31 protein-coding genes are annotated in these 42,990 nt (G+C 73.4%); 25 read left to right on the forward strand and 6 right to left on the reverse strand.

The genetic code is table 11. The features are described 5' to 3' along the window. Window positions 1-72: 72 nt before the first annotated feature. A complete protein-coding gene (locus ACWDD9_RS40445; protein ID WP_449814383.1) occupies window positions 73-1,017 on the reverse strand; it encodes a ferritin-like domain-containing protein in 945 nt (314 codons plus the stop codon). A gap of 284 nt (window positions 1,018-1,301) precedes the next feature. Here ACWDD9_RS40445 and rimP point away from each other — a divergent pair, with 284 nt between their 5' ends. The 10 genes from rimP (at window position 1,302) to ACWDD9_RS40495 (ending at window position 14,596) form a co-directional block, all read left to right on the forward strand. After that, a complete protein-coding gene (gene rimP, locus ACWDD9_RS40450) occupies window positions 1,302-1,838 on the forward strand; it encodes a ribosome maturation factor RimP (protein ID WP_074006402.1) in 537 nt (178 codons plus the stop codon). Between the two features lie 55 nt (window positions 1,839-1,893). Beyond that, window positions 1,894-2,895, forward strand: coding sequence for a transcription termination factor NusA (gene nusA / locus ACWDD9_RS40455; protein WP_049659751.1), 1,002 nt, complete (start codon window positions 1,894-1,896; stop codon window positions 2,893-2,895). Between the two features lie 76 nt (window positions 2,896-2,971). Then, window positions 2,972-3,265 carry a YlxR family protein gene (locus ACWDD9_RS40460; protein WP_074006403.1) on the forward strand — a complete coding sequence of 98 codons (294 nt, stop codon included), beginning with the start codon at window positions 2,972-2,974 and terminating at the stop codon, window positions 3,263-3,265. 229 nt (window positions 3,266-3,494) lie between these two features. Beyond that, complete coding sequence (gene infB, locus ACWDD9_RS40465; protein WP_449814384.1) at window positions 3,495-6,638, forward strand: translation initiation factor IF-2; 3,144 nt, start codon at window positions 3,495-3,497, stop codon at window positions 6,636-6,638. 148 nt (window positions 6,639-6,786) lie between these two features. Further along, window positions 6,787-7,083: a DUF503 domain-containing protein gene (locus tag ACWDD9_RS40470; protein ID WP_030289887.1), complete on the forward strand. Its 297-nt coding sequence runs from the start codon at window positions 6,787-6,789 to the stop codon at window positions 7,081-7,083. A 153-nt stretch (window positions 7,084-7,236) separates the two neighbouring features. Further along, window positions 7,237-7,677 (forward strand): 30S ribosome-binding factor RbfA, encoded by a 441-nt coding sequence (gene rbfA / locus ACWDD9_RS40475; RefSeq protein WP_049658664.1) that lies wholly within the window; start codon window positions 7,237-7,239, stop codon window positions 7,675-7,677. A 2-nt stretch (window positions 7,678-7,679) separates the two neighbouring features. Then, entirely contained in the window at window positions 7,680-8,783 is a 1,104-nt protein-coding gene (locus tag ACWDD9_RS40480) for a DHH family phosphoesterase (protein WP_079272940.1), read from the forward strand. A gap of 35 nt (window positions 8,784-8,818) precedes the next feature. Next, a complete protein-coding gene (truB, locus tag ACWDD9_RS40485; RefSeq protein WP_074006405.1) occupies window positions 8,819-9,748 on the forward strand; it encodes a tRNA pseudouridine(55) synthase TruB in 930 nt (309 codons plus the stop codon). Between the two features lie 190 nt (window positions 9,749-9,938). Next, complete coding sequence (locus ACWDD9_RS40490) at window positions 9,939-13,586, forward strand: serine protease (RefSeq protein WP_449814385.1); 3,648 nt, start codon at window positions 9,939-9,941, stop codon at window positions 13,584-13,586. 65 nt (window positions 13,587-13,651) lie between these two features. Continuing rightward, window positions 13,652-14,596 carry a bifunctional riboflavin kinase/FAD synthetase gene (locus ACWDD9_RS40495; RefSeq protein ID WP_074006407.1) on the forward strand — a complete coding sequence of 315 codons (945 nt, stop codon included), beginning with the start codon at window positions 13,652-13,654 and terminating at the stop codon, window positions 14,594-14,596. Window positions 14,597-14,672: 76 nt separating this feature from the next. Here the strand turns inward: ACWDD9_RS40495 and ACWDD9_RS40500 are convergent, their stop codons facing one another. The 3 genes from ACWDD9_RS40500 to eccE form a co-directional block, all read right to left on the reverse strand. Continuing rightward, on the reverse strand, window positions 14,673-16,838 hold the full coding sequence (locus ACWDD9_RS40500) for a MinD/ParA family ATP-binding protein (protein WP_449814386.1): 2,166 nt from the start codon (window positions 16,836-16,838) through the stop codon (window positions 14,673-14,675). Between the two features lie 134 nt (window positions 16,839-16,972). Then, entirely contained in the window at window positions 16,973-17,740 is a 768-nt protein-coding gene (locus ACWDD9_RS40505; RefSeq protein WP_049657368.1) for a hypothetical protein, read from the reverse strand. Beyond that, window positions 17,740-19,173 (reverse strand): type VII secretion protein EccE, encoded by a 1,434-nt coding sequence (gene eccE / locus ACWDD9_RS40510; protein ID WP_079272941.1) that lies wholly within the window; start codon window positions 19,171-19,173, stop codon window positions 17,740-17,742. Before eccE ends, ACWDD9_RS40505 begins: the two co-directional genes overlap by 1 nt. A 186-nt stretch (window positions 19,174-19,359) precedes the next feature. On the opposite strand from eccE, the gene ACWDD9_RS40515 reads away from it, so the two are divergent. The 6 genes from ACWDD9_RS40515 (at window position 19,360) to ACWDD9_RS40540 (ending at window position 25,274) form a co-directional block, all read left to right on the forward strand. Next, window positions 19,360-21,042 carry a type VII secretion protein EccB gene (locus ACWDD9_RS40515; RefSeq protein ID WP_049657366.1) on the forward strand — a complete coding sequence of 561 codons (1,683 nt, stop codon included), beginning with the start codon at window positions 19,360-19,362 and terminating at the stop codon, window positions 21,040-21,042. 185 nt (window positions 21,043-21,227) lie between these two features. After that, on the forward strand, window positions 21,228-21,533 hold the full coding sequence (locus tag ACWDD9_RS40520; RefSeq protein ID WP_063780319.1) for a WXG100 family type VII secretion target: 306 nt from the start codon (window positions 21,228-21,230) through the stop codon (window positions 21,531-21,533). 120 nt (window positions 21,534-21,653) lie between these two features. After that, window positions 21,654-21,944 (forward strand): WXG100 family type VII secretion target, encoded by a 291-nt coding sequence (locus ACWDD9_RS40525; RefSeq protein ID WP_049657362.1) that lies wholly within the window; start codon window positions 21,654-21,656, stop codon window positions 21,942-21,944. A gap of 83 nt (window positions 21,945-22,027) precedes the next feature. Beyond that, window positions 22,028-23,278 (forward strand): type VII secretion-associated serine protease mycosin, encoded by a 1,251-nt coding sequence (mycP, locus tag ACWDD9_RS40530; protein ID WP_387830935.1) that lies wholly within the window; start codon window positions 22,028-22,030, stop codon window positions 23,276-23,278. Between the two features lie 143 nt (window positions 23,279-23,421). Next, complete coding sequence (locus tag ACWDD9_RS40535) at window positions 23,422-23,961, forward strand: SigE family RNA polymerase sigma factor (RefSeq protein ID WP_049657360.1); 540 nt, start codon at window positions 23,422-23,424, stop codon at window positions 23,959-23,961. A 65-nt stretch (window positions 23,962-24,026) separates the two neighbouring features. Further along, window positions 24,027-25,274, forward strand: a complete 1,248-nt coding sequence (locus tag ACWDD9_RS40540; RefSeq protein ID WP_449814387.1) for a hypothetical protein — start codon at window positions 24,027-24,029, stop codon at window positions 25,272-25,274. A 69-nt stretch (window positions 25,275-25,343) separates the two neighbouring features. Here the strand turns inward: ACWDD9_RS40540 and ACWDD9_RS40545 are convergent, their stop codons facing one another. Then, a complete protein-coding gene (locus ACWDD9_RS40545; RefSeq protein WP_449814388.1) occupies window positions 25,344-26,747 on the reverse strand; it encodes an APC family permease in 1,404 nt (467 codons plus the stop codon). Between the two features lie 468 nt (window positions 26,748-27,215). After that, window positions 27,216-31,160 carry a type VII secretion protein EccCa gene (eccCa, locus tag ACWDD9_RS40550; protein WP_049651683.1) on the reverse strand — a complete coding sequence of 1,315 codons (3,945 nt, stop codon included), beginning with the start codon at window positions 31,158-31,160 and terminating at the stop codon, window positions 27,216-27,218. Between the two features lie 407 nt (window positions 31,161-31,567). Between eccCa and eccD the strand changes: the two genes are divergently transcribed. The 9 genes from eccD (at window position 31,568) to ACWDD9_RS40595 (ending at window position 42,706) form a co-directional block, all read left to right on the forward strand. Beyond that, entirely contained in the window at window positions 31,568-33,028 is a 1,461-nt protein-coding gene (gene eccD, locus ACWDD9_RS40555; RefSeq protein ID WP_049651682.1) for a type VII secretion integral membrane protein EccD, read from the forward strand. A 228-nt stretch (window positions 33,029-33,256) separates the two neighbouring features. Next, a complete protein-coding gene (gene rpsO, locus ACWDD9_RS40560; protein WP_031072625.1) occupies window positions 33,257-33,547 on the forward strand; it encodes a 30S ribosomal protein S15 in 291 nt (96 codons plus the stop codon). Window positions 33,548-34,002: 455 nt separating this feature from the next. Next, entirely contained in the window at window positions 34,003-36,210 is a 2,208-nt protein-coding gene (locus ACWDD9_RS40565; RefSeq protein WP_049651681.1) for a polyribonucleotide nucleotidyltransferase, read from the forward strand. Window positions 36,211-36,330: 120 nt separating this feature from the next. Then, window positions 36,331-37,683, forward strand: coding sequence for a M16 family metallopeptidase (locus tag ACWDD9_RS40570; protein ID WP_234348371.1), 1,353 nt, complete (start codon window positions 36,331-36,333; stop codon window positions 37,681-37,683). 47 nt (window positions 37,684-37,730) lie between these two features. Continuing rightward, complete coding sequence (dapB, locus tag ACWDD9_RS40575) at window positions 37,731-38,477, forward strand: 4-hydroxy-tetrahydrodipicolinate reductase (RefSeq protein WP_074006413.1); 747 nt, start codon at window positions 37,731-37,733, stop codon at window positions 38,475-38,477. Window positions 38,478-38,547: 70 nt separating this feature from the next. Then, window positions 38,548-39,006 (forward strand): tetratricopeptide repeat protein, encoded by a 459-nt coding sequence (locus ACWDD9_RS40580; protein ID WP_049651678.1) that lies wholly within the window; start codon window positions 38,548-38,550, stop codon window positions 39,004-39,006. After that, window positions 39,003-39,734, forward strand: a complete 732-nt coding sequence (gene thyX / locus ACWDD9_RS40585; protein WP_049651677.1) for an FAD-dependent thymidylate synthase — start codon at window positions 39,003-39,005, stop codon at window positions 39,732-39,734. The genes ACWDD9_RS40580 and thyX overlap by 4 nt, the downstream gene beginning before the upstream one ends. A 215-nt stretch (window positions 39,735-39,949) precedes the next feature. Then, window positions 39,950-40,849: a 4-hydroxy-tetrahydrodipicolinate synthase gene (dapA, locus tag ACWDD9_RS40590; protein WP_049651676.1), complete on the forward strand. Its 900-nt coding sequence runs from the start codon at window positions 39,950-39,952 to the stop codon at window positions 40,847-40,849. 171 nt (window positions 40,850-41,020) lie between these two features. Next, window positions 41,021-42,706, forward strand: coding sequence for a ribonuclease J (locus ACWDD9_RS40595; protein ID WP_049651675.1), 1,686 nt, complete (start codon window positions 41,021-41,023; stop codon window positions 42,704-42,706). The last annotated feature ends 284 nt before the right edge of the window (window positions 42,707-42,990 follow it).

Genomic DNA, 42,990 nt, shown 5'->3' on the forward strand with positions numbered 1-42,990 from the left:
TGCGGGAGGTGGGGGGCTGAGGGGGGGTGCGGGCGTGCGGGCTTTCGCCCGGCGCGCCCGCTGAGGGGGGTGTCAGGTGGGGATGCCCGGGAGGGCGGGGGTGGGGGCGCCCCAGGTGTGGGCGCGGAGGGTGGCTTCGCGGAGGGCGGTGGCGGCGAAGGGGCGGTAGGGGGTGGGGAGGGTGAGGAGCAGGTCGGCGTAGGTGGTGGTCAGGCGGGTTTCCAGGTGGACGGCGAGTTTGGCGGCGTCGGTGGGGGAGGTGACGGGGAAGGGGAGCTGGTAGCCGGCGGCGGCGGGGGGGGGGGCGGCGGTGACGGAGGTGAGGAGGCGTTGCCAGGCGTCGCGTTGGGCCTGGTGGGCGGCGTGGGTGGTGCGGGCGGCGGTGCGCTGGGGGTCGTCGGGGAGGTGGGCGCCGACCACGCCGTAGCCGTAGACGGCGGCGTGTTCGGCGCTGAGGGCGGCTTGGAGGGCGGGGACGGCGGCGTTGGCGTCGGCGGCGCGTTCGGTGGTGGTGCTGCCGGCGGTGGTGGTGCCGTCGGGGGTTTTGACGGGGGTCTGGTCGCCGAGGGCCGCGGCGTGCAGGGCGTTGCCTGCGGAGACGGAGGCGAGCAGGCGGGCGAGGGGCGGGCTGACCTCGTCGAGGCCCTGGAGGTGGGACTCGGCGGTCCGGTGCTCCATGAGGGCCAGCTCGGGGAGGGTGGGGAGGGCGCGGGACGGGGTGCCGGTGGGGGAGGGGCTCGCGCTCGGCAGGCCCTGGGCGAGGGCGGCGCGGTGCCGGGCGGTGTCGTCGCGCAGCGGTTGGAGCAGGGCGGTCTGGGCGCCCGGGGCGGTGAGCAGGCTGTCGTAGGCGCCGAGCAGGAGGTCGGTGTCGACGATCGCGCGCAGGCGGGCCGGGGTGTCGAGGTCGCGGGGTGGGGTGGGGCCGGCCGGGTGGGCGCCGTGGGGGTCGGCGGTGCAGGCGGTGAGGGTGGTGAGCAGTCCGAGGGCCAGGAAGGTCCGTCGGCTGGGCGGCTGCATCGGGATCACTCCGGGCGGGTACGGGAGGACGGCCTCCCCGCCTGCCCTCGTTGGCGTGAATGATTACAGAATCCCCACGTTCCCGGGTGCGGTTCGGGGATGCCGTGCCGGGTGTGAGCTTGCTCGCAGTGGGTGGCGTGGGCGTGGTCGGCGGAGGTCCGGAATCGGTGGTTGGGGGCTTGACCGGATAGGCTTTGGGCCGAGCTGCCGTGACCCGGTGTGGCACACCGGGGGCGCGGGGCGACCTTCTGACAACAGCAGACGCGGCCGAGGAGTCCACCCGGATGAGCACCACCCACACCGACCGGCTGCGAGCGTTGCTGGAGCCGCTGGCCGAGCAGGCCGGACTGGATCTGGAGGACGTCAGGGTCACCCGGGCGGGCAGCCGTCGGCAGGTGCAGATCGACGTCGACACCGACGGCGGCGTGGACATGGACGCCATCGCCGAGTTCAGCCGGGTGGTCGGTGAGGCCCTGGACGAGTCGGACCTGATGGGGGACGACGCGTACCTGCTGGAGGTCGGCTCGCCGGGTGCGGAGCGTCCGCTGGTCCTGCCCCGGCACTGGCAGCGCGCCGAGGGTCGGCTGGCCAAGATCCACCTGGAGGACGGCGGGGAGATCGTCGCCCGGGTGCTGGAGGCCGACGAGGACGGCGCACTGGTCGAGGTGCAGCCGGTGAAGGGACGCGGCCGTCCGAAGGAGCGCCGTCTGGCGTACGCGGAGGTGGCCCGGGCGCGCGTCCAGGTCGAGTTCAACCGCAAGGACGACGAGCTCCTGGACGAGGCCGCGGACTTCGACGAGGGGGAGGACGGCGCCGAGTGAACCCCCGGTGCCGTACGACCATGACGAACGTGACGAAAGACGAGGAGGCGTAGCCGTGGACATCGACATGAGTGCCCTGCGCACGCTGGTCAACGAGAAGAACATCCCCTTCGACCTGCTGGTCGAGTCCATCGAGTCCGCCCTCCTCACCGCGTACCACCGCACCGAGGGCTCGCGCCGGCGGGCCCGGGTGAACCTGGACCGCAAGAGCGGCCACGTCACCGTGTGGGCGATGGAGGACCCGGCGGAGCTGGACGAGGGCGTCGAGCCGAAGGAGTTCGACGACACCCCGAGCGGCTTCGGCCGGATCGCGTCCAGCATCGGCATCCAGGTGATGATGCAGCGCCTGCGCGACGCCGCGGACGACCAGACCTTCGGTGAGTACGCGGGCAAGGAGGGCGACATCGTCACCGGTGTCGTCCAGCAGGGCAACGACCCGAAGAACGTGCTGGTCGACATCGGCAAGCTGGAGGCCATCCTGCCGCCGCAGGAGCAGGTCCCGGGCGAGGACTACCGGCACGGCACCCGCCTGAAGTGCTACGTGGTGGCCGTGCGCCGCGGCGTGCGCGGGGCCTCGGTGACGCTGTCGCGCACCCACCCCAGCCTGGTGAAGAAGCTGTTCGCGCTGGAGGTCCCGGAGATCGCGGACGGCAGCGTGGAGATCGCGGCGATCGCCCGTGAGGCCGGCCACCGGACCAAGATCGCGGTCTGGTCGCGCCGCCAGGGCCTGAACGCCAAGGGCGCCTGCATCGGCCCGATGGGCTCCCGGGTGCGCGCCGTGATGGGCGAGCTGCACGGCGAGAAGATCGACATCGTCGACTGGTCCGAGGACCCCCGGGAGATGGTGGCCGCCGCCCTGTCGCCCGCACGGGTGACCAGCGTGGAGATCGTGGACGCCGCCCAGCGTTCCGCCCGGGTGATCGTGCCGGACTACCAGCTGTCGCTGGCGATCGGCAAGGAGGGGCAGAACGCCCGCCTGGCCGCGCGCCTGACCGGGTGGCGGATCGACATCCGGCCGGACACCGAGGTCCCCGCCGAGGAATCGCAGGCCCGGTAATCATCGTTGTCGTGTGCGCCCCTGCCGGTCCTCCGGGATCGGCGGGGCGGCGCCATGTCGCTTCGGAGGGGTAGACTTGCCTTCGTCTGGCCGGACGCATGTCCGAGCACGCCCGGAACGCACCTGCGTGGGCTGCCGCAAGCGAGCGGCCAAGCACCAGCTGTTGCGTGTCACGGCGGTCGAGGGCGAGTGCGTCCCTGATCCCCGCGGCGCACTCCCGGGCCGGGGAGCTCACCTGCACCCCGATCCGGCCTGCCTCGACCTCGCGGTCCGCCGTCGGGCGTTCCCCCGGGCCTTCCGGCTCCAGGGCGCGCTCGACACCGAGCGGCTCCGCGGGTTCATCGGGGAGCTGGTGGGCGGAGCCCCCTAGCCGGGCGGCCTCCCGCGACACTCGCCGCTCGCGCGGCGGAGAACCACCGCAACAAGCACAGCGCTCGGGCAGCCGCGCGCCGTGCCACCAGTCAGGTACCTCGCGATGTGGAAGTAGGTCGAGATTGCGATGAGCTCTCGATGAGTACGCGATGAGTACGCGATGGGTACGCCCATGAAGTAGCGACAGTCCGGCGGACGAGACCCCCGGACTCATAGACAGGAGTGAAGTGGCTAAGGTCCGGGTTTATGAACTCGCCAAGGAGCTTGGCTTGGAGAGCAAGGCCGTCATGGCCAAGCTCACCGAGCTCGGCGAGTTCGTCCGTTCGGCGTCCTCGACGATCGAGGCGCCGGTCGTACGCAAGTTGACTGACGCGCTTGGTGTGGCCCCCACCGGTGGTGGTTCCGCTGCCAAGCCGGGCCCGCGGAAGCCCGCGGCGCCCTCCCCCGCGGCCGGCTCGGGTGCCCCGAAGCCGGGCGCTCCGACCCCGGGTCCGCGCCCCAGCGCGACCCCTGGTCCCCGTCCGACCCCGGCTGCCGCCGCGCCTTCCGCGCCGGCCGCCGCCCCTGCGGCCCCCGCGGCCGGAGCGGGTGCCCCGAAGCCGGGCGCTCCGACTCCGGGCCCGCGCCCGGCCGCGCGTCCCGCCGCTCCGGCGGCTCCGGCCGCGCCCGCGGCCGAGTTCTCCTCGCCGGCTCCGGCCGAGGCCCCGCGTCCCGCCGCCCAGGCCCCGCGCCCGAGTGGCGGCCAGGCCTCCGGCGGTGCCCGTCCGGGCCCGCGTCCGGCCGGTCCGCGTCCGGGCAACAACCCGTTCACCTCGGGTAGCGCCACCGGCATGGGCCGCCCCGGCGACCGCCGTCAGGGTGGTCAGGGCGGTGCTCCGCGTCCGGGTGGTGCCCAGGGTGGCGACCGTCCGCGTCCGGGCGGCGACCGTCCGCGTCCCGCCGGTGCCCCGGGTGCCGGTGCGCCGCGTCCCGGTGGCGACCGTCCGCGTCCCGCCGGCGCTCCGGGTGCCGGTGCGCCGCGTCCGGGTGGCGACCGTCCGCGTCCCGCCGGTGCCCCGGGTGCCGGTGCCCCCCGTCCGGGTGGCGCTCCGCGTCCCGACGGCATGCCGCGTCCGGCCGGTCCGCGCCCCGGCGCGCCGTCCCCGTCCGGCATGCCGCGCCCGAACCCGGGCATGATGCCGCAGCGTCCGGCCGGCCCGCGTCCGGGCCCCGGTGGCCGTGGTCCCGGTGGCCCCGGCGGTCGTCCGGGTGGTCCGGGTGGCGCCGGTGGCGCCCGTCCCGGCTTCCAGGGTCGTCCGGCCGGTCCGGGCTCGCGTCCGGCCGGTGGCGGCGGCTTCGGCGGTCCGCGTCCGGGTGGCGGCGCCCCCGGTGGTGGCGGCGGCTTCGGCCCCCGTCCCGGCGGCTTCGGCGGTCGTCCCGGTGGCCCGGGTGCCCGTGGTGGCACGCAGGGTGCCTTCGGTCGTGGCCCGGGCGGTCGCCCGGCTCGCGGTCGCAAGTCGAAGCGGGCGAAGCGCCAGGAGTACGAGGCCATGCAGGCCCCGTCCGTCGGCGGTGTGATGCTGCCTCGCGGCAACGGCCAGACCGTTCGCCTGTCGAGCGGCGCCTCGCTGATGGACTTCGCGGAGAAGATCAACGCCAACCCGGCCGCGCTCGTCTCCGTCATGTTCAACCTCGGTGAGATGGTCACCGCGACCCAGTCGGTCTCCGACGCCACGCTGCAGCTGCTGGCGGACGAGATGGGCTTCCAGCTGGAGATCGTCAGCCGGGACGACGAGGACCGCGAGCTGCTGGAGTCGTTCGACATCGACTTCGGTGCCAACGAGGGCGACGAGGACCAGCTGGCCCCGCGCCCGCCGGTCGTCACCGTCATGGGTCACGTCGACCACGGTAAGACCCGCCTGCTGGACGCGATCCGCAAGTCCAACGTGGTGGCCGGCGAGGCCGGTGGCATCACCCAGCACATCGGTGCCTACCAGGTGGCGACGATGGTGAACGGCGAAGAGCGCCCGATCACCTTCCTCGACACCCCGGGTCACGAGGCGTTCTCCGCCATGCGTGCCCGTGGTGCCAAGTCCACCGACATCGCGATCCTGGTGGTCGCGGCCAACGACGGTGTCATGCCGCAGACGGTCGAGGCGTTGAACCACGCCAAGGCCGCCGGTGTGCCGATCGTGGTCGCGGTCAACAAGATCGACGTCGAGGGCGCCGACCCGACCAAGGTCCGCGGCCAGCTGACCGAGTTCGGCCTGGTGGCCGAGGAGTACGGCGGCGACACCATGTTCGTCGACATCTCCGCCCGCCAGGGTCTGAACATCGACCAGCTGCTGGAGGCCGTGGTCCTGACCGCGGACGCCTCGCTCGACCTGCGGGCCAACCCGCACCAGGACGCGCAGGGTATTGCGATCGAAGCCCACCTGGACAAGGGCCGCGGCGCCATGGCGACCGTCCTGGTCCAGCGCGGTACCCTCCGCGTCGGTGACTCGATCGTCGTGGGCGACGCCTACGGCCGCGTCCGCGCCATGCTGGACGAGAACGGCAACAGCCTCGCCGAGGCGGGCCCGTCCCGTCCGGTGCTGCTGCTCGGTCTGACCTCGGTGCCCCGCGCCGGCGACAGCTTCATCGTCGTCGACGAGGACCGCACCGCCCGTCAGATCGCCGAGAAGCGCTCGGCCCGCGACCGCAACGCCGCCTTCGCGCAGCGTCGGGTCCGGGTGTCCCTGGAGGACCTGGACAAGGCCATCGCCGCCGGCTCCATCGAGCAGCTCAACCTCATCATCAAGGGTGACGTCTCCGGTTCGGTCGAGGCCCTCGAGGACGCCCTCGTCAAGCTGGACGTGGGCGAGGAGGTCGAGCTCCGGGTCCTGCACCGCGGTGTGGGTGCCATCACCGAGTCCGACGTGGACCTGGCGATGGGCTCGGACGCCATCATCATCGGCTTCAACGTGCGCGCCGAAGGCCGTGCGCGCGCCGCGGCCGACAAGGAAGGCGTGGACGTCCGGTACTACTCGGTCATCTACCAGGCGATCGAGGAGATCGAGAACGCCCTCAAGGGCATGCTCAAGCCGGAGTACGAGGAGGTGCGCCTCGGCGCCGCGGAGATCCGCGAGGTCTTCCGCTCCTCCAAGTTCGGCAACATCGCCGGTGTCCTGGTCCGCGACGGCATCATCCGCCGCAACGCCAAGGCCCGCCTCATCCGCGACGGCAAGGTCGTGGCGGAGAGCCTCACCATCGAGGGTCTGCGCCGCTTCAAGGACGACGCGACCGAGGTCCGCGAGGGCTTCGAGGCCGGTGTCACCCTGGGGTCGTTCAACGACATCAAGGTCGAGGACATCATCGAGACCTACGAGATGCGCGAGAAGCCGCGCGCCTAGTCGGTGTCAGCCGGGGCCGGTCGACGGGTGGTATTTCCGTCGACCGGCCCCGGTCTCGCTGTGTAGGGTCCGGGGTAGTCACACAGTGGCGCCAGCCCGTTTCCGGGCTGCTCCCCGAGGCCTTCCAGGTCGGCGAGACCTGTCATACATGTTCGTGGGAACACTCACCTTCGACCTGCTGCTGGGCGACGTCCACTCGCTCAAGGAGAAGCGTTCGATCGTGCGGCCCATCGTGGCCGAACTGCAGCGCAAGTACAGCGTGTGCGCTGCCGAGACCGGGAACCAGGACCTGCACCGCCGGGCCGAGATCGGCCTCGCGGTGGTCTCCGGCGAAGCCGGGTACGTCACCGAGGTCCTGGACAGCTGTGAGCGGTTGGTCGCCGGCCGCCCCGAGGTACAGCTCCTCTCCGCGAGGCGGCGGTACCACAACGACGACGACGAATGAGGACCGTGGAGCCGGCCGACGGAAGTCGCCGTTCTCACACGGATCAGGACCGAGAGCGCCCGCAAGGCCGGGCGCGGGCCGGTACTTTGGGGCGTGGGCCCCGACGGGTGCGCAGTTCTCCCGGGTACCGGGCCCATTGCACGAGGAGGCAACGTGACCGACACCGCTAGGGCGCGCAAGCTCGCCGACCGCATCCAGGTGGTCGTCGCCCAGACCCTGGAGCGGCGGATCAAGGACCCCCGACTGGGGTTCGTGACCATCACCGACACCCGGGTGACCGGGGACCTGCGCGAGGCCACCGTCTTCTACACCGTCTTCGGTGACGAGACCGAGCGCGAGGCCACCGCGGCCGCGCTGGAGAGCGCCAAGGGCGTGATCCGCTCCGAGGTCGGCAAGATCGGGGTGCGCTTCACCCCGACGCTGACCTTCGTCGCGGACGCGCTGCCGGACAACGCCCGGAACATCGACGACCTGCTCGACCGGGCCCGCAACTCGGACGCCGCCGTGCGCACCCGGGCCGCGGGGGCGAGCTACGCCGGCGAGGCGGACCCGTACCGGGTTCCGGCGGCCGAGCGTGACGACGAGGACGAGTAGTCATGGCGGGTGAGCCGGCGCAGGCCGCCTCGCGAGCCGGATCGACCACGGGGGCGTCCTCCACCAGCACGGTGGAGGGTGCCCTCGTGGCGCTTCCGGGCCCGCGCGCCGAGGAGAGCGGGTTCGAGCTGCTCTGGCAGCAGGTGGTGGCGGAGATCGGGCGGGCCCGTTCGATCGACCTGATCTGCCACATCTGCCCGGACGGTGACGCGCTGGGCTCCTCGCTGGCGGCGGCGCTGGCGCTGCGCGCGCTCGGCAAGCAGGTGCGGGTCTCCTTCGGCGACGACCCGCAGGTCGTGCCCGAGTCGCTGGCCTTCCTGCCCGGCCAGGAGCTGATCGTGCCGGCCGTCGAGGTGCCGGACGTGCCGGAACTGGTGCTCTGCTTCGACGTGGCCGCGGAGAGCAGGCTCGGCCTGCTGCACGCCAAGGCCTTCGCCGCGCCCGTCCTGGTGGTGCTCGACCACCACGCCTCCAACCCGGGCTTCGGCACCCACCAGCTGATCGACCCGACCGCGCCGGCCACCGCCGTGCTGGTCGACGAACTGCTGCGCCGGCTCGGCGTGGAGCTGGACCAGGAGCTGGCCACCTGCCTCTACACCGGTGTCGCCACCGACACCGGTTCGTTCAAGTACCGGGCCACCACGCCCGCCACCCACGAGCTGGCCGCCCGGCTGCTGGCCACCGGCATCCGGCACGACCTGATCGCCCGGCAGCTGTGGGACACCTCCTCCTTCGGCTACCTCAAGGTGCTCGCGGGCGCGCTCGACCGGGCCGTCTACGAGCCGGAGGCGGCGGACGGGCTGGGCCTGGTGTGGACCTGGGTGCCGTACCAGGACCTCGCGCTGTTCAGCGTCACGGTCGAGGAGATCGAGGGGCTGATCGACATCCTGCGCCGCCCGGCCGAGGCCGAGGTGGCGCTGGTGCTCAAGCAGGACCCGGACGGCACGCTGCGCGGCTCCTCGCGTTCCAAGGGCGCGGTGGACGTCGCCGCGGCCTGTGCCGAACTGGGCGGCGGGGGGCACGTCTTCGCGGCCGGATTCAGCGTCCGGCAGGACGTGGCCGCGGTGGTCGAGCGGTTCCGGGGCGCCCTGCGACCGGTACGTTGATCATCTCTGCTGTTGTTGTTGAGAGAAAGAACCCGATGAAGCGCAAAGGCACCGGCCCGGACGGCCTGGTGATCGTCGACAAGCCTGAGGGCATCACGTCGCACGGGGTCGTCGCCAAGCTGCGGTGGCTGGCCGGGACCCGGAAGGTCGGGCACGCCGGCACCCTGGACCCGATGGCCACCGGCGTCCTGGTGATCGGCGTCGAGCGGGCCACCCGGCTGCTCGGCCACCTGATGCTCACCGCCAAGACCTACGAGGCGACCATCCGGCTCGGCCAGACCACCGTCACCGACGACCGCGAGGGCGAGGTCACCGCCTCGGCCCCGGCCGACGCCGTCACCCGGGAGGCGATCGACGCCGGGATCGCGGCGCTCACCGGCGAGATCATGCAGGTGCCGTCCAAGGTCAGCGCGATCAAGATCGACGGCAAGCGCTCGTACGCGCGGGTGCGCGAGGGCGAGGAGTTCGAGCTCGCGGCCCGGCCGACCACGATCCACTCCTTCACCGTGCACGGGCAGCGCGCGGCGGTCGCCGAGGACGGCACGCCGGTGATCGACCTGGACGTCACCGTCGAGTGCTCCTCCGGCACCTACATCCGGGCGCTGGCCCGGGACCTGGGCGCCGGGCTGGGCGTCGGCGGGCACCTGACCGCGCTGCGGCGCACCAGGGTCGGGCCGTACGGGGTGGAGTCGGCGCGCACCCTGGAGCAGCTGGAGGCCGACGTCACCGGCGAGTCCGCCAAGGGTCTCGAGGTGCTGCCGATCGGCGAGGCCGCGGCGGCCGCCTTCCCGCGCTGGGACCTGGACGAGGCCTCGGCGGAGAAGCTGTCGCACGGCGCCCGGCTGAAGGCGCCCGGGATGGGCGTGGACGGGCCGATCGCGGTGTTCGGGCCGGACGGGCGCTTCCTCGCGCTGGTCGAGGAGAAGGGCGGGCAGGCGAAGCCGGTCGCGGTCTTCGTCGGCTGACGCCCCCGCTGTTCGGAGCCCCCGTCGGGAATCGTCCCGACGGGGGCTTTCCCGTTCCCGGACCCCCTTTCACCCGCACGAGGGAGCGCGCGGAGTGAACGCCCGTGGTGAGCGGCGCGGGCGCGGTCGGACCGCCTCCCGCGCGGGCAGGCTCCGGGCGGCGGGCGAGCGACGGTCGAGGGGGCATGGGATGCCGGGGTTTCTGGAGGGCGATCCGGGGCGGTACCTGCTGCGGATCCGCGACCTCAACGGGCGGCTGCACGGCTTAGGGTTCGTCGCCGACCCGCAGGGGGGCGTGCTGACGGCACACGAGAGCGTGGCCGGACTGGACCGGGTCGTCCTGCACACCCCCGGCGGGCAGACCAGGGTGCTCGGCCCGGACGCCGTGCTGCCGCTGCCCGGGCACGGGCTCGCCCTACTGCGCACCGAGGCGGTCGGTGGGCTGCCGGTGCCGCCGCTGCCGCTGGCCGCCGTCGCGGCCGGGCACGAGGTGCTGCTGCCCGCGCTGGCGGGGGAGGACGGCCGGGTGGTCGCACTGCGCTGCGGGCTGCTCGGGGTCACCGGCGCGGCGTACGGCGGGCACCGGCTGGGCGGGGTGCTGCTGCTGGACGTGCCGGTGGTCGGCGGGGTCGCGGTGCCGGCCGGCTCGCCGGTGCTGGACGCCCGCAGCGGGGCGGTGGTCGCGCTGGCCGCGCCCGCCCTGCGCGACCCCCGGCACGGCGGGGCGCTGCCGGCCGTGGCGGTGGGAGCGGGCCCCGCGGGCGGGACGGCGGCCGCCGGGGTGCTGGCCGGGCTGCTGGCGAGCAACGCGGCGGCGGTGCCCGGCTACGGCCCGGCGCTCAACCTGGCCGGGGTGCTGCGGCTGGCCGCCGCCCAGGTGACGGCCGCCGGTGCCGGGTCGGCCCGGGTGGCCGACCTGGCCGCCGACCGGGTGGACCGGCCGGACGGCCTCGTCGGGGACGAGCCGGCCGCGACCGTCACCGCGCTGGTCGGCGCCCCCGGCAGCGGACGCACCACCGAACTGGCCGCGCTGGCCGCCCGCCGGCACGGCGGCGCCCACCCGCTGCCCACCCTCTGGCTGCGCGGCGCCGACCTGCGGGCCGGGGACCGCTCGCTCGCCGAGCCGCTGGAGCGGGTGCTGGCCGCCGCCGCGGCCGGACTCGGTACCCCGGCGCCCGCGCCGGAGCCGGTGGCGGCGCTGTGCGCGGCGGCGGGCCGGCCCCTGCTGGTGGTCCTGGACGGCCCCGAGGAGGCCCCGCTGGCGGTGGACGCGCGCTGGCTGCGCGGCGCCGGCCAGTGGCTGACCGGCTGCGGCGCCCGGCTGGTCACCGCCTGCGGCGAGGAGCTCTGGGAGCGGCTCGCGGCCGAGACCTGGGGGAGCGGCACGCCCGGCCCCCGCCGTACCGCCGAACCGCACCCGGACGGCGACCTGGGCAGCGCCCCCACCGTACGGATGGACGGCCGCGGCCCGGACGGGCCGAGCCTGGCCGGGCAGCGGCTCGGCCCGCTGCCCCCCGAGGCGGCCGAGCGGGTGCGCCGCCGGTACGGGCTGCCGCCGGGCCACCCGGCCGCCGCCGGGGACGGCGGGCACCCGCTGGCCGTCCGGCTGGCCGGGGAGCTGTGGGCCCAGGGGCTGCGCGACGGGCCGGTGCGCCGCGGCGAGCTGTTCGACGCCTTCCTGGACCTGCGCTGCCTGCGGGTGGCCCAGCGGCTGGCCGAGGACGGCCGGCCGCGCCGCCCGGGCGCCCACCGCCGGGGCGCGGTGCGGCCGGCCGGGCCGCGGCACCGGCGGGTGCGCCGGCTCGCGGCGGCGGTGGCCGGGCGGGTGCACGAGGCGGCCCGGCGGATGCTCGGCGGCCGGTCGGGCGGCGGGCTGGACCGGGCCGTCTTCGAGGAGCTGTTCCCGGTCGAGGGCGGCTGGGCCACGGCGGTGCTCGCCGAGGGCCTGTTCGTCCCGGCCGGGCCCGGGTTCCGCTTCGCGCACGGGGAGTTCGCGGACTGGCTGCAGGGCCGGCACCTGGACCTGGACGCGGCGCTGCGGCTGCTGCTCGGCGAGGCCGAGGACACCCCGCCGTGGCCCGCCGACGAGCCGGCGGAGCCCGGCGGCCACCCGGCGGCGGAGACGGCGGAGACGGCCGCCGGGGCGGACGCCGTCCCCCGGCACCGGATCGGCCCGGTCGCCGCCGCACTGCGCCGGGTGGCCGAGACCTGGGGCGCCGGCGCCCTGGACCCGTGGCTGCACCGGATCTGGCGCGCCCTGGACCTGCGCCCGCCGGGCAGCGAACCCGCCTGGTGGGCGGCCCGGTTGCTCGCCGAGGGCCTGGCCGTCGGCCCGGACCCGGCCGAACACCGGGCGCTGCTCGACCAGATGGCGGCCCGGATCGCCGAACGGGCGGGCGGGACGGGCGCGGTGGCGCTCCCGGCGGCCGGGCTCGGCCGCTTCGGGCCGGCCTTCTGGACCGGCCTCGGCCTGCCCGTCGAGGCCGAACTCGCCCTGCTGCGCAGCCTGGTGGCCGCCGACGGCCCCGGGCAGCGCTTCCTCGCCGTGGTGGCCCAGCGGCTGCGCGCCGACCCGGTCGGGGTGTTCCCGCTGCTCTGCGCCTGGTTCGAGGACCCGCGCGGCCTGCCGGGCCGCCCGGGGCGCACCGTCGCCGACCTCGCCCACGACCTGCTGTACGCCCACCGGCGGCTCGCCCTGGACGAGTTGGCCGACGCGCTGGCCGCCGCCGCGCACCCGCGGGCGGACGCGCTGCTCACCGTGCTCGCCGCCGAGGAGCCGTCCGCGCTCTGCCGCGCGGTGGACCGCTGGAGCCACGACCGGCGGCCCGAGCGGCACGTCGCGGCGGCCGTGCACGCGCTGCGGACCGCCCCGTACGCCTCCGGGGCCGGGGTCGAGCTGCTGCGGTACACCGCGCTGACCCTGCTCGCCCGCGAGGACGAGCCCGGTCTGCACGGGGCCGCGCTGGCGCTGCTGGTCGGCGATCCGGCGACCCGGGCCGAGCACCTGCCGGCCGCGCTCGCCCTGCTGCGGGCCGGCGGCGACGCCTTCCTCACCCCGCGGGCGCTCGCCCCGGCCCTGGAGAGCGACCCGGAACCCGTCCTGGCGGCCTTCGCCGAGTGCTCGGCCGCCCCCGGCGCGGCCCCCGCCGAGACGCTGCGGGTGCTCGCCGACGCCACCGCTCCGGCGGCCGTGCGGCGGGGCGCCGAGCTGGCCGCCGGGCTGCTGCGCGGGAACCCGGGGCTGGCCGGCCCGGTCGCCGTCGACTACCTCGGCCGCCGGCTGGCGCGCGCCGCCGCCGGCCCGGCCGACCGGCTGGAGCTGCGGGTGCTGATCGGCGCCGCGCTGGCGGCCCGCAGCGCGGCCGTCCGGCGGCCGTTCGCCGAGGTGCTGTCCGTCCCGGTGGCGGACCCGGCGGCGGACGCGCTGCGCTGCGAGCTGCTGGACACCCTGCTCGCCGCCGAGACCGACCCGGCGGTGCTGACCGTCGCCGTGGAGCGGCTCGCCGAGCACTGCGCGGCCGAGAACCCGGCCCGGGCCCGGGCGGTGCTGGCCCGGGCCGGCACCGGGCTGCCGGGCGCGGACGAGCTGCTGGTGCGCTGCGCCGGGCGGTCGGCGGCCTTCGCCCGGCTGCTCGCCCGGTGGCCGTCCGGGGCCGCGCCGACCGCCCCGGACGGCCCCCGGCTGGCCCGGATGCGGGCCCTGGCGGCGGCCGGACGGGACCCGCAGTACGCCGCCGCGGAGGCCGAGCGGGCCGTCTCCGGGCGGGCCGCGGGGCCGTCGGCGGGCTCAACCCGTATTCCGGTGCCTGAGCCGGGGCAGGCGCATGGCACGCTATAGGGGTTCGGGTTTTGAGCGTTTGAGCGTACAGAGGGTACGCGCCGTACGGAACAAGGAGCGGTCAGGTGCAGCGCTGGCGTGGCCTGGAGGAGATCCCCGGGGACTGGGGACGCAGCGTCGTCACCATCGGCTCGTTCGACGGGGTGCACCGAGGACATCAGCTGATCATCGGGCGGGCGGTCGAGCGGGCCCGCGAACTGGGCGTCCCGGCGGTCGTGGTGACCTTCGACCCGCACCCGCGCGAGGTCATCCGCCCGGGCAGCCACCCGCCGCTGCTCGCGCCGCACCCGCGCCGTGCCGAGCTGATCGCGGAGCTGGGCGTGGACGCGGTGCTGGTGCTGCCGTTCACCACCGAGTTCTCCCAGGAGTCCCCGGAGACCTTCGTCCGGCAGGTACTGGTGGACGCGCTGCACGCGCGGGTCGTCATCGAGGGCCCCAACTTCCGCTTCGGGCACCGGGCGGCCGGGAACGTCGAGCTGCTCGGCGAACTGGGCCGGGCGGACGACTTCGAGGTCGAGGTGGTCGACCTCCAGGTGTGCGGCACGGCCGGGGACGGCGAGCCGTTCTCCTCCAGCCTGACCCGCCGGCTGGTGGAGACCGGGGACATGGCCGGCGCCAACGAGGTGCTGGGCCGTCCGCACCGGGTCGAGGGCGTGGTGGTGCGCGGCGCGCAGCGCGGCCGCGACCTGGGCTACCCGACCGCCAACGTCGACACCGTGCCGCACAGCGCGATCCCGGCGGACGGCGTGTACGCGGGCTGGCTGACCGCCGACGGCGAGCGGATGCCGGCGGCGATCTCGGTCGGCACCAACCCGACCTTCGACGGCACCACCCGCACCGTCGAGGCCTACGCCATCGACCGGGTCGGCCTGGACCTGTACGGGCTGCACGTGGCCGTGGACTTCCTGGCCTACCTGCGCGGGATGGAGAAGTTCGACTCCATCGACGCGCTGCTGGACCGGATGGCCGACGACGTCAAGCGGGCCCGCGAGCTGACCGACGGCATCTGAGCGACGGCATCCGAGGCGTCGCAGGACGACGGAAGGGGCCCACCGACACCAGGTCGGTGGGCCCCTTCCGTCGCTGTCACTGCTGGGGCGGGGGCGGCGGGTAGCCGTAGCCCGGCCCCGGCTGCTGCGGCCAGGGCGCCCCGGGGGCGGGCTGCTGCGGGTAGCCGTACCCGGGCGGGGGCGGCGGGGCCTGGCCGGGCTGCGGGGCCCACGGCGCCCCGGGGGCGGGCTGGCCGGCCTGCTGCGGGTACGGCTGGGCCTGCTGCTGCGGGTCGGCGTACGGCTGGGGGCCGCCCGACTGCGGGTAGCCGGCCTGGGCCTGCTGCTGCCAGCCGGCCTGCTGGGCGGCGGCGGCCTGGTGGGCCCGGATGATGTCCTCGCCGACCAGGGTGGCCAGCTCGAAGTAGGCCTCCCGGACCTTGGGCCGCATCATGTCGAGGTTGACCTCGGCGCCGGCCGCCAGGCTCTCGTCGAACGGCACCACGATCACGCCGCGGCAGCGGGTCTGGAAGTGCGCGACGATGTCCTCGACCTTGATCATCTTGCTGGTCTCGCGCACCCCGGAGACCACCGTGATGCTGCGCTGGACCAGGTCCGCGTAGCCGTGCGCGGAGAGCCAGTCCAGGGTGGTCGAGGCGCTGGAGGCGCCGTCCACGCTGGGGGTGGAGACGATGATCAGCTGGTCGGCCAGGTCCAGCACCCCGCGCATCGCGCTGTACAGCAGGCCGGTGCCGGAGTCGGTCAGGATGATCGGGTACTGGCGGCCCAGCACGTCGATCACCTGGCGGTAGTCCGAGTCGTTGAAGGTGGTCGAGACCGCCGGGTCGACGTCGTTCGCCAGGATCTCCAGGCCCGAGTTCAGGTCCTGCGAGGTGAACTGACGGATGTCCATGTAGCTGCGCAGGTGCGGGATGGCCGTCACCAGGTCGCGGATGGTCGCGCCGGTCTGGCGCTTCACCCGGCGGCCCAGGGTGCCGGCGTCCGGGTTGGCGTCGATCGCGATCACCTTGTCCTGGCGCTCGCTGGCCAGGGTCGCGCCGAGCGCGGTGGTGGTCGTGGTCTTGCCGACGCCGCCCTTGAGGCTGATCACGGCGATCCGGTAGCAGCTCAGCACCGGGGTGCGGATGATCTCCAGCTTGCGGGCCTTCTCGGCCGCCGCGGCCTTGCCGCCGAACTGGAAGCGCGGCTGCTGGCGCTGCTGCTTGGGCTGGCTGCGCAGCAGCCGGTCCGAGGACAGCTCGACGGCGGCGGTGTAGCCGAGCGGCGCGCCGTGCGCGGTCTGCTGCGGGGCGGCGGCCTGCTGGAACGCGCTGGGCTGCGGGGCCTGCGGCTGCTGCTGCCACGGCTGGCCGGGCAGCGGCTGCCCCGGCAGCGGCGGGCCGGGCTGGGCCTGCGGGCCGGGCTGCGGCGGGACCGGCTGCTGGTACGCGGCGGGCTGCGGCCAGCCGCCCTGGCGCGGGTCCACCGGGCCGGGCTGGGGCACCGGGCCGGGCTGCTGCGGGGCGGCGGCGTGCTGGGGCGGCAGCGGCTGCGGCTGCTGCGGCTGTTGGACCTGCTGCGGCTGCTGGGCCTGCTGGGCCTGCTGGGCCGCCCACGCGGCCTGCGGGTCCCAGGCGGCCGACGGGTCCTGGGGGTACTGCGGCGGGGCCTGCTGGACCGGCGGCTGCGCGAAGTTCTGCGGCTGCGCGGGCGCGACGGGCGCGGGAGCAGGGGCGGGCGCCGGGTACGGCTGCGGCGCGGGCTGCTGCGCCGCGGCCTCCGGCGTCGGCCAGGCCGGGGCACCGGCCTGCGGCTGCTCGGCGACCGGCGGAGCCGGGGCGGCCGCCGGGAACGGGACGTGCTGCGCCTCGGCCTGCACCGGCGGGACCGGCGCGGCGGGCGTGGGCGTGGCAGCGGGCGTCGGGGCCGGGACGGCGGCCGGCGCGGCCTCCGCCGCCGGGGCGGCGGCCTGGCCGGGCACCGGAGCCTGGGCCTGCCGCTGCTCCGGAGCGGCCTGCTGCGCCGGGGCCTGCTGGGCCTGCGCCGGAGCGGCGGCGGCGGGCACCGGGGCGTCGGCCGAGGCCGGAGCCCCGGCAGCCGGAGCCGAAGCGGCCGGAGCCCCAGCGGCCGGAGCCCCAGCAGCCGCCGCGGGCTCCGTCTGCACGTACCAGGACGGGGGAGTGTAGTCAGGCGCGTCCGACCAGTCGTCGTCGTCCTCCGCCGCGTTGTCGCCGACGTAGACGCCGTCCCGATCGCTGCTCACTTTTCTGGCTCCCTCGTGTTCGCCGCCGCTTGTTCAGCGGTGCCGTTGCCGCATCAAAGACTAGGCCGTACGGCAACCCCCGTTGAAGGCGGCTTCGGTTCCCCGACGGCCCGCCCGGTGCGGCGAGCCGCTGCTCAGTCCATCCGGCGCGGCCCGCCGAGCACCTGTTGTTCGGCCTGCCCGGCCACGGCCCGTACGTACTGGCGCCGCATCCGGGTCGCCCACAGGGTGAGGTCGTCGCCGAGGGTGGGCAGGGCGGCCACGTCCTCCGGGGGCAGCGAGAGCACCCGGCCGGTCAGTTCCGCCTCCTGCGGCGAGATCCGCTGCACGCCGACCAGGTCGGCCGCGTTCAGCACCCGGGAGGCGTTCGGGCCCAGGTAGGGCAGCAGGGTCAGGGTGGTCTGCCAGGGCGCGGCGGAGAGCCGGCTGCGCGGCGGGCGGGCGCCGAGGTCGCGCACCACCAGGACCGGCGAGGCCACCGAGGCGCCCTGCGGGCCGAGCCGGCCGACCTGGTGGACCGTCACGCAGGGCTGGCCGCCGCCGGCGGCCTGGGCCAGCGGGCCCCACAGCTGTCCGCGGGCGGTCTCCACCGCGACCCGGGCGCCGATCGCGGCCGCCCGCAGCGCGATGACCTGCGCGGTCCACATGCCGCCGACGAGCACCAGGTCGTACGAGGTCGGGCGGAACAGGCCGAGCACGGCGGGCAGTCCCTGCGGGTCGACGCCGATGACCACGCCGTCGTCGCCGACCGGGAAGGCCAGCGCCGCGAGGTCGGCCGCCTCCAGGACGTGCTTCTCCCGGCGCGGGCCGCGCAGTCCGAAGCCGGGCAGGATCCGCGGCCTGGTGCGGCGCTGCTCGGCCCCGGGCTGCGGGCCGACGGTGGGGTAGGTCTGGTACGCCATCAGGAAGCCCCTCCGAGCGGCAGGGTGGCGAGCATGCCGGGGGCCTGCTCCAGGTCGAGCCGGACGAGGCCGAGCCCGGTGCTCTGGGCCCGGGTCTCCACCTGGCGGCCGACCTGGCCGACCTCGCTCTCGTTGCGCCCGGTCACCCGCAGGTGCCCGCTGACCGTCACCGAGCCGCCGGTGCCGTGCCCGGCGGTCAGGCTGAAGGTGCTGGCGAGGGCCGGCGAGCCGGTGATCAGGTTGACCAGGTCCGGCGCGGCGATCCGGCCGGGGGCGCCGCCGGGGCGGCTGAGCTGCGGCCAGCGGGAGATCCAGTACGTGGTGTGCCAGCGGTCGTCGATCCGCCAGAACCGGTTGCCCTCCTGGGTGCGGCGGGTGGTGCCGCCGCCGCTGCCGGTGCCCTGGCGGCCGGCCACCGCGATCGGGTTGGCGCAGGTGGCGATGGCCAGCGCGGCGATCAGCTCGCGCTCGTCCAGCACGGTCGCGTTGAAGCCCGCGCTGTTGAGCCGGCCGGCCAGCTGGTCGGTGACCCGCTGCAGCGCCTTGCGGGCGCCCTCCTCGCCGCCGCCGCGGGCCCGGACGGCGGTCGCCGCGCGCTCCGGGTCGAGCTTGAGCGCGACCCAGGTCAGCCGCAGTCCGGGGGTGGAGGTGCCGTCCGGCAGCTCGCGGTAGGCGCGGGCGGCCAGCGACTGCTCGGGCAGGTGCTGGGCGGGGGCGGGCTGGGTGTGCTGGACCAGCTGCACCGACTCCAGGGTGATGTCGTCCACCGTGAGCGCCGAGCAGACCACGTCCAGCGGCAGCGGCAGCGCGGTGCGCACCGGGCGCAGCGGCTGGTCCTTGGCCTGGACGAGCAGGACCGAGGTGAGGAAGGTCCCGTCGCCGACCATGCCGGTCTCCCGGCGGACCGGGCGGCCGCCGAACTCGGCCTCGGTGGCGTGGGTGCAGGTGCGCAGCCCCGGTTCGAGCTCCAGCGCGGGCGCCAGCGCCGGGTCGGTGCCGGCCGGCGGCAGCAGCGTCCGGGCCTGCCTGCGGCGGGACTTGAGGGCGGCGCGGACCCGCAGCAGGTCCGGGACGGTGCGGCCGCGCACCGGGAGGAGGGCGAGTACGAGCAGCACCAGCGCGACGGCGCCGAAGCCGGCCGCGACCGTCCGGCTGATCGTCCAGCCGACGGCGACCAGGGCCGCCGCGACCTCGACCAGGACGAGCTGCTGGAGCTTCAACCGCCCGCCGAGCAGCCCCGGTCGGGGGTTGATCCGGACCTGGACGGCGCCGCCGCCCCCGGTGCCGGTCGGCTGCGGCCGGTCGGGCCCCGTCCCCGGTCCTGTCCCCGTCCCGGTCTCGGCCGTCGGCGTGCTGTGCTGCGCCCGGCCGGCCCGGCGCGCCCTCCCGCCGCCCGCACTGCGGCGGCGTCCTGGAGCGGTCTGGCTTGGCATCCCCCGGTGGCCCTCTCTGATCCGTTCTCGCGGCCCGGCTGGCTGTGTCGCGGACCGTACCCGTACCGTACTCACCGTCTGCTGCCGCATCGTAGAGGGTTCGCGCCGGTTCGTGCCCGGCGGGTGACCACGGGGCAGGTCGGTCTGACAACGCCCGACAACGTCTGACTAGGGGGACGACGAGGTATGGCATCGCGCCGGGACGAGCTGAACGCGTACACCTTCGCCCGCAAGCGCACGGTGGGCGCCTTCCTGCTGCCCGCCGGCGGCGGCAGCGACGAGGACGCGCCGCGTCCGGTGAAGGCGGTGCTGCCGAGTGTGCTGGCCGGGGCGGTGGTGGTGGCCGGCTTCGGGCTCTGGGGGGTCTTCAAGCCGAGTGCGCCGGTGAAGTGGGACGACGGCAAGAACATCATCCAGGGCAAGCAGTCGACGACCCGGTACGTGGTGCTCACCGACCAGGACAACAAGACCAAGCGGCTGCACCAGGTCCTCAACATGTCCTCGGCGCGGCTGGTGCTGCCCGCGGGCGCCAAGGTCGTGGTGGTGGACGACGGGGTGCTCGACCGCTACCCCAACCACGGGCCGACGATCGGCATCCCGTACGCGCCGGACAAGCTGCCGACCACGGACAACGCGAACAAGCCGATGAAGTGGGCGGTGTGCGACCGCCCGGGTTCGGACGACAAGCAGGAGACCGTCAACCAGGCGGTGTTCGTGGCGGCCGGGGCGGACGCGACGGCGCTGGCGGCCAAGGACCGGATGCTCGGCCCGGACCAGCTGATGCTGGTGCAGCAGGCCGACGAGCAGCAGATCTCGGCCGCGCCGGCGGCGGGTCAGCCGGCCGCCTCGGGTGCGGCGGTGTTCCTGGTCGACGCGCAGGGCCGCAAGCACGAGATCGGCACCCCGCAGTCGGACGACAAGGAGCGCAAGGCGCTGATCACCGCGGTGTTCGGGCCCAACGCGGTGCCGCAGCGGGTCAAGCGGGACTGGCTGGACACCCTGGTGACCGCCACCCCGATCACCTTCCCGCAGGTCGAGGGCGTGGCCGACAGCCAGGGCGCCAACTCCAAGGTGGAGCTGGGCAACCAGGCCGACCGCCGGGTCGGCCGGCTGGTGCACTACCAGGACCGCCACTACGTGGTCGGCAAGGAGCAGCTGTTCCTGGTCACCCCGTTCCAGGCGGAGCTGATCCGGCAGAACCCGGCATACCAGATGCTCTACAAGTACGACCAGGACAAGAAGCCGCGCAGCGACGAGATGATCCCGGCCGACAACGCCCAGTGGGGCGGCGACGTCGCGCTGAAGGGCACCGCGCCGGACTGGCCGCTGAAGACCGGTGCGCCGGTGAACAACTGGCAGGACCGCCAGGACGCCCGGATGGTCGTGTGCAGCACCTACGACGGCGTCGCCGCGGACGGGGCCACCGCCAAGCGCAGCGTCTGGGCCGGGACGACGTACCCCGCGCCGTACAACAACGGCGCCGGGGCCGCGTACGTGACCCCCGGTCACGGGCTGTTCTACCGCTCGCTGGACCACGCGGCGGCCGGCTCCGGGACCGACTTCCTGATCACCGAGACCGGGTTGCGCTACTCCGTCCCGTCCAACGGCGACGGCGGCCAGCGTCCCACGGCCTCGCCGCAGCCCGGCCAGAGCGCCCCGCCGAAGCAGCCGACGCCGCAGCCGACGGCCACGCCGGCCCCCGGGGCGCCGTCCCAGGAGCCCGGCCAGCAGGAGGAACCGGGCGGCAACCAGGCCAGGTTGGGCTACCAGGGGGTCCAGCCGCTGCCGGTGCCGAAGGAGTGGTCGAACCTGGTTCCGGCCGGTCCGCCGCTGACCGCGAAGAGCGCCGCCCAGCCGCAGAACGCCTGACCGGCCAAGCGCGGCAACCGAATTGGCCGCAGTGTCATGGTCTGGTAACTACTCTGTGCTCGGTGTTGGGCGAGCTGCGTGTGCCGACTACAGTGCTGCTGGACATCACACGGGTGATGGCACGGTGGGGCCCCTCGCGGGCCCTCCGTGCACGCAAAATGTTGTCTCATGGGGGACGGTGGAGCATGGCTCAGGGTCAGTTCACGATGACGGCGCAGGAGATGCTGGCGTTCGCCAAGCAGATCGAAGAGGCCATCGGCAAGATCGAGGCCGAGCGGACCAAGCTGATCAGCACGGTCTCCGGCATCACCGGCGGCTGGCAGGGCCAGGCCGCGAGCGCCTACACGACCCTGCAGAACCGGGTCAACGAGGACATCGCGAAGCTGAAGGAGTCGCTGACCGCGATCAAGCACGCGATCGAGCTGACCACCAAGCACTACGCGAGCACCGAAGAGGAGCAGAAGGCGATGTTCTCCTCGGCCCAGGGCTGATCACCGCTTCCGCGTTGATCGTCGCACCCGCGCCGACCGCCGTTCTGTCCCGATCCACCGCTCCGCGGAGCGCCCGCCACTGACCGCGTGGCGCTCCGCACCCTCGTCTAGGGAGACAACGTGTCCGACCACATTCTCGTCAACTTCGAGACCGTTCACCACGCGTCCGAGGAGGTCAAGGCCTCGGCGAGCCGCATCGACCACCTGCTGAACGACCTCAAGGGCAACGTCACCCGCATCGCCTCCAGCTGGCAGGGTGCGGCCCAGGAGGGCTACCAGGCCCACCAGGCCCAGTGGGACGCCCGCGCCGCCGACCTGCAGAAGACCTGCACGCAGATCGCGACCTCGCTGGACCAGGCCGCGCAGAGCTACCGGACGACCGAGGACGCCAACGCCAAGCTCTGGGGCTGACGTTCGGGTTCCGTAGGGAACAGCAGGGGGCGGGTACCCGGATTCCGGGCACCCGCCCCCGACGCGCGACACGGGTGGACGACATGAGGGGTGGCAGGGTGTCCCGACACGGGTACCGGAAGGCGGCCGCGGCGCTCGCCGCGCTCGCGGTGCTGGGCGGCCCGCTCGCCGCCCCGGCGTACGCCGAGGGCGGGCCCGGACTGGCCGCGGCCGGCGACTGCCCCAAGCCGGCGCCCGACGTGCCGACCGTGCCGTGGTCGCTGCAGCGCCTGCTGCTGGACGAGCTGTGGCAGGGCGGGAAGACCACCGGCGCGGGCGTGACGGTCGCGGTCATCGACACCGGGGTGGACGTCAACAACCCGCAGCTGAGCGGAAAGGTCGACGAGGGCCCCAACCTGCTGGTCAACCGGGAGACCAAGGAGGCGATCCCGGGCAAGTCCATCGAGGACCCGGTCGGCCACGGCACCAAGGTGGCCGGGATCATCGCGGCCGGCCCCAGGAAGACCACCGGTTTCGTCGGACTGGCCCCCGACGCCAGGATCTTCTCGATCCGGCAGAACGACAGCGACGGCAACGGCGACGTCTCCACCCTGGTCACGGCGATCAGGAAGGCGGCCGACCAGCCCGGCGTCAAGGTCATCAACATCTCCCAGGACGTGCGCGGCGCGGGCGACGCCCGCTTCGGCGGGTACCAGGAGCTGAAGGCCGCCGTCGACTACGCCGAGGCGAAGAACATCGTGGTGGTCGCCTCCACCGGGAACGACGGCAAGGAGGGCGACACCTACCCGGGCGCCTTCCCGACCGTGCTGGCCGTCGGCGCCTCCGACCGCAACAACGAGCGCGCGCCGTTCTCCCAGTACGGCGGCTTTGTGAAGGTCGCCGCGCCCGGTGTCGACATGCTGTCCACCGTGCCCGGGAGCGGCCAGTGCGTGGACAACGGCACCAGCTTCGCCGCCCCGTACGTCTCCGGGCTCGCCGCGCTGCTGTGGAGCGCCCACCCGAACTGGAAGGCGGCCCAGGTGCGGGCCTGGATCGAGCAGACCGCGCAGCGCACCCAGCGCGAGCCGGACAACTTCACCGGCTGGGGCGTGGTGGACCCGGTCAGGGCCGTCACCAAGGCCCCCGACGACGCGCCCTTCGCGCCCACCCCGGACGCCCCGGTGCAGCTCGCCGCCGCGCCGATCGTGCCGCGCCCGGTGGGTCTCGGCGAGACCCAGGCCGACCGGGACGGCCGCACCGCGACGTACGTCCTCGGCGTCGGCGCGCTGCTGGTCGCCCTGCTGATCGGCGGCGGCACGGTGCTGCGCGACCACCGGCGCAAGTCCGCCGACTGACGCCCGACTCACGCCCGACCCCCGCCAGCTCGGGGCCCGGCCGGGCCGGCGCGTCGAAGAACCGCCGGAACCCCTGTAACACCGCAGCCCGCCCGCCGCATCGATGAAGTGTCAGGGACGGCGGACCGCGGGGGGCAGGGCGCATGGGGTGGATCGGGGCGGGCCGGGAGGCCAAGGACGCGGAGTTCCTGGAACTCGTCTCCGGCCGGACCGGCCACCTGTACCGCTCGGCCTGCCTGCTCACCAGCGGCGACACCCACTACGCCGAGGACCTCGTGCAGGAGGCCCTCAGCCGGATGTACGTGCTGTGGCGGCGCAGCGCCTTCACCGGCCGCGGCCGGATCGACAACCCGGCGGCCTACACCCACACCGTGATGGTGCGCACCTTCCTCGCCCAGCAGCGCCGCCGTTCCAGCGGTGAGCGCCCCAGCGACGCCCTGCCGGAGCCGGAGGGGCAGGACGCCGACCGCACGCTGCGGCTGACCCTCCTCGACGCGCTCGGCCGGATGCCGCCCAAGGACCGCGTGGTCCTGGTGCTGCGCTACTGGGAGGACCGCAGCGTCGAGGAGACCGCCGAGGCCATGCGGGTCTCCTCCGGGGCCGTCCGTACCCGCACCACCCGGGCCCTGGCCCGGCTGCGCGCCCTGCTCGGCGACTCGCTGGCCGAGCTCGCCGCCCGCTGAGGCAGGCCGCCGACCGCCCGGTACCTCTCACCACCACCCGCGACGCAAGGAGACGGTGAACACCCATGTCCGAACCAGACAAGTTCGAGGACGATCTTCTCTATGCCCTCACCCGTACGGGCGAAGGCTTCCGCCCCGGCCAGGCCGACCTGGTCGCGGGCGGCTACCGGCGCGGCCGCGGCCGCTGGCGCCGCCGTTCGACCGCCGCCGTGGTGGGCGGGGCGGCGGCGCTGGCCCTGGTGGGCACCGGCGCGGTGTACCTGGGCTTCCCGGGGACGAAGGACGCGGGCACGGTGAGCGCGGCCTCCGCCCCGGCGGCCACCGCCGGCGGCGACGGCGCCACCGCCTCGGCCACCCCGACCTCGGTGAAGTCCTCCGCCCCGGTGGTGATCACCGGGGACGAGGTGGTCGCCACCTTCCAGGCCCTGCTGCCCAAGGGCCAGGTGTCCGACGCGAAGGGGCACGGAACCGACGAGAACAAGGGGATGTACGCGGACGCCAACCTGGTGTTCGACGACGGCCAGGGCCGGTCGCTGATGGGCCTCAGCATCCAGAAGCACCGCCCCAAGGACGTCCAGCCGCAGACCTGCCCGACGGACCTCAAGCTCGCCTCGCTGGACTCCTGCGCCGTCACCGTGCTGCCGGACGGGTCGAAGCTCATGCTCACCCAGGGCTACGAGTACCCGGACCACCGGGCCACCACCAAGGAGTGGCGCGCCTCGGTGGCCCGTCCGGACGGCGGGCTGATCGGCCTCAGCGAGTGGAACTCGCCCCAGGAGAAGGACGCGCCGGACAGCCGGCCCAACCCGCCGCTCACGCCGGACCAGCTGAAGGCCGTCGTCACGGACCCGTCCTGGAACCGGGTCGTCGCGGCCCTCAGGTTCGACGGCGTCGACACCGAGGCGATCGACCCGGGCCTGTCGCTGCAGGACCGCGAGTCCGTCCTGACCGGGCTGCTGCCCGCCGGGGTGACGGTGACCGACCGCAGGAGCCGGGACCTGCGGGCGGACTTCGAGCTGGCCGGGGGCGGGCGGACCGGGACCCTGACGCTGACGGTCGAGAACTGGGCGAAGGCCCCCGACGACCGGCCGGGGCCGGAGGCGTACCAGGGCGCGGAGACCCTGCCGGACGGGACGAGGCTCCTGGCGCGCGGCGCGGCGGCCAAGGTCCCGAAGGGGGTGCAGGTCGTGGACGCGATGCGGCCGGACGGCGTGGAGGTCCTGGTCACGCTGGTGTCGAAGGGCGATCCGCTGCTGACCGAGGCGGAGCTGCGGGCGGTCGCCGCCAGCCCGCAGTGGACGCCGAAGAAGTAGCGCGGGAGACGGCGGTGCCCCGGGCCTGGGGGAGGCCCGGGGCACCGCCGTGTGGGGGAGGGGTGGGGGTCAGTCCTGCTGGTCCTCGGGGAGGCTGATCACCCAGCGGGTGTCCTGCCGGGGGCGCAGGTAGAACAGCCAGTAGAGGGTGGCGGCGGCGGTGATGCCGCCGGTCCACAGCAGGGGCTCGGTGTCCAGCTTGGTCATCACGTAGACCAGGACGGCGATCAGCACGACCGGGACGGCCGGCCACAGCGGCATCCGCCAGGCGGAGGCGTGCTTGTGGTGGCCGCGGCGGGAGAGCAGCGCGGCGATCGCGACCAGCAGGTACATCCCGGTGACGGCGACGCCGGTGATGTTGCTCAGCAGCTCGCCCTTGACGAAGCAGAGGGCGGCGCCGGGCAGGCCGACCGCCAGGGTGGCGATCCACGGCGAGCCGAACCGGCCGAGGGTGCCGAAGGCCTTGTTGACCGGCTCCGGCCAGGCCTTGTCGCGGGCGGAGGCGAACAGCACCCGGGAGTTCTGGATGACCATGACGATGCCGGCGTTGATGATGGCCAGCGCGACGCAGAGGCTGATGAAGGTGCCGACCGCGGAGTTGCTCCAGGCGGTGACCATGCCGGAGATGTCGCCGGAGGCCAGGGTCTGCAGGTCGGGGGCGCCCACGGTGATCGCGACGACCGGGACCAGGATGATCGCGGAGGAGATGCCGAGCGTCCACAGCACGGTGCGCGAGACGTTGCGGCGCGGGTTCTCCAGCTCCTCGGACAGGTAGACGGCGGTGGAGAAGCCCTGGGTGATGAACAGGGCGATGCCGAGCGCGCCGACGATGGCGCCGACGGTCACCGTGGTGGTGGCGCCGCCGTCCCCGGTGACCACGCCGTGCAGCAGGCTGGGGGCGTCGCTGTTGGTGTGGGCGAAGCCGAGCACCGAGACCACGCCGGCCGCGATGACCTCCAGGACCAGGAAGACGCCGGTGATCCAGGCGTTGGCGCGCAGGTCGAGCAGGCCGGCCAGGGTGGCGGCCAGCATCACGGCGGCGCCGGTCATGGCCTTGTCGAGGTGCAGGACGGGCGCGAGGTAGTCGGCGGTGCCGAGGGCGATGACCGAGGGGACGATCATCACCACGATCAGGGAGAGCACGAAGACCAGCCAGCCCATCAGCCGCCCGGCCAGGGTGCCGACCATCGCGTACTCGCCGCCGGCGCTGGGGATCAGGGTGCCGAGTTCGGAGTAGCAGAACGCGACCGCGACGCAGAGCACGGTGCCGATCGCGATGGCCAGCGCGGTGGCGCTGCCGATGCTGGAGAACAGCTCCGGCACGATCACGAAGAGCGTCGAGGCGGGGGTGACGCAGGACAGCGTGAGCAGGGTGCCGCCCACGACGCCGATCGAGCGCTTGAGCTGCTGGGGCGCTGCCGCCTCGGCCGCGGGGGCGGCTACGGTCTGTGGCGGGCGAAGCGTGTCGGTCATGTGGCTTCCGATCGGCTCTGTGCGGTGCTGGGGTGGGAGCGGTATCGCCTCCGCTGGCTGGTTGCTCGGTGTCCGGTTCCAGGCGCTCCCTGGCCGCCATGGAACCTTGGGCGTATTGATCGCGTCAACGCCGGAACTGCTTCGGAATCCGTTGCGGTGAACGGCATAGACATACGATCCGATGATCACGTTCGGTCATTGCCAGCTTTGTCCGACTTGTTACTTTGGCCACATGGCAATTGAATCGAAGGTGAACAAAGGGGGCGGACCGCGATTCCAAGGTCGTACTTCGAGTGAGCGGTGATACGCCCAGGTGCCCCTGAGATGCCCGGCAACTCCCCGGCGGGGTACGGGAACCGCAGCCCCCGCCCGGAAAGATCTAGGTAACGTTTCGGAACCCGGGACGCCGAAGGGGCCGGACTCCACGAGTCCGACCCCTTCGCTCACCGTCCGTGACGGCCGGCGCGGCTACGCCACCGGCAGCCAGCCCGTCTGGACCATCTGCCCGCTGGTCACGCGGCGTGACACGAAGACGGCGCGGCCCGGCGGCAGCGCCTGCGGCTTGACCGTCCCCAGCAGCGCGCCCTCGTCCCGGTTGCCGGAGAGGATCACGCCCTGGCCGCCGAGCTCGCGCATCCGCTGCAGCACCGGCTCGTACAGCGAGCGGCCGGCGCCGCCCGCGCTGCGGGCCACGATCACCCGCAGGCCGATGTCGCGGGCGAACGGCAGGAACTCGGCCAGCGGGGCCAGCGGGTTGCCCGAGCTCGTCGCGACCAGCTCGTAGTCGTCGACGATCACGAACATGTCCTTGCCGCTGTACCAGCTGCGGTTGCGCAGCTGCTCGGCGGTCACGTCCGGGCCCGGCAGGCGGCGCGAGCAGGCGCCGCGCAGCATGTCCACGATGGCCGCCATGGCCGGCTGCGCGGCCGCGTACTCCACCAGGTACTCCGGCGGCACGGTGCCGAGCAGCGCGCGCCGGTAGTCGCCGACCACGATGCCGGCCTGGTCCGGGGTGTACCGCTCGGTGATCTGCTTGATCAGCATCCGCAGCACCGCCGACTTCCCGGACTCGGTGTCGCCGAAGACGATGAACAGCGGGTCGGTCTCGAAGTTGACGAAGACCGGTGCCAGCTCCGCCTCGTCCACGCCGAAGGCGACGCCGCGCTCCGGGTGCTCGAAGCCCTTCGGCAGCGCGTGGCCGTCCAGGACGGCCGGCAGCATCCGCACCTGCGGGGCGCGCGGGCCGGTCCAGGCCCCGTCGACGGCGGCGACCAGCCCGGCCACGCCGTTCTGGAGGTCCTCCACCGAGGAGGAGCCGTCCAGCCGGGGCAGGCCGGACAGGAAGTGCAGCCGCTCCGGGGTGATGCCGCGCCCGGCCAGCGACGGGACGTTCTGCGCCACCCGGCGGTCGACCTCGGACTCCATCGCGTCACCGAGCTTCAGCTCGGTCCGGTTCTGCAGCAGGTCCTTCAGGGCCGGGCGCACCTCGGCGTACCGGGCCGCGGTGATCACCAGGTGCACGCCGTAGCCGAGGCCGCGCTGGGCGATGTCGCCGATCACCGGCTCCAGGCCCTCGAACTCCTGCTTGAAGGTGTTCCAGCCGTCGATCACCAGGAAGACGTCGCCGAAGGCCTCGTCCGGCAGCCGGCCGGCCGCCCGGCGGGCCCGGTAGGTGGCGATGGTGTCGATCCCGGCGGCCCGGAACAGCTCCTCGCGCCGGTTGAGCACTCCGTGCACCTCGGAGACCATCCGGCGCACCTTGTCCACGTCCAGGCGCCCGGCCACCCCGCCGACGTGCGGCAGCCCGCCCAGCGACTGGAAGCTGCCCGCGCCGAAGTCGAGCAGGTAGAACTGCACCTCCAGCGGGGTGTGGGTGAGGCCGAACGAGGCCACCATGGTGCGCACCACGGTCGACTTGCCGGAGCGCGGGCCGCCCACGATCAGACCGTGGCCGGCCGCCCCCGCGTAGTCGACCTCCAGGATGTCCGTCTTCTGCTCGCGCGGCCGGTCGACGATGCCGATCGGCGCCCGCAGCCGGCCCGCCGGGTAGCCGGGCGCGGTCAGCCCGCGCTCCGGCACGACCTGCAGCGGCGGCAGCAGGTGGTCCATGCTCGGCGCCTCCTCCAGCGGCGGCAGCCACACCTGGTGCGCGGCCGGGCCCTGGCCGGCCATCCGCTGGACGAAGACGTCCAGGACGGTGTCCACCAGCGCGTCGTCCTGCTCCGGGGCCTGCGGGACGACCTCCACCTCCACCGGGTCCGGGAGGTCCACGAAGGCGGCGGTGAACTCCACCGGGCGGGTGTCGACCCGCCGCCCGCCGGTCGACCGCTGCTGCCCCGGCGCCCGGTACGGCCCCGAGACGTAGGCGGCCTTGAACCGGTCCATCACGTCCTCGCCGAACTTCAGGTAGCCGACACCCGGCACCGGCGGCAGGTGGTAGGCGTCCGGCACGCCGATCGCCGCCCGGGACTCCGCGGCCGAGAAGGTGCGCAGACCGATCCGGTACGACAGATAGGTGTCCAGGCCGCGCAGCTTGCCCTCCTCCAGGCGCTGCGAGGCCAGCAGCAGGTGCACGCCCAGCGAGCGGCCGATCCGGCCGATCTGGATGAACATCTCGATGAAGTCGGGCTTGGCGCTGAGGAGTTCGGAGAACTCGTCGATGATCAGCACCAGTGAGGGCAGCGGGTCCAGCGCCGCGCCGGCCGCCCGGGCCCGCTCGTACTCGTGGATGTTGGCGTAGTTGCCCGCCGAGCGCAGCAGCTCCTGGCGGCGGTGCAGCTCGCCCTCGATCGCGTCGCGCATGCGGTCGACCAGGGTGAGCTCGCCCTCCAGGTTGGTGATCACCGCGGAGGTGTGCGGCATGTCCGCCATGCCGGAGAAGGTCGCACCGCCCTTGAAGTCGGCGAGGACGAAGTTCAGGATCTCCGAGGAGTGGGTCATCGCCAGCGCCAGCACCAGCGTGCGCAGCAACTCCGACTTGCCGGAACCGGTCGCGCCGACGCACAGGCCGTGCGGGCCCATGCCCTCCAGCGCGGCCTCCTTGATGTCCAGGTAGACGTGCTCGCCGTTGGCGCCGACGCCGATCGGCACCCGCATCCGCTCGTGCTGGGCGCGCGGGCGCCAGCTGCGGGCCACGTCGAAGGAGCCCGGGTCGCCCGAGCTCATCATGTCGGTGAAGTCGAGGTTGGACAGCAGCGGCTCGTCGTCCCCGCCGGCCGAGATCCGGTACGGCGCCAACTGCCGCGCCAGCGCCTCGGACTGCCACACCGAGAGCAGGTCCGGCTTGCCGGTGTACGTCGCGCCGGAGGCCGAGCGCAGCACCAGCTCCTCGGCGTTGACCGTCACCATCAGGTGCCCGCTGGGCTCGTCGACCTCGCCCGGCACCACCTCGATGACCGTCACGCCCTGCACGCCCTCCGGGCTCGCCAGCAGCGAGTCGTGCGGCACCCCGGCGCCGTCCATGACGACCACCAGGTGCGGCTGGTCGGCCGGCGGGGCCACCTCCCGCACGAAGCGCTGGCGGCCGGCCAGCTCGTCCTGGAGCAGGTACTCCAGGTCGCCCAGGTCGGCGGCGAACAGCCGGCGCGAGCCCGCGCCGTCGGCCTCCTTGCGGTGCTGGTTGTGCGGGAGCCACTTGGTCCACTCCCACTCCTCGGCCGCACCGGGCGCGGCCGCGACCGCCACCATCAGGTCGTCCGGCGAGTGCAGGGTGGTCAGTTGGGCGATCATCGCGCGCACGTTCCCGTACACCGAGTCCGGGTCCCCGCACACCGTGATGTGGTAGAACGCCCGCAGCGAGACCGCCAGCGGCAGGTCCTGGAGGGTGCCGTGCGCCTTCAGGAAGGAGTGCATCGCGGCCGCCGACAGCGGCTCCAGCTCGTCCATCGGCGCGGTCTGCGGCGCCACCAGCGGCGTGGACAGCTGCACCGGCCCGAGGCCCACCCGGATCTGCGCGAAGTCGCCGTCCCCGGTGCGCCGTTCCCACAGCCGGCGGCCGTCCTCGACGATCGACCAGAGCTGGTCCGGGGCCGGGTTCAGGAACAGCAGCGCGCCGCGCTGGCGCTCCGCCGTGCGGCGCACCTGGCGGCGGGTCTGCTGGAGGTACTTCAGGTAGTCGCGCCGCTCGTCCGCCATCGCGGTCGAGCCGCCCTTGCGGGCCCGGACGATCTGCGCCAGCACCATGCCGACCGTCGAGGCGATCATCAGACCGCCCATGATCTTCATGGGTGCGGCGGCCCCCGGCGAGAAGAAGAACACCGCCGATCCGCCCATGCCCAGCATCGGCAGGATGCTCATCAGCCAGTCCTCGCCGCCCTGCCGGGGCAGTTCGGGCGGGCTCACCAGCTCCACCGGTTCGTCCGGCACGGTGGGCGGATACGCCCTGGCCGGTCGCTTGACCGTGATCACACCCATGTGTCATCCACCCCGCGGCGTCGATCGATCACTTCGGCATCAGCCCTCACGTGACTTGCGCACGCTCCGTACGGGAATCCGGTGACTGGGGACGCCCCACCCAGCGCAGCCCCCGTACCTCTGCGCAGGCGCCGATCCTAACGGTCGCCCCCGCACCGCCCGCCAGGGCCCGGCACGCACCGGCACCGGACACGAACCGAACGGGTAGGGTAACGCCGCGCCAACTCGCGGCCCGGTCGGGCCGGTTCCACAGCAACACCGAGCGCCGCCGGGCCTCGGCACCGTCAACAAGGGGGAGCGCCACGTGCGTCGAAGGATCGAGGTGCGGGCATGAGTGAGCGGAGCGAGCTCATCATCGAACACCGCGCAGTGGGCGGAGCGCCTGCCGGGCGAAGCGGGGTGGGAGCGTGAGCACCGCGGCCGCCACCGGCTACTGCCGGGTGACCGTCGTCGCCCCGGACCGCCGGATCGACGTCGCCCTGCCCGAGGACGTCCCGCTCGCGGACGTCTACCCCGAGGTGCTGCGGCTGGCCAACCAGAGCCAGCCCGACGGCACCCCCACCGGCTTCCACCTGGTCCGCCGGGACGGCACGGTGCTCGACAGCGGGCTGCCGCTGGCCGCCCAGCAGGTCCGCGACGGCGACCTGCTGGCGCTGCGCCCCTTCGCCGAGTCGCTCCCGCCGGCCGTCTACGACGACGTCGCCGACGCGATCGCCAGCGCCGTCGAGGCCGACCGCCGGTTCTGGACCGCCGAGCTGATGCGCGGCTTCGGCCTGATCGGCGCCGGGGTGCTGCTCACCCTGCTCGGCTTCGCGCTCTGGTTCTCCGACCTGCGCCACGACATGCACGGCCTGCCCGGCGTGCTGGCCGGCGTCACCGCCGTCGTGCTCACCGCGCTCGCCGGGGTCCGCGCCCGGGTCTACCAGGACGCCCACGCGGCCGTCGCGCTCGGCCTCGGCGCGCTGCCGCACGCCATGATCGGCGGCAGCGGCGTGATCGCCGTCGCCCACCTCGGGGACGGCCCCGGCCGGCTCCAGTTCCTGGTCGGCTGCGTCGCCGCCCTGGTGGTCTCCGTACTGCTGGCCGGCCTGCTGCCGGAGAAGGACGCGGTGTTCGTCGCCGCCGCCCTGGTCTCCACCGCCGGCGCGCTCGCCACCTTCGCGGCCGTCCTGCTCCCGGAGACCCCGGCCGGGCACATCGCCGCCGTCACCGGCGTCGCCGCCGTCGCCGTGGTCGGCTTCCTGCCCAGCCTCTCCGCCCGGTTCGCCCGGCTGCCGGTCGGCTTCAGCGCCCCCGGCCAGACCCGCACCCGCAGCCGCGACTACGACGAGGAGGCCGAGCGCGCCGAGGCCGTCCAGTACGAGCGGATCGCGCACCAGGCCCGCCGCGGGCACGAGGTGCTGGTCGGCCTGGTCGGCGGCTGCGCCGCGGTCGTGGTCGGCGCCTGCGCCGTCCTCGGCTTCACCGACGAGACCTTCCCCGAGGTGCTCGCGCTCGCCCTGGGCCTGACCACCATGCTGCGCGCCCGGCTGTTCCGCTACACCGCGCAGGTGCTCAGCCTCACGGTGGCCGGCCTGCTCGGCCTGAGCCTGCTGATCGTCGGGCTGTCCCTGCACACCCCGCAGTTCTTCCTGCGGGCGGCCGGCTCCACCACCGAGCTCGACCTGCGCACGATCTGGCTGACCGCCTCGATCGCCTTCGGCGCCGCGCTGCTCACCGCGATCGCCCTGGTGGTGCCGCGGCTCGGGGTCTCCCCCTTCTGGGGTCGCATCCTGGACCTGGTGGACAGCCTCACCCTGATCTCGCTGGTCCCGCTGGCGCTCGCCGTCCTGGACGTCTACCGGCTGGTCCGCGGCGCCACCAGCTGACCGCAGGCCCCCCCGGAGCCGCCCGCGGAGGCCCCGGAACCGGCCCCGGAGCCGCCCGCCCGACCGCCGAACGGCCGGGTGGGCGGCACTGGTACGCTTGGCCTTCGAGCGCAGCCGTGTGTCCGCCCCCCGTGGGCCGACGACCGCCGGCCGCGCCCGCGACACCGAGTTCTCGATGAGTCCTGTGTTGTCGACCAGGACCGCTCGGTAGACCCTGAAGGAGTTGCAGTGGCTCTCGCCTCTGACGTCAAGAAGCAGATCTTCGCCGAGTTCGGCCAGAAGGAGGGCGACACCGGTTCCCCCGAGGTCCAGGTGGCCATGCTCTCCCGTCGTATCTCGGACCTGACCGAGCACCTCAAGACCCACAAGCACGACCACCACTCGCGTCGTGGCCTGCTGATCCTGGTCGGCCAGCGCCGCCGCCTGCTGCAGTACCTGGCCAAGAAGGACATCGAGCGCTTCCGTACGCTCGTCGACCGCCTGGGCATCCGCCGCGGTGCCGCCGGTGGCGCCCGCTAAGACCGCCGCTCGGGGGCGGCTCCCCACACCGGGGAGCCGCCCCTCGCGCGTATGCCGCGGCCGTTGAGCCGCGGCGCCCGCAGATAACAACTCGCGCGCACCTCCCCAGGTGGCCGAGGATTGCACCGTAGGGTTGTGGGCATGCCGGGTGATGGCGCACCAGCGCGCCACCCGGGCAGAAGGACCCAACCCCCCCGCGGGACGAAGGCTTCAAACGGAAGCCGCCCGCATCCGAGAGAGCGTCCAGACGCGGACCGCCCTTCCGGGCCCGGCAGCCGTGAGGCGCCGGTCCTCGGTAGTGGCCGTCGGAACCCCCGCAGACCGAGCGGGGCACTCCGGAGGCTTCGATCGAAGACCGGCCCGACTGCCGCCCTCCCCGAGGAGGGCCCGGGGCCCACCGCAGGCAGTACGCGGGGACGCTCTCCCGGAGACGTACGAAAGAGGAGATCTTCCAGGTGGAAGAGAACGTGTTCTACGCCGAGGCCGTGATCGACAACGGTTCCTTCGGCACCCGTACCATCCGCTTCGAGACCGGCCGTCTGGCCCGTCAGGCCGCCGGCTCCGCCGTGGCCTACCTGGACGACGACACCATGGTGCTGTCGGCCACCAGCGCGTCCAAGCAGCCGAAGGAGCACTTCGACTTCTTCCCGCTGACCGTGGACGTCGAGGAGCGGATGTACGCCGCGGGCCGCATCCCCGGCTCGTTCTTCCGTCGCGAGGGCCGGCCCTCCGAGGACGCGATCCTCACCTGCCGCCTGATCGACCGCCCGCTGCGCCCGTCCTTCGTCAAGGGCCTGCGCAACGAGGTCCAGGTCGTCGTCACCGTGATGGCGCTCAACCCCGACCACCTGTACGACGTGGTCGCGATCAACGCCGCCTCCGCCTCCACCCAGCTGGCGGGCCTGCCGTTCTCCGGCCCGATCGGTGGCGTCCGCGTCGCGCTGATCAACGGCCAGTGGGTCGCCTTCCCGACCCACAGCGAGCTGGAGTCGGCCGTCTTCGACATGGTCGTCGCCGGTCGCGTCCTGCCGGACGGCGACGTCGCGATCATGATGGTCGAGGCCGAGGCCACCGACAAGACCATCAAGCTCGTCGAGGGCGGCGCCGAGGCGCCGACCGAGGAGATCGTCGCCTCGGGCCTGGACGCCGCGAAGCCGTTCATCAAGGTCCTGTGCGCCGCGCAGTCGCAGCTGGCCGCCCAGGCCGCCAAGCCGACCGGCGAGTTCCCGGTCTTCCTGGACTACCAGGACGACGTCCTCGCCGCGCTGTCCGCCGCCGTCAAGGACGAGCTCGCCCAGGCGCTGACCATCGCCGGCAAGCAGGAGCGCAACAACGAGCTGGACCGCGTCAAGGCGCTGGCCGCCGAGAAGCTGCTGCCCGAGTTCGAGGGCCGCGAGAAGGAGATCAGCGCCGCCTACAACGCGCTGACCAAGAAGGTCGTCCGCGAGCGCGTCATCAAGGACAAGGTCCGCATCGACGGCCGCGGCGTCACCGACATCCGCACCCTGGCCGCCGAGGTCGAGGCCATCCCGCGGGTGCACGGCTCGGCCCTGTTCGAGCGCGGCGAGACCCAGATCCTGGGCGTCACCACGCTGAACATGCTGCGCATGGAGCAGCAGCTGGACACGCTCTCCCCGGAGACGCGCCGCCGCTACATGCACAACTACAACTTCCCGCCGTACTCCGTCGGTGAGACCGGCCGCGTGGGCTCGCCCAAGCGCCGCGAGATCGGCCACGGCGCGCTGGCCGAGCGCGCCCTGCTGCCGGTGCTGCCGACCCGCGAGGAGTTCCCGTACGCCATCCGCCAGGTCTCCGAGGCGCTGAGCTCCAACGGCTCCACCTCGATGGGCTCGGTCTGCGCCTCGACCATGTCGCTGCTGAACGCCGGTGTGCCGCTGAAGGCCGCCGTCGCCGGTATCGCGATGGGCCTGATCTCCCAGGAGATCGACGGCGAGACCCACTACGTCACGCTGACCGACATCCTCGGCGCCGAGGACGCGTACGGCGACATGGACTTCAAGGTCGCCGGTACCCGCAACTTCATCACCGCCCTCCAGCTGGACACCAAGCTGAACGGCATCCCGGCGTCGGTGCTCGCCGCCGCGCTGAAGCAGGCCAAGGACGCCCGCCTGCACATCCTCGACGTGATGAACGAGGCCATCGACTCGCCCGACGAGATGTCCCCGAACGCGCCGCGCATCATCACCATCAAGATCCCGGTGGACAAGATCGGTGAGGTCATCGGCCCCAAGGGCAAGATGATCAACCAGATCCAGGAGGACACCGGCGCCGAGATCACGATCGAGGACGACGGCACCATCTACATCGGTGCCGCCGACGGCCCGGCCGCCGAGGCCGCCCGCACCACGATCAACCAGATCGCCAACCCGACCATGCCGGAGGTCGGCGAGCGCTACCTGGGCACCGTGGTCAAGACCACGACGTTCGGCGCGTTCGTGTCGCTGATGCCGGGCAAGGACGGCCTGCTGCACATCTCGCAGATCCGCAAGCTGGCCGGCGGCAAGCGCGTCGAGAACGTCGAGGACGTCCTCGGCGTCGGCGCCAAGGTCCAGGTCGAGATCGCCGAGATCGACCCGCGCGGCAAGCTCTCCCTGATCCCGGTCATCGAGGGCGAGGAGGGCGGCGAGGCCGCTTCCGAGTGAAGCGCCGCTAGCTGACCCCCGCGGCCCGTACGCCTCACGGCGTGCGGGCCGCACCCCGTTGTCCACGCGTTCGTCCGTACGTGCCCATCCGCACGTGCGTTTCCTCTGGAGGTACCCCCCGTGGCGCAGGCCCCGGCGGTAACGCAGCGTCCCGGCACGACCCGGACCCTGCTCAAGGGCGTCGACGGCGCCGGCACGGTGCGCCGCACCGTGCTCCCCGGCGGCCTTCGGGTCGTCACCGAGACCCTGCCGACGGTGCGCTCCGCGACCTTCGGCATCTGGGTCGGCGTCGGCTCGCGGGACGAGACCCCGCAGCTCAACGGCGCCACCCACTACCTGGAGCACCTGCTCTTCAAGGGCACCGAGCGGCGCAGCGCGCTGGACATCTCGGCGGCCCTGGACGCGGTCGGCGGCGAGATGAACGCCTTCACCGCGAAGGAGAACACCTGCTACTACGCCCGGGTCCTGGACACCGACCTGCCGCTGGCCATCGACGTGGTCTGCGACATGCTCACCGGCTCGCTGATCCGCACCGAGGACGTGGAGTCCGAGCGCGGCGTCATCCTCGAGGAGATGGCGATGGCCGAGGACGACCCGGGCGACGTGGTGCACGACCTGTTCGCCAAGGTGATCTTCGGCAGCGGCCCGCTCGGCCGCCCGATCCTCGGCACCCAGGAGACCATCAGGACGCTCACCCGGGACCAGATCGCCGGCTTCTACCGCCGCCGCTACCGGCCCGAGCAGCTGGTCGTCGCCGCGGCCGGCAACCTCGACCACCGCAAGGTGGTCAAGCAGGTCGAGCAGGCCTTCGCGCCGCTGCTGGCGGCCTCCACCGCGGCGCCGGCCGAGGCCCGCCGCGGCGTCAAGGCGCTGCGCACGGCCGGCCGGGTCGAGGTGCTCAACCGCTCCACCGAACAGGCCCACCTGGTGCTGGGCGTGCCCGGGGTGCCCCGGCACGACGAGCGCCGCTGGGCGATGGGCGTGCTCAACGCGGCCCTCGGCGGCGGGATGAGCTCCCGGCTGTTCCAGGAGGTCCGCGAGAAGCGGGGCCTGGCGTACTCGGTCTACTCGTACTCCTCGTCGTACGCGGACAGCGGCCTGTTCGGCATCTACGCCGGCTGCCAGCCCAAGCGGGTCGAGGAGGTGCTGCGGATCTGCCGCGCCGAGCTGGCCAAGGTGGTCGAGGAGGGCATCACCGAGGAGGAGCTGGGCCGGGCGATCGGCCAGATCTCCGGCTCCACCGTGCTCGGCATGGAGGACACCGGCTCGCTGATGAACCGGATCGGCAAGGCCGAGCTCAGCTACGGGCACCACCTGTCGGTGAACGAGATGCTGGAGCGCATCGCAGCGGTGACCCTGGAGGACGTCCACGCGGTGGCCCGTGATGTGCTGGGCGCGTACCGGCCGTCGCTCGCCCTGATCGGCCCGGTCAACGACAAGCGGGCCGCCAAGCTCGCCGATCTGCTGGTCTGATCCGCTTTTCCGGATCCGCTGAATCCCAGGTGAGAGGAACTTTTGCCATGACGCTGCGTGTCGCCGTGATCGGCGCCAGGGGACGGATCGGCTCCGAGGCGGTCAAGGCCGTGGAGGCCGCGCCGGACCTGGAGCTGGTCGCCACCCTCGGCCGCGGGTCGGACCTGGAGGAGCTGACCGAGGCCGGCGCCCAGGCGGTCGTCGAGCTGACCCACCCCGACTCGGTGATGGGCAACCTGGACTTCTGCCTGCACCACGGCATCCACGTGGTCACCGGCACCACCGGCTGGACGGACGAGCGGCTCGCCACCGTCCGCGGCTGGCTGGACGAGGCCCCGGAGCTCGGCCTGCTGATCGCGCCGAACTTCTCCATCGGCGCCATCCTCGGCATGAAGTTCTCCCAGATCGCCGCCCGGTACTTCGAGTCGGTCGAGGTGGTCGAGCTGCACCACGACCGCAAGGCCGACGCCCCCAGCGGGACGGCCACCCGCACCGCCCAGCTGATCGCCGCCGCCCGGGCCGAGGCCGGCCGGCCGCCGCAGCAGGACCCGACCACCCACAGCCTGCCCGGCGCGCGCGGCGCCGACGTGGACGGGGTGCCGGTGCACGCGGTGCGGCTGCGCGGCCTGCTCGCGCACCAGCAGGTGATGTTCGGCGACACCGGCGAGACGCTCACCATCCGGCACGACTCGCTGCACCACAGCAGCTTCATGCCGGGCATCCTGCTGGGCGTGCGCAAGGTCGTCGGGACGCCGGGGCTGACCTTCGGCCTCGAACACTTCCTGGACCTGTGACAGTGTCGAACCAGACCGTGCCGTACCAGAGCACGCCGAACCGGACCGTACCGATCCCCGGAGGGGCCCGATGACCTCCCGTACCGGTTTCTTCGTCCTGTCCGGCGTGCTGCTGCTGGTCGCCCTGGTCTGCGTGGGCGAGGGCGTCCAGCTGATCGCCACCGGCAAGCCGCTCGGCATCGGCATCGGGGTCTGCGCCTTCGTGATCCCGGTGATCGGGGTCTGGTTCCTGCGCCAGACCGTCCGCTTCGGCCGGGACAGCGAGCGGCTGGCCCGCGAGCTGGAGGCCGAGGGCGGCCTGCCGGTGGACGAGCTGGAGCGCAGCAAGGGCGGGCGGATCGACCGGGCCTCGGCCGACGCGGTGTTCGCCCGCCGCCAGGCCGAGGCACAGGACGCGCCGGGCGACTGGCGGGTCTGGTTCCGCCTCGCCGTGGCCTACGCCGACGCCGGCGACACCCCGCGCGCCCGCAAGACCATGCAGCACGCCATCAAGCTGCACAGCACCGAACCCGCAAGGAGTAACGCGTGAGCGACGAACCGACGGCCCCCAGCTTCCGCAGCGACGTGACGGTGGAGCTGGTCCGCAGCGCCGCCGCCGACTCGGACGTCATCTGGGCGGCCCGGGTCTCGACCGCGGGCGAGCAGTCCCTGGAGGCCCTCCAGCAGGACCCGGAGAAGTCCAAGGGCCTGATCAACTTCCTGATGCGCGACCGGCACGGTACGCCCTTCGAGCACAACTCGATGACCTTCTTCATCAGCGCGCCGATCTTCGTGTTCCGGGAGTTCCACCGGCACCGCAGCGGCTGGTCGTACAACGAGGAGTCCGGCCGCTACCGCGAGCTCCAGCCGGTCTTCTACGTCCCGGGCGAGGAGCGCAAGCTGGTCCAGGAGGGCCGCCCCGGCAAGTACGAGTTCCACGAGGGCACGCCGGAGCAGCACCGGACCACGACCGCGGCGATGGAGGCCGCGTACGTCGAGTCCTACGCCCGCTACCAGGAGATGCTGGCCGCCGGGGTGGCCCGCGAGGTGGCCCGCGCGGTGCTGCCGGTGGGCCTGTTCTCCTCGATGTACGCGACCTGCAACTCGCGTTCGCTGATGCACTTCCTGTCGCTGCGCACCCGGCGGGAGAACTCGGCGGTGCCGTCCTTCCCGCAGCGCGAGATCGAGATGGTCGCCGAGCAGATGGAGGAGCAGTGGGCCCGGCTCATGCCGCTCACCCATGCGGCCTTCGAGAAGCACGGCCGGGTCGCCCCCTGACCTGGGACGACAGGCATACGGGCAGAGTGTCTGGCATGTCTGGATTGCGGCTTTTCTAGCCGCTCCCTACATTCGTGAACACGGATTCCGGTGCTGCCCGAACCCCCGAGCGGGCAGCACCGGAATCCCACGTCCGCGCCACCGACGCGCTGCACCTGTCCGAACACCGGACCGGCATGGGTACCGCCCCACCGCCTACGAGTAGCTTTGGACGCATGGCTCCGACCTCCACCCCCCAGACGCCGTTCGGCCGGGTCCTGACCGCCATGGTCACCCCGTTCACCGCCGACGGCGCGCTCGACCTCGACGGCGCCCAGCGCCTCGCCACGCACCTCGTGGACTCCGGCAACGACGGCCTCGTCGTCAACGGCACCACCGGTGAGTCCCCGACCACCAGCGACGCCGAGAAGGCCCAGCTGGTCCGCGCCGTGGTCGAGGCGGTCGGGGACCGCGCCCACGTGGTGGCCGGCGTCGGCACCAACGACACCCACCACAGCGTGGAGCTGGCCCGCCAGGCCGAGGCGGCCGGGGCGCACGGCCTGCTGGTCGTCACGCCGTACTACAACAAGCCCCCGCAGGAGGGCCTGTACCGGCACTTCACCGAGGTCGCCGACGCCACCGGCCTGCCGGTCATGGCGTACGACATCCCGGGCCGCAGCGGGGTCGCGCTGAGCCACGAGACGCTGGTCCGCCTCGGCGAGCACCCGCGGATCGTCGCCAACAAGGACGCCAAGGGCGACCTCGGCGCCGCGGCCTGGGCCATCGCCCGCGCCGACCTCGCCTGGTACTCCGGCGACGACATCCTCAACCTGCCGCTGCTGTCCGTCGGAGCCGTCGGCGTGGTCAGCGTCGTCGGGCACGTGGTGGCGGCGGACCTGCGGGCGATGGTCGAGGCCTTCCTGGCGGGCGATGTGGTCAAGGCCACGAGCATCCACCAGCGCCTGCTGCCGGTGTTCAGCGGTATGTTCCGCACCCAGGGCGTGATCCTCGCCAAGGCCGCGCTGGAACTCCAGGGCCTGCCCGCCGGCCCGCTGCGACTCCCGCTGGTCGGAGCGACGCCCGAGGAGATCGAGCGGTTGAAGCAGGATCTCGCCTCCGGCGGGGTACACCTTTAGCAGACACGGACGTGCGCGCCCCCGGCTCGCCGGACCTCCCCGGGTCCGCCGCTGGACCGGACCGTAGGCGCGAGAGCACAGACCCAGTAGGAAAACGACACTGAGTACGCGCGCCATATGTCTCCAGGGGGAGGACCCCGGACATATGGCGCGCGTCGTGAGGAGAGTCTTTTGAGCCACCCGCACCCCGAGCTCGGCGCGCCCCCGGCACTGAAGGAGGGCGCCCTCCGCATCACTCCGCTCGGCGGCCTCGGCGAGATCGGCCGCAACATGACGGTCCTCGAGTACGGCGACCGCATCCTGATCATCGACTGCGGCGTCCTCTTCCCCGAGGACGAGCAGCCCGGCGTGGACCTGATCCTCCCGGACTTCAGCTACATCCGGGACCGTCTCGACAAGGTCGACGGCATCGTCCTCACCCACGGGCACGAGGACCACATCGGCGCCGTCCCCTTCCTCCTGCGGGAGAACCCGGACATCCCGCTGATCGGCTCCAAGCTGACCCTCGCCCTGATCGAGGCCAAGCTCGCCGAGCACCGCATCCGGCCGTACGTGCTGGAGGTCAAGGAGGGCGAGCGCGAGCGCATCGGCCCCTTCGACTGCGAGTTCATCGCCGTCAACCACTCCATCCCGGACGCCCTGGCGGTCGCGGTCCGCACCCCCGCCGGCATGGTCGTGGCCACCGGTGACTTCAAGATGGACCAGCTCCCGCTGGACGGCCGCCTGACCGACCTGCCGACCTTCGCCAAGCTGGCGGAGGAGGGCATGGACCTGCTGCTGGTGGACTCCACCAACGCCGAGGTCCCCGGCTTCATCCCGCACGAGCGGGACATCTCGGCGGCGCTGCGCAACGTCTTCGCGAACGCCGACAAGCGCATCATCGTGGCCTCCTTCGCGAGCCACGTGCACCGCATCCAGCAGGTGCTGGACGCCGCGCACGAGTACAAGCGCAAGGTCGCCTTCGTCGGCCGCTCGATGGTCCGCAACATGGGCATCGCCCGCGACCTCGGCTACCTGAAGGTCCCCGGCAACATGGTCGTGGACGTCAAGCAGCTGGACGACCTGCCGGACAAGGAGGTCGTGCTGATCTGCACCGGTTCGCAGGGCGAGCCGATGGCGGCGCTGTCCCGGATGGCCAACCGCGACCACCAGATCCGCATCGTCGAGGGCGACACCGTCGTCCTGGCCTCCTCGCTCATCCCGGGCAACGAGAACGCGGTCTACCGGGTGATCAACGGCCTGACCCGCTGGGGTGCCAAGGTCGTGCACAAGGGCAACGCCAAGGTGCACGTCTCCGGCCACGCCTCGGCCGGCGAGCTGCTCTACTTCTTCAACATCTGCAAGCCGCGCAACCTGATGCCGGTCCACGGCGAGTGGCGCCACCTGCGTGCGGCCGCCGAGCTGGGCATCGCCACCGGGGTGCCGCGCAACCGCGTGGTCATCGCGGAGGACGGCGTCTGCGTCGACCTGGAGAAGGGCGTCGCCCGGATCGTCGGCAAGGTGCAGGCCGGGTACGTCTACGTGGACGGCTCCTCGGTCGGCGACATCACCGAGGCCTCGCTCAAGGACCGCAGGATCCTCGGCGAGGAGGGCTTCATCTCGGTCTTCGTCGCGGTCGACTCGACCAACGGCAAGATCGTCGGCGGCCCGACCATCCAGGCCCGCGGCTCCGGCATCGACGACAACGCCTTCGGCCCGGTCGTCGCCAAGCTCCAGGAGGGCCTGGACCGCTCGGCGAGCGACGGCGTGCTGGAGCCCCGTCAGGTGCAGCAGCTGGTCCGCCGGACCATCGGCAAGTGGGTCGCGGACAACTATCGCCGCCGGCCGATGATCCTGCCGGTCGTCGTCGAGGTCTGAGGCTCGCTCAAGACCGGCTGAGGCCGGTTTGACGTGGGGCGACCCGGTGCGTAATGTTCTCCGGGTTGCCCCACGGGACGGCCCCTCGGAAACGGGCTCGAATTCGGATTCGAATTCGAGAACGACCGGGGAAAACGGACCGAAAGACTCTGATAGAGTTCGGGAGCGCCGAAAGGCGAAAGTAAATCGGATGAATGAAACTCCGGAAAACGGAGCGGAAAACATCTGATAAGCTGGAAACACGAAAGAACGAAGCCCGGAGGGTCCGCTGGAAGGCGGTCCGA

The sequence above is a fragment of the Kitasatospora sp. NPDC001119 genome, assembly GCF_053598475.1.

Coding starts and splice junctions, on each gene's coding strand:
- ACWDD9_RS40520 (WP_063780319.1), top strand. CDS start 21,228: ATGGCTCAGGGTCAGTTCACGATGACGGCGCAGGAGATGCTGGCGTTC.
- ACWDD9_RS40515 (WP_049657366.1), top strand. CDS start 19,360: ATGGCATCGCGCCGGGACGAGCTGAACGCGTACACCTTCGCCCGCAAG.
- ACWDD9_RS40545 (WP_449814388.1), bottom strand. CDS start 26,747: ATGACCGACACGCTTCGCCCGCCACAGACCGTAGCCGCCCCCGCGGCC.
- ACWDD9_RS40470 (WP_030289887.1), top strand. CDS start 6,787: ATGTTCGTGGGAACACTCACCTTCGACCTGCTGCTGGGCGACGTCCAC.
- ACWDD9_RS40535 (WP_049657360.1), top strand. CDS start 23,422: ATGGGGTGGATCGGGGCGGGCCGGGAGGCCAAGGACGCGGAGTTCCTG.
- ACWDD9_RS40505 (WP_049657368.1), bottom strand. CDS start 17,740: ATGGCGTACCAGACCTACCCCACCGTCGGCCCGCAGCCCGGGGCCGAG.
- truB (WP_074006405.1), top strand. CDS start 8,819: ATGAAGCGCAAAGGCACCGGCCCGGACGGCCTGGTGATCGTCGACAAG.
- eccCa (WP_049651683.1), bottom strand. CDS start 31,160: ATGGGTGTGATCACGGTCAAGCGACCGGCCAGGGCGTATCCGCCCACC.
- rimP (WP_074006402.1), top strand. CDS start 1,302: ATGAGCACCACCCACACCGACCGGCTGCGAGCGTTGCTGGAGCCGCTG.
- dapB (WP_074006413.1), top strand. CDS start 37,731: ATGACGCTGCGTGTCGCCGTGATCGGCGCCAGGGGACGGATCGGCTCC.
- ACWDD9_RS40480 (WP_079272940.1), top strand. CDS start 7,680: ATGGCGGGTGAGCCGGCGCAGGCCGCCTCGCGAGCCGGATCGACCACG.
- eccE (WP_079272941.1), bottom strand. CDS start 19,173: ATGCCAAGCCAGACCGCTCCAGGACGCCGCCGCAGTGCGGGCGGCGGG.
- ACWDD9_RS40580 (WP_049651678.1), top strand. CDS start 38,548: ATGACCTCCCGTACCGGTTTCTTCGTCCTGTCCGGCGTGCTGCTGCTG.
- ACWDD9_RS40490 (WP_449814385.1), top strand. CDS start 9,939: ATGCCGGGGTTTCTGGAGGGCGATCCGGGGCGGTACCTGCTGCGGATC.
- ACWDD9_RS40445 (WP_449814383.1), bottom strand. CDS start 1,017: ATGCAGCCGCCCAGCCGACGGACCTTCCTGGCCCTCGGACTGCTCACC.
- ACWDD9_RS40540 (WP_449814387.1), top strand. CDS start 24,027: ATGTCCGAACCAGACAAGTTCGAGGACGATCTTCTCTATGCCCTCACC.
- dapA (WP_049651676.1), top strand. CDS start 39,950: ATGGCTCCGACCTCCACCCCCCAGACGCCGTTCGGCCGGGTCCTGACC.
- mycP (WP_387830935.1), top strand. CDS start 22,028: ATGAGGGGTGGCAGGGTGTCCCGACACGGGTACCGGAAGGCGGCCGCG.